Annotated in this window: 51 protein-coding genes (2 of these 51 running past the window's edge); 30 read left to right on the plus strand and 21 right to left on the minus strand. The window is 62.9% G+C overall.

Translation table 11 applies throughout. The annotated features are described in order from the left end of the window. The 7 genes in view from ACN9MY_RS15620 to ACN9MY_RS15650 are tightly spaced (at most 6 nt apart) and all read right to left on the minus strand, a layout consistent with a single transcriptional unit that may run on beyond the window. Positions 1-507, minus strand: partial view of a hypothetical protein gene (locus ACN9MY_RS15620; protein ID WP_426171969.1) — the 5' portion only. 120 nt of this gene lie to the left of the window's left edge; the window shows 507 of its 627 coding nt (coding positions 1-507); it begins with the start codon at positions 505-507; its stop codon lies beyond the left edge, outside the window. Next, positions 504-2048 (minus strand): hypothetical protein, encoded by a 1545-nt coding sequence (locus ACN9MY_RS15625; RefSeq protein WP_426335694.1) that lies wholly within the window; start codon positions 2046-2048, stop codon positions 504-506. Before ACN9MY_RS15625 ends, ACN9MY_RS15620 begins: the two co-directional genes overlap by 4 nt. A gap of 4 nt (positions 2049-2052) precedes the next feature. Next, positions 2053-3249, minus strand: coding sequence for a type II secretion system F family protein (locus tag ACN9MY_RS15630; RefSeq protein ID WP_426335695.1), 1197 nt, complete (start codon positions 3247-3249; stop codon positions 2053-2055). Between the two features lies 1 nt (position 3250). Beyond that, complete coding sequence (locus tag ACN9MY_RS15635; RefSeq protein WP_426171973.1) at positions 3251-4945, minus strand: GspE/PulE family protein; 1695 nt, start codon at positions 4943-4945, stop codon at positions 3251-3253. 6 nt (positions 4946-4951) lie between these two features. Next, positions 4952-6697 carry a hypothetical protein gene (locus ACN9MY_RS15640; protein WP_426335696.1) on the minus strand — a complete coding sequence of 582 codons (1746 nt, stop codon included), beginning with the start codon at positions 6695-6697 and terminating at the stop codon, positions 4952-4954. Next, positions 6694-8514 carry a pilus (MSHA type) biogenesis protein MshL gene (mshL, locus tag ACN9MY_RS15645; RefSeq protein ID WP_426335697.1) on the minus strand — a complete coding sequence of 607 codons (1821 nt, stop codon included), beginning with the start codon at positions 8512-8514 and terminating at the stop codon, positions 6694-6696. The genes ACN9MY_RS15640 and mshL (ACN9MY_RS15645) overlap by 4 nt, the downstream gene beginning before the upstream one ends. After that, positions 8511-9395 carry an ExeA family protein gene (locus tag ACN9MY_RS15650; RefSeq protein ID WP_426171978.1) on the minus strand — a complete coding sequence of 295 codons (885 nt, stop codon included), beginning with the start codon at positions 9393-9395 and terminating at the stop codon, positions 8511-8513. The genes mshL (ACN9MY_RS15645) and ACN9MY_RS15650 overlap by 4 nt, the downstream gene beginning before the upstream one ends. A gap of 172 nt (positions 9396-9567) precedes the next feature. On the opposite strand from ACN9MY_RS15650, the gene ACN9MY_RS15655 reads away from it, so the two are divergent. The 16 genes from ACN9MY_RS15655 to ACN9MY_RS15730 all read left to right on the plus strand — a co-directional run bounded on the left by ACN9MY_RS15655 (position 9568) and on the right by ACN9MY_RS15730 (position 25684). Further along, positions 9568-11274, plus strand: coding sequence for a GspE/PulE family protein (locus tag ACN9MY_RS15655; protein WP_426171979.1), 1707 nt, complete (start codon positions 9568-9570; stop codon positions 11272-11274). 1 nt (position 11275) lies between these two features. Beyond that, positions 11276-12511, plus strand: a complete 1236-nt coding sequence (locus tag ACN9MY_RS15660) for a type II secretion system F family protein (protein WP_426335698.1) — start codon at positions 11276-11278, stop codon at positions 12509-12511. A gap of 32 nt (positions 12512-12543) precedes the next feature. Beyond that, positions 12544-12990, plus strand: a complete 447-nt coding sequence (locus ACN9MY_RS15665; RefSeq protein WP_426335699.1) for a hypothetical protein — start codon at positions 12544-12546, stop codon at positions 12988-12990. A 17-nt stretch (positions 12991-13007) separates the two neighbouring features. Further along, positions 13008-13571 (plus strand): type II secretion system protein, encoded by a 564-nt coding sequence (locus tag ACN9MY_RS15670; RefSeq protein WP_426335700.1) that lies wholly within the window; start codon positions 13008-13010, stop codon positions 13569-13571. Positions 13572-13595: 24 nt separating this feature from the next. After that, positions 13596-14126, plus strand: coding sequence for a prepilin-type N-terminal cleavage/methylation domain-containing protein (locus ACN9MY_RS15675; protein WP_426335701.1), 531 nt, complete (start codon positions 13596-13598; stop codon positions 14124-14126). After that, the gene (locus tag ACN9MY_RS15680) at positions 14116-14697 is read left to right on the plus strand and encodes a type II secretion system protein (protein ID WP_426335702.1); all 582 of its coding nucleotides are present in this window, start codon (positions 14116-14118) and stop codon (positions 14695-14697) included. Before ACN9MY_RS15675 ends, ACN9MY_RS15680 begins: the two co-directional genes overlap by 11 nt. Continuing rightward, positions 14694-15506, plus strand: a complete 813-nt coding sequence (locus ACN9MY_RS15685; protein ID WP_426171990.1) for a PulJ/GspJ family protein — start codon at positions 14694-14696, stop codon at positions 15504-15506. The genes ACN9MY_RS15680 and ACN9MY_RS15685 overlap by 4 nt, the downstream gene beginning before the upstream one ends. Continuing rightward, on the plus strand, positions 15503-15952 hold the full coding sequence (locus ACN9MY_RS15690; RefSeq protein WP_426323595.1) for an agglutinin biogenesis protein MshP: 450 nt from the start codon (positions 15503-15505) through the stop codon (positions 15950-15952). The genes ACN9MY_RS15685 and ACN9MY_RS15690 overlap by 4 nt, the downstream gene beginning before the upstream one ends. 4 nt (positions 15953-15956) lie before the next feature. Further along, on the plus strand, positions 15957-19085 hold the full coding sequence (locus ACN9MY_RS15695) for a DUF6701 domain-containing protein (RefSeq protein ID WP_426323597.1): 3129 nt from the start codon (positions 15957-15959) through the stop codon (positions 19083-19085). 87 nt (positions 19086-19172) lie between these two features. Beyond that, positions 19173-20117: a type IV pilus biogenesis protein PilM gene (pilM, locus tag ACN9MY_RS15700; RefSeq protein ID WP_426323599.1), complete on the plus strand. Its 945-nt coding sequence runs from the start codon at positions 19173-19175 to the stop codon at positions 20115-20117. Next, positions 20114-20848 (plus strand): MSHA biogenesis protein MshA, encoded by a 735-nt coding sequence (locus ACN9MY_RS15705; protein ID WP_426171998.1) that lies wholly within the window; start codon positions 20114-20116, stop codon positions 20846-20848. Before pilM ends, ACN9MY_RS15705 begins: the two co-directional genes overlap by 4 nt. Next, positions 20845-21540 (plus strand): hypothetical protein, encoded by a 696-nt coding sequence (locus tag ACN9MY_RS15710; protein ID WP_426335703.1) that lies wholly within the window; start codon positions 20845-20847, stop codon positions 21538-21540. Before ACN9MY_RS15705 ends, ACN9MY_RS15710 begins: the two co-directional genes overlap by 4 nt. Next, entirely contained in the window at positions 21537-21893 is a 357-nt protein-coding gene (locus tag ACN9MY_RS15715) for an MSHA biogenesis protein MshK (RefSeq protein WP_426172001.1), read from the plus strand. Before ACN9MY_RS15710 ends, ACN9MY_RS15715 begins: the two co-directional genes overlap by 4 nt. Beyond that, complete coding sequence (gene mshL, locus ACN9MY_RS15720) at positions 21890-23674, plus strand: pilus (MSHA type) biogenesis protein MshL (protein WP_426335704.1); 1785 nt, start codon at positions 21890-21892, stop codon at positions 23672-23674. Before ACN9MY_RS15715 ends, mshL (ACN9MY_RS15720) begins: the two co-directional genes overlap by 4 nt. A gap of 1 nt (position 23675) precedes the next feature. Further along, positions 23676-24575: an ExeA family protein gene (locus ACN9MY_RS15725; protein WP_426323606.1), complete on the plus strand. Its 900-nt coding sequence runs from the start codon at positions 23676-23678 to the stop codon at positions 24573-24575. Next, the gene (locus tag ACN9MY_RS15730; protein ID WP_426335705.1) at positions 24572-25684 is read left to right on the plus strand and encodes a tetratricopeptide repeat protein; all 1113 of its coding nucleotides are present in this window, start codon (positions 24572-24574) and stop codon (positions 25682-25684) included. Before ACN9MY_RS15725 ends, ACN9MY_RS15730 begins: the two co-directional genes overlap by 4 nt. On the opposite strand, the gene ACN9MY_RS15735 is transcribed toward ACN9MY_RS15730, so the two are convergent. The 3 genes from ACN9MY_RS15735 to ACN9MY_RS15745 all read right to left on the minus strand — a co-directional run bounded on the left by ACN9MY_RS15735 (position 25681) and on the right by ACN9MY_RS15745 (position 28371). Beyond that, on the minus strand, positions 25681-26670 hold the full coding sequence (locus tag ACN9MY_RS15735; RefSeq protein ID WP_426323610.1) for an HD-GYP domain-containing protein: 990 nt from the start codon (positions 26668-26670) through the stop codon (positions 25681-25683). The two genes, ACN9MY_RS15730 and ACN9MY_RS15735, sit on opposite strands and share 4 nt — an antisense overlap. A 16-nt stretch (positions 26671-26686) precedes the next feature. After that, positions 26687-27841: a pyridoxal phosphate-dependent aminotransferase gene (locus ACN9MY_RS15740; protein ID WP_426323612.1), complete on the minus strand. Its 1155-nt coding sequence runs from the start codon at positions 27839-27841 to the stop codon at positions 26687-26689. 80 nt (positions 27842-27921) lie between these two features. Beyond that, positions 27922-28371, minus strand: a complete 450-nt coding sequence (locus ACN9MY_RS15745; RefSeq protein ID WP_426172011.1) for a putative toxin-antitoxin system toxin component, PIN family — start codon at positions 28369-28371, stop codon at positions 27922-27924. Between the two features lie 32 nt (positions 28372-28403). Here ACN9MY_RS15745 and yaaA point away from each other — a divergent pair, with 32 nt between their 5' ends. Beyond that, positions 28404-29162, plus strand: coding sequence for a peroxide stress protein YaaA (gene yaaA / locus ACN9MY_RS15750; RefSeq protein WP_426323615.1), 759 nt, complete (start codon positions 28404-28406; stop codon positions 29160-29162). 48 nt (positions 29163-29210) lie between these two features. Here the strand turns inward: yaaA and ACN9MY_RS15755 are convergent, their stop codons facing one another. Further along, on the minus strand, positions 29211-30008 hold the full coding sequence (locus ACN9MY_RS15755) for an outer membrane protein assembly factor BamD (RefSeq protein WP_426172014.1): 798 nt from the start codon (positions 30006-30008) through the stop codon (positions 29211-29213). A gap of 83 nt (positions 30009-30091) precedes the next feature. On the opposite strand from ACN9MY_RS15755, the gene ACN9MY_RS15760 reads away from it, so the two are divergent. Together ACN9MY_RS15760 and pgeF are read left to right on the plus strand one after the other, a co-directional pair. Beyond that, a complete protein-coding gene (locus ACN9MY_RS15760; RefSeq protein WP_426172016.1) occupies positions 30092-31174 on the plus strand; it encodes an RluA family pseudouridine synthase in 1083 nt (360 codons plus the stop codon). Beyond that, on the plus strand, positions 31174-32004 hold the full coding sequence (gene pgeF / locus ACN9MY_RS15765) for a peptidoglycan editing factor PgeF (RefSeq protein WP_426323617.1): 831 nt from the start codon (positions 31174-31176) through the stop codon (positions 32002-32004). Before ACN9MY_RS15760 ends, pgeF begins: the two co-directional genes overlap by 1 nt. Here pgeF and ACN9MY_RS15770 read toward each other — a convergent pair. After that, a complete protein-coding gene (locus ACN9MY_RS15770; protein ID WP_057265381.1) occupies positions 31994-32194 on the minus strand; it encodes a hypothetical protein in 201 nt (66 codons plus the stop codon). The genes pgeF and ACN9MY_RS15770 overlap by 11 nt on opposite strands. Before the next feature lie 36 nt (positions 32195-32230). Between ACN9MY_RS15770 and phaC the strand changes: the two genes are divergently transcribed. The 5 genes from phaC (at position 32231) to ACN9MY_RS15795 (ending at position 38865) form a co-directional block, all read left to right on the plus strand. After that, positions 32231-33949 (plus strand): class I poly(R)-hydroxyalkanoic acid synthase, encoded by a 1719-nt coding sequence (phaC, locus tag ACN9MY_RS15775; RefSeq protein WP_426323619.1) that lies wholly within the window; start codon positions 32231-32233, stop codon positions 33947-33949. A 97-nt stretch (positions 33950-34046) separates the two neighbouring features. Beyond that, on the plus strand, positions 34047-34601 hold the full coding sequence (phaR, locus tag ACN9MY_RS15780) for a polyhydroxyalkanoate synthesis repressor PhaR (RefSeq protein ID WP_426335706.1): 555 nt from the start codon (positions 34047-34049) through the stop codon (positions 34599-34601). A 75-nt stretch (positions 34602-34676) separates the two neighbouring features. Further along, complete coding sequence (gene rimO / locus ACN9MY_RS15785; RefSeq protein WP_426335707.1) at positions 34677-36068, plus strand: 30S ribosomal protein S12 methylthiotransferase RimO; 1392 nt, start codon at positions 34677-34679, stop codon at positions 36066-36068. A 153-nt stretch (positions 36069-36221) separates the two neighbouring features. Next, positions 36222-37388, plus strand: a complete 1167-nt coding sequence (locus tag ACN9MY_RS15790; protein ID WP_426335708.1) for a cystathionine beta-lyase — start codon at positions 36222-36224, stop codon at positions 37386-37388. A 103-nt stretch (positions 37389-37491) separates the two neighbouring features. Beyond that, positions 37492-38865: a hypothetical protein gene (locus tag ACN9MY_RS15795; RefSeq protein WP_426323626.1), complete on the plus strand. Its 1374-nt coding sequence runs from the start codon at positions 37492-37494 to the stop codon at positions 38863-38865. Here the strand turns inward: ACN9MY_RS15795 and ACN9MY_RS15800 are convergent. After that, entirely contained in the window at positions 38860-39225 is a 366-nt protein-coding gene (locus ACN9MY_RS15800; RefSeq protein WP_426172028.1) for a DUF4870 family protein, read from the minus strand. The two genes, ACN9MY_RS15795 and ACN9MY_RS15800, sit on opposite strands and share 6 nt — an antisense overlap. A 9-nt stretch (positions 39226-39234) precedes the next feature. Next, positions 39235-39582: a GFA family protein gene (locus ACN9MY_RS15805; protein WP_426335709.1), complete on the minus strand. Its 348-nt coding sequence runs from the start codon at positions 39580-39582 to the stop codon at positions 39235-39237. 68 nt (positions 39583-39650) lie between these two features. Between ACN9MY_RS15805 and ACN9MY_RS15810 the strand changes: the two genes are divergently transcribed. From ACN9MY_RS15810 to ACN9MY_RS15820, 3 genes are all read left to right on the plus strand, one after another. After that, a complete protein-coding gene (locus ACN9MY_RS15810; protein WP_426335710.1) occupies positions 39651-40844 on the plus strand; it encodes a CaiB/BaiF CoA transferase family protein in 1194 nt (397 codons plus the stop codon). A gap of 220 nt (positions 40845-41064) precedes the next feature. After that, on the plus strand, positions 41065-41457 hold the full coding sequence (locus tag ACN9MY_RS15815; RefSeq protein ID WP_426335711.1) for a hypothetical protein: 393 nt from the start codon (positions 41065-41067) through the stop codon (positions 41455-41457). A 5-nt stretch (positions 41458-41462) separates the two neighbouring features. Then, positions 41463-42269, plus strand: a complete 807-nt coding sequence (locus tag ACN9MY_RS15820; RefSeq protein ID WP_426172205.1) for an APH(3')-I family aminoglycoside O-phosphotransferase — start codon at positions 41463-41465, stop codon at positions 42267-42269. 97 nt (positions 42270-42366) lie between these two features. Here the strand turns inward: ACN9MY_RS15820 and serB are convergent, their stop codons facing one another. From serB to ACN9MY_RS15855, 7 genes are all read right to left on the minus strand, one after another. Next, entirely contained in the window at positions 42367-43212 is an 846-nt protein-coding gene (gene serB, locus ACN9MY_RS15825) for a phosphoserine phosphatase SerB (RefSeq protein WP_426337637.1), read from the minus strand. Between the two features lie 14 nt (positions 43213-43226). Next, positions 43227-46658 (minus strand): transcription-repair coupling factor, encoded by a 3432-nt coding sequence (gene mfd, locus ACN9MY_RS15830; RefSeq protein ID WP_426335712.1) that lies wholly within the window; start codon positions 46656-46658, stop codon positions 43227-43229. 61 nt (positions 46659-46719) lie between these two features. Continuing rightward, positions 46720-47667, minus strand: coding sequence for a lipase secretion chaperone (locus tag ACN9MY_RS15835; RefSeq protein ID WP_426335713.1), 948 nt, complete (start codon positions 47665-47667; stop codon positions 46720-46722). After that, positions 47664-48581 carry an esterase/lipase family protein gene (locus ACN9MY_RS15840; RefSeq protein ID WP_426172037.1) on the minus strand — a complete coding sequence of 306 codons (918 nt, stop codon included), beginning with the start codon at positions 48579-48581 and terminating at the stop codon, positions 47664-47666. Before ACN9MY_RS15840 ends, ACN9MY_RS15835 begins: the two co-directional genes overlap by 4 nt. Before the next feature lie 163 nt (positions 48582-48744). Then, positions 48745-49515, minus strand: coding sequence for a PP2C family protein-serine/threonine phosphatase (locus ACN9MY_RS15845; RefSeq protein WP_426172039.1), 771 nt, complete (start codon positions 49513-49515; stop codon positions 48745-48747). Then, on the minus strand, positions 49512-50522 hold the full coding sequence (locus ACN9MY_RS15850; RefSeq protein ID WP_426335714.1) for an ABC transporter substrate-binding protein: 1011 nt from the start codon (positions 50520-50522) through the stop codon (positions 49512-49514). The genes ACN9MY_RS15845 and ACN9MY_RS15850 overlap by 4 nt, the downstream gene beginning before the upstream one ends. A gap of 2 nt (positions 50523-50524) precedes the next feature. Then, positions 50525-52852, minus strand: coding sequence for a penicillin-binding protein 1A (locus ACN9MY_RS15855; RefSeq protein WP_426172209.1), 2328 nt, complete (start codon positions 52850-52852; stop codon positions 50525-50527). 179 nt (positions 52853-53031) lie between these two features. Here ACN9MY_RS15855 and ACN9MY_RS15860 point away from each other — a divergent pair, with 179 nt between their 5' ends. The 3 genes in view from ACN9MY_RS15860 to glpD are tightly spaced (at most 13 nt apart) and all read left to right on the plus strand, a layout consistent with a single transcriptional unit that may run on beyond the window. Next, positions 53032-55263, plus strand: a complete 2232-nt coding sequence (locus ACN9MY_RS15860; RefSeq protein ID WP_426335715.1) for an OPT family oligopeptide transporter — start codon at positions 53032-53034, stop codon at positions 55261-55263. A gap of 13 nt (positions 55264-55276) precedes the next feature. Then, positions 55277-56554 (plus strand): amidohydrolase family protein, encoded by a 1278-nt coding sequence (locus ACN9MY_RS15865; RefSeq protein WP_426335716.1) that lies wholly within the window; start codon positions 55277-55279, stop codon positions 56552-56554. Positions 56555-56565: 11 nt separating this feature from the next. Then, a protein-coding gene (gene glpD, locus ACN9MY_RS15870; protein WP_426323652.1) for a glycerol-3-phosphate dehydrogenase crosses the window boundary here: on the plus strand, positions 56566-57059 show its 5' portion. It continues 1018 nt past the right edge of the window; the window shows 494 of its 1512 coding nt (coding positions 1-494); it begins with the start codon at positions 56566-56568; the stop codon falls past the right edge of the window.

Raw genomic sequence — 57059 nt, forward strand, 5'->3', positions numbered from 1 at the left:
GGCGCGGCGGATGACGCAGTCCTGGACCGCAAAGGTGCCTGACAGCCGCAGGTCCGACAGGAAGTTCAGCAGATCCAGTTCATGAAGGAGATCCATATGCAAGGCCATCCTGCTGCCCAGCAAGGCATACTCGCCCGTCGGCAAGCTCGTCTCGAGCCGGTACGGTTGCTGCACCTCGATCTCGTAGGTCAGGGGCAACAGGCGCCGCTGTTCCTGGATCTGCCGGATCGCCTCCACCCAGTCGAGCCGGCGTTCGGGTCCCACCAGGCCCCGGCGCCGCAATTCGACGAACTGCGGCTGGTACTGGCGGATTTCTTCCTTTTCCGTTTCGGCATGGGCAAGCCGCAAGCGCGCGGCATCACGCTCCAGCAGCGCCGCAGCCTCCTCGAAATGAACGCGCCTCAGGTGCCACGAGCTCGCGAAGACCGCGGCAAGCGACACTGCCAGCGTGCCAAGGAACGCCAGCACGGCGTTGCGCAGCAAGGAGAACTCGCGTAACACCGTCATGGCGACCACCTGAGATTCAAAGTGAATTTGGCGCGCTCGCCCAGCCCAGCCGGCGAACCGGCCTTGCCGCTCAGCTTCACGTTGGGCCGTATATCGAAGGGCAGCTGTTCGATTTCCACCACCATGCCGGGCGTGCGCGCCAGTTCCTGCGCAAAGCGGTTCATGCTGAGCAGCACGCTGCGATAGTCGTCCTGCTCCACCAGGACCTCGGCCTGCAGCCGCACCTGCTGCGGCGGCGCCTTCGGTATCCCGATCAGCATGGACGATTGTGGCGCCACCAGGGCCGGCGTGGTGGCCGCACCGGGAAAGGCGCTGCTGGCGGTCACCGGCACGACGCCCGGTGCGTTGACCCGCCAGTCGAGCTGCGTGAGACGGATCTGCGGCGAACGCTCCAGTGCTTCGCTCAGGATGGCCATCGCTGCCTGCGGCCATGGCCCCTGGCGAGCCACCATCTGCGCGATCTGCACGGCCGCCTTCATGTTGGCGGTCTTGTCGACAGCCGGCGGCATGCTCGACATGCTGCGTCGATAGGCAGCCGTGAACCCCTGCGTCTCCTGCTGCAATGCCTGCGTATGGCTGCGCGCCAGCGAGTAGCCGGCAATGTTTGCGCCGGTCCACAGCAGGCAGCAGGCCGCCATGACCGCACTTGAAGCGTACAGGCTTTGGCGTGTGCGCCACAGGCTGTAGTAGCGCCGGCGCGGCCCGAGCGGATAGTGGCTGGGCGGCGCCGTGCGCGCAGCCAGGCCAAGGAATACTTCATCGGGATTGTCGCAAGCAGCCAGCCGTTGCAGGGACGCCGCTTCTCCCAAAGGCATGACCCGCCAGTCCAGCAGCGGCGAAAGATTTGCCGCCGGTGGCGACGCGATCCGTGCCAGCGGTAGCAGGGCCAGCACCTGCAAGGGCACGTCGCGCCCCAGCATGTGCGCGCCGACGAGGAACTGCCGGGTGCGTTCGGCTTCCTGCTCGGCGTTGACTGCCGCCTGGGCGAGCCGGGAGAAGCGCACCTTGCCGTGCTGGAAAAAGGTCTGCCGTATGCCGCTGCCATGCTCGGTCACCAGCAACAGTTGCGCCTCCTGCCGCGCCTGGTCCGGCAGCAAGGCGCCACTGAGGAGGGCAGGCGTATACAGCGCCGCCAGCGGCATGCGCTGGCTTTCCAGCGCGTCGAGCCAGGGCGCCAGGGTGGCCGGGTTGGTCAAGGCCGAAAGGAGCACGATATCGTCGCGCCGGCCGCCTTCCTCGCGGCCCTGGATGTGCGCGCAGCGGAAAGGCGTGTCGCGCCATGACTGCGCCAGGCGGCGTTCGCGCATGGCCAGGCCTGCGCGGCCGGCAACGTGCGGCAGCAGGTGGCGCTGGAAGTCCTCTTCCACCAGGTCGGCCAGCATCAGGGCCGGCGTGTCCTGGCGGCCATCGAGCCAGGTGGCGAAACTTGCCCAGCCATCCGGCGACGGATCGAAGCACGGCCCCGTCCCGAGCCTGCCGCGCTCCCAGAGCGAGCAGCACAGCCGCTCGCCGGTCAGGTGGAGGAGGAGTTTGCGGGTCATGGCATCAGATCCTGATTGAGCTGATGGTGTCGTAAATCGGGCCGAGCACGGACAGCATGATCCATCCCAGCAGGAGGCCGAGGATGACGGTCATCGCCGGTTCGATCATCGATTGCATGCGTTCGATCCGTTCCCGCACTTCGCGGTTGTAGAAGTAGGCCACGTTGCGCAGCGTCGCATCGAGAGCGCCGGTCGATTCCCCGACGCGCAGCATGCGCACCACCAGCGGCGGAAACAGCTCGACCTGCCTGAAGGCTGCCGCAACGCTGTGTCCCTCCGAAATCAGTTCGCGCGCGCGGCGCATGGCGGCTGCCACGACGCGGTTGCCTGCTATTCCCTCCGAGAGCCGTATGCATTCGAGCACGGGAATTCCCGCGGCATACATCAGCGCAAAATAGGTCGCAAAGCGCGCCATGATCAGCTTTTGCAGAACCGGGACGGTACGCAGAAGCAGGCGGTCGAAGGCGAAGGCCGTGCGCTCGTTGGTGCGCAACTGCCAGCGCAGGAGCCACCAGGCCGCAAAGGGCAAAGCCAGCAGCAGATACCAGTAATGGATGAAGATGTCCGACAAGGCAATCAATGCGCGCGTGTGCAGCGGCAGTTCCTGGCCCATGTTCTTGATGAAGGCTGTCAGCTGTGGAACCAGGTAGATCATCAGGAAAAACAGTACGCCGCTGACGATCACCAGTACGAAAGCAGGGTAGGTGATGGCCTTGCGCGCCTGTGCCGCCAGCTCGTCCTGCCACTTCAGGTTCTCGGCCAGGTCGCGGAAGATCTCGTTGACCTTGCCGCTTTGCTCGCCGGCCCTTACCAGGCTGGTAAAGCCCTGGTCGAATACTTCCGGATAGGAGGCCAGGGCGTTGGAGAGCTGCAGGCCGCCTTCGATCTTTTCGACCAGGTCGGTGATGATTTCCCGCAGCCGCAGGTTGTCGGCGCTGTCGCGCAAGTCGCGCAAGCCGTCCAGCATCGGCACGCCGGCACTGCTCATTTGCTCCAGGTGGAAGCAGAAGTTGATCAAGTCGCGCCGCGTGACGCGCTGGCCGCCGATGCGCAGCTTGCGCCGGCGTGTTTCGCGGTAGTCGATCAGGTCGAGCGCCATGCGCTGCAAGCGCAACTCGAGGTCCGGCACATTATGCGCGTCCATATTCCCCGGCACGATGCTGCCGTTGGCGTCCATGGCGCGGTAGATGAACTGGGGCATGTCAGCTCAACCTGTCAGTGAGGTCGACCACGCGCGAGACTTCGTCCAGCGTGGTCAGGCCTTCCATCACACGGCGCATGCCGTCGTCGACCAGCGAATGCAGGCCGGCGGCGCCGGCTGCATTGCGCAATTCGCGGGCCGGCGCCCGGCGCGCCACCATGTCGTCGAGTTCACCGTTCATGCGCAGCAGCTCCATGATTGCCATGCGCCCTTTGTAGCCCTGGTGGGCGCAGCGGTCGCAGGCGCCGGCGCGGTAGATGGTGGCCGGCGGATGGTCGGCCGGAAGCCCCAGCAGCCGACGTTCCAGCTCGTCCGCTTCGACTGCCTGCCGGCAGTGGGGGCACAGCTTGCGCACCAGCCGCTGGGCGATGATGCCGATGATATTGCCGGCCAGGACGTCGGCTACCACGCCCAGGTCAAGCAGGCGCGGGATGGCGCCGACGGCGGAATTGGTATGCAGCGTGGAATAGACCTGGTGGCCGGTCATGGCTGCGGCCAGAGCCATGTCGGCGGTTTCCTTGTCGCGGATCTCGCCGACCAGGATCACGTCGGGGTCTTGCCGCATCATGGAGCGGATGCCGTCTGCGAATCCCAGCTTGGCCGATTCGTTGACCGAGGTCTGGCGGATCTGGTGCATCGGGTATTCGACCGGGTCCTCCATCGTCATGATGTTCACGGATTCCGTGTTGATGTGGTTCAGGATCGAATACAGGGTGGTGGTCTTGCCGCTGCCGGTGGGCCCGGTGACCAGGATCAGGCCGTCGGGACGGGCGATCATCAGTTTGAGCACATCGAGTTCGTGCTCGGCCAGGCCCAGCTTTTCCAGCGGGACGATCCCTTTTTGCCGGTCCAGCACGCGCAGCACGATGTTTTCGCCGTGGGTGGTGGGCTGGCTGCTGGCGCGGAAATCGATCTGGCGGCCGGAGAACTGGATCGATATGCGCCCGTCCTGCGGCGCGCGCGTTTCGGCGATGTTCATCTGGCTGATCACCTTCAGGCGCACCGCCATCGCAGGCCAGTAGGAGCGGTGCAGGCTGCGGATCTGGCGCAGGATGCCATCGATGCGGTAGCGCACGCGCAGGAAGCTGTGCTCGGGCTCGAAGTGGATGTCTGAGGCGCTGTTCTGTACCGCGTCGGCCAGCAGGGCGTCGATCAGGCGCACCATGGGCTGGCTGTATTCATCGGAGGAAGCGTCCAGCGTGACCTCGCCGGTTTCGATTTCATGCAGGATGCCGTCGATCGACAGCTCGAAGCCGTAATAGTGGTCGATCGCGTACGCAATGTCGGAGTCGTTGACCAGCAGCGGCACCAGCGTGATGCCTTTGACCAGCATCGCGCTGATCTGGTCCAGCGCGACGATGTTGGTGGTGTCGGACATGGCCAGCACCAGTTCGTCGGTGGCCCGTTCATACACGATGGGGAAGACGCGATAGCGCTTGGCCACCTCCTTGGGAATCAGCTTGAGCGCAACGGCGTCGACCACCAGGCTTTTCAGGTCCGCCGAGCGTGTATTGAGCTTTTCGCTGAGCGCCTCGCGCATCGTCGCTTCCGTCACGAAGCCGAGCGCGATCAGCAACTTGCCCAGGGGTTCATTGTTGCGCGTTTGCTCGGTCAGTGCGATCCGGAGCTGGTCTTGGCTGATGACGCCCTTCTGGATCAGCAGTTTGCCGAGCGGGATTTTCTGCGTGTCGGCCATTGTGCTTTATTGGGGCGGCGTTTCGAGGGCTTGCAATCGCTTGCGGACTGTATCGACATTGAAGCCGGGAGGGCTGGCCTGCGCCAGTTCGAGCGCGCGCCGGTAATAGGTTTGCGCAAGGCGCGGCTGGTTCATGCGGTCCAGGCCAACCCCCAAGTTGAAGGCGTAGTCGGCGTTTTCGGGCATGGCGCTGAAGGCGCGGAAGTAGCTTTGCTGGGCTTCCGGCCAGCGTCCCTGGCGCGCAAACAGGTTGCCAAGGGCGAATTGCACGGGGCCGGAGTCGGGATGCTGGCGCGCCAGCCCGCGCAGCCTGGTTTCATCGGCCTGCAAGTCGCCGGGCCGCAGTTCGGTGAGGCCTGCCAGGGCTTCGGGGTCGTTGGGGTCCAGTTCGAGCAGGCGCAGGTAATTGCCCGATGCCTGCCTGCCATCGTGTTCGCGCAGCGCCACGGCGGCCGATCCGAGCAGCGCGTCGCGGTTGTTGGGGTCTTGCAGCAGGGCGAGATCGTATTGCTGGCGGGCCGTGGCCAAGTCGCCGGACTGCAGGGCAGCATAGCCGTTCTGCACGGCAGGCGCAATCTGTACCGATCCTGTCCCGCGTACAAACTGCACCTTGCCTTGCTCGCCGACGGCGGTTTGTACGGTGGCGGCGCGTTCGCTGCCGGCACCTGCTTCGCCCTGGGGCCGGGCAGCCGGTGCCGAACGGCGTACCTTGACAGTCTCTTCCGCGTGCGCGCGCGTCGCGGCTGATTCATGGGCCGGCGCCGGAGTGCCTTCCGCGCGGACCTGGCGGGCCGCGCGTTCGGCGGCATCGCGCATCGCTTCCGCACGAATCGCGGGGTCCGTGATGGCTGCCAGTTGCTCGGGCGTCGGGATGGTGACATCGGCAGCAGGCCTGGTGGCCGGTGCTTTTGCGCCGGGAGCCGTCGCAGTGCCGGTGGCCGCTGCGCTGCTGTCGGGTGTGCTTGTGCCGGCAAGGCTGGCAGTACCGTTCGCAGCTGCGCCTCCGGCGCCTGAGGCTGCGGCCGTGCTGCCGCCTTCGGCTGCTCCGGCGACGCTGGCGGGCGCCGTGGCCGGCAGGGCTGGATCAGCGCCCGGCGGCGTGACGTAAGGCGTCACAGGTATCGGTGCTCCCTGCTGCGAGCCGGCTTGTGCTACCGGCGCCGATCCCGGCGCCGGCATCGGGACCATGGGCAGGCGCGCCCCGGGGCCTGGGGCCGACACTGCACGCCAATAGATGAAGGCAAATACTGCAAGCAAGGCAGCCAGCGTCCCTGCCAGGAGGGCAAGCCGGCGCTGGGGCGAGGCGGCTGCACGGGACAAGCCCGGCCTGCGTGCGGGGCCAGGACGGGCGGCAGGGTCCCCGCCGGGGCCGGCGCCAGGACCCGCGGCGCGGGCGCCGTTGCCTGCGCCGTAGCCAGGGGATGCCGATGCGCGCAGGCTGTCGCCGGTGCTGGCCGCTGGCGGCAGGCGGGATTCGGCCGCTGGCCGCATTGGCTCATGGCGTGCCTGCGGCGGTACCGGATCATGCACGGCTTCCTGCGCCGCCATGACAGGCGGCTCGGCATCGAGAGGTTCGAGCCGCCACGCATCGGGCATCACGGCAAATGCCGGCCCGCCTTCGATTGGCGGAGGCGAGGGCACGGCATCGGCGCCAAACGGCTGCTGCTCCCGGCCATGATCGAGCTCCGCGTCATGTCCGTTTTGTGTACGGGCGCGTTCGGCCTTGCGCAAGGCTTGCATCAGCAAGCTCATAGTTCCCCCGCCGGCCGCGCAGGCATGAGATAGCGGTAGTTGCGGTAATCGCCTGCAAGGCTGGCGTCCTTCACGACGACAGGCCGCAGGAAAATCACCAATTCGGTCTTGCTGGCAGTCTCGTTCCGGTACGAGAACAGGTTGCCGAGTACCGGCACGGAGCCGATCAGGGGGATGCTGTCCTTCTTGTTGTCGACCGAATCCTGCATCAGGCCGCCCATCACCGCCACCTGGCCGCTCTGCACTTTGAGGATCGATTCCATTTCGCGCGCCTGGATCACCGGCACCCGGCTTTTGACGTTCTGCTTGCTCAGTTCAGGATTGGGGTCTTCCACGTAGTCGACGATGCGCGTTATGGTCGGCCGCACGTTCAGCGTGACTTCGTCCTCCGCCGAAATCTGCGGCGTCACGCTCATCACGAAACCCACGGGCACCGTCTCGACCTTCGATTCGTAGGTCGCGGGCGTTGCAATGGTGCCGGTCGACGTCAGCACGGCCGGCGTCACTTTCAGCGTGAAGAAGATGCTGTTGTCGACCACCTTCAGCAAGGCAGTCTGGTTATTCAGCACGCTGATCTTGGGACTGCTCAGCACTTTCACCTTGCCGAATGATTCGAGCAACTGGATGGTAGCCGTGATATTGCCGAAGCGCGTGGTCGGGTTGGCATAGTCGAAGATGAAGATCCCGGCCGAACCGTTCGGCGCCACGCCCGATGACAGTGGCGTGGTGCCGACCTGTCCCTGTCCCAGCTTGCCGTTGTTGTTGATGCGCGCCCAGTTGATGCCCTGCTGGTACTGGTCGCTGAGCTTGACCTCGATAATGGTCGCCTCGATCAGCACCTGGCGCTTGGCGGTGGACATGATGATGTCCAAGAATTCCTGCACCTTTTCATGCTGCCGGCTGGTGGCGCGCACGGACAACAGGCCGCCTTCGGGATTGGCAATCACCGATGGCGCATTGCGTCCCTGCGAAGCTGGGCCGGCGCCGAAAGCGGTATTGGCGCCCGGCCCGCCGGCCGGGGTTCTTGCTTGCGCGGCAGCCGCCTGGGCGCCGGGGTAGCCGGCATCGGGCGAGGCGGCGCCGGCCTGCATCTGCTGGACCATGGCGTTGGCCTGCTCGCGCATTTGCGCAAGTGGATCGGTGAGCTGGTCATTCAGCGTGGTCGGGCGCAGCATGTCGCGCACGTTCTTTTCCAGGCTGTACCAGAAATTGTTGTCCGAGCGATTGGCAACCGAGGTGGTCGAATTATTGTTGCCGCCGTTGCCCAGTGAGCTGCTGCTTGCCGGCACCGGGTTGGAGGGCGTGCCGCCGCCGTTGCTGTAGGCCGAACCGCCCGTGGTGGAAATCTGCGTTGCGATGTTCACGCTGCTGTTGGTACTGCGGGCGATATTGACGTAGTCGATCTTGTAGTGGTTCCAGTAAGGCTGGTCCGGCAGCACGAGCAGGTTATTGCCCTGCAATTCGTAGCGCATGTCGACCTGCTTGCTGATCCGCGCCAGCAATTGCGGCAAGGTCTGGTCCAGCGCGTTCAAGGTCACCGTTCCTTCCACGGCGGGATGCACGTCGACATTCAATCCCGCGTCGCGTGCCAGCGCAAACAGGACCGACTGCACCGGCACGCGGTGCACCGACACGCTATAGGTCTCCTGCCGCGCTGCCGGCCGGGGCGGCGCAAGTGCGGCGCTTTGCTGCACCGGTTCCGGAATCGCACCCGCCACCGGCTCCGGCTCGGCCACATGGGTTGGAGACAAGGGAAGTTTCGGCGCGGCACAAGCCGCAAGCAGGACGCATAACAGGGAAGCCGTCAGGTTCTTCATGCTGATCGCCGCCTGAAGCAAGTTGCCAGGAGTTTATCGAAAACGATCATACTGCGATTGCCCGGAACCGCCGCGCACGAATAACGGCTGTCCTCGATCGCCTGGCGCACGTGGTACGAATTTACAAAAGGCAAATCTTCGGCATAGGCTGCCATCAGCGATTTGTCGGCCAGCACATTGATGCGCCGAACGATGCCCTGCGAGCTGCGAGCGATCAGGCGCACGGCGCCACGGCTGAACAGTTCGGGACCCTGGTAACCGGCGGCCCGCAAGCGATGCGAGAGGAAATAGGGGATCTGGTCGCGTGGCATCGGCGGCACATTGAAGCTGTGCGTGATGCGTTCACGCAGTTGCCGCATGCGCGGCAGTGCCAGGTGTTCATCGAGTTCGGGCTGTCCGAACAGCACGATCTGCAGCAGCTTGCTGCGGGCGGTTTCGAGGTTGGTCAGCAGGCGCACTTCCTCCAGCGTTTCAAGCGGCATGGCTTGCGCTTCTTCCACCAGCAGCACGACCCGGTGCGCGGCCGCGTGGCGGGCGATCAGCTCCGCGTGCAGGGCGCGCAACACCTGATCGGCGCGGCGGCCGGTGGTGTTGAGTCCCAGCTCGGCGGCAATCGCGTGCAGGACTTCCTGCGGGCCGAGCGTGGGATTGACGAGGTAGAGCACGTCGACGCCGCGCGGCAGGCGCGCTTCAAGCATCCGGCACAGCATGGTCTTGCCGCAGCCAACCTCGCCCGTCACCTTGACGATGCCTTCGCCCTGGGTGACAGCGTAGAGCAGGGCGGACAGGATCTCGCCGCGCGTATTCCCGCTGTAGAAAAAAGCGGGGTTCGGCGTAATGCCGAAGGGGGCCTCGTGCAGGCCAAAATGTTGCTGGTACATGGCGGCGTGCAGGCATCGGGTGGGTTGGAATAGGCCCTGCAATTGGAGCACGTATCGCAAGAATTCGTCGCCCTCCAGCCACGCTATGTGGTGAATCTATTAACGAGTTTTGCTTTGCTTGCACGATTCGTTCGCATACAATGCCAGCAAATATTGGATACGGGGAAGCGGTATGACGAGGCCGGAAAAGGTTCGTTTGGGTGAAATCCTGGTGCAGCAGAAACTGCTGTCGGAAGAACAGTTGGGCATGGCGCTGGCGGAGCAGAAACGCAGCGGCCGAAAACTGGGGCGGGTGTTCGTTGAACACGGCTTTGTCACCGAGGAGCAGATTTCCGGTGCGCTGGCGCGCCAGCTCAATATCCCGTATATCAACCTCAAGTTCTACCAGATCAGTTCGGAGCTGGTGCGGCTGTTGCCGGAGACCCAGGCCCGCCGCTTCCGCGCCCTGGTGCTGGAAGACCGCAAGGGATCGATGCTGGTCGGCCTGTCCGATCCGACCGACCTGTTTGCGTACGACGAAATCTCGCGCCTGCTGAAGCAGTCCATCGAGCTGGCCGTGGTCAACGAAACGGAAGTGCTGGCAGCAATCGACCGCATCTACCGCCGCACCGAGGACATCTCCGGCCTGGCGCGCGAGCTGGAACAGGAAATGGGCGAGGGCTCGGTGGACTTTGGCGCGCTTGCCGCCGCCAGCCCCGGCCTGGAAGAAGCGCCGGTCGTCAAACTGCTGCAATCACTGTTCGATGACGCCGCCCAGGTGCGCGCATCGGACATCCACATCGAACCGCAGGAAAGCAGGCTGCAAATCCGCTTCCGCATCGACGGCGTGCTGCACCTGCAGACGGAAGCCGATATCAAGATCGCGCCCGCCCTGGCGCTGCGCCTGAAGCTGATGTCCGACCTGGATATCTCAGAGAAGCGCCTGCCGCAGGACGGCCGCTTCGCCGTGCGGGTCAGGAACGCGCGCATCGACGTGCGTATCTCCACCATGCCGACGCAGTACGGCGAATCGATCGTCATGCGTTTGCTGAACCAGAGCGGCATGACCTTGCGGCTTGACGCCATCGGCATGCCCAAGCAGCTGCTCGAGCGCTTCCGCGCCATCGTGGCGCGTCCGAATGGCCTGGTCCTGGTGACCGGCCCGACCGGCAGCGGCAAGACCACCACGCTGTATTGCGCACTGGCGGAATTGAATTCGATGGAGAAGAAGCTGATCACCGTCGAAGACCCGGTTGAATACCGCCTGGCAGGCATCAACCAGGTGCAGGTCAATGAAAAGATCGAACTCGATTTCGCGCGCGTGCTGCGTTCGGCCCTGCGCCAGGATCCGGACATCGTGCTGGTCGGCGAGATGCGCGACCAGGAAACCGCGCAGATCGGCCTGCGCGCCGCCATGACCGGCCACCTGGTGCTCTCGACCCTGCACACCAACGACGCCGCAAGCACGCCGCTGCGCCTGATGGACATGGGAGTGCCGCGCTACATGGTGGGCAGTTCGCTGCAAGCGGTGCTGGCACAGCGCCTGTTGCGCGTGATCTGCGAGTCCTGCACCACGCCCTACACCCTGACGCCAAACGAGCACGAATGGCTCAGCCTCGAATTGAAGGACAAGGTCGACCTGGGCAGGTACTTCCATGGCAAAGGCTGCTCGCATTGCAATGGCCTCGGTTATCGCGGACGCACCGGTATCTACGAGCTGCTGGAAATGACCCAGTCCGTGGTCGACGCGGCCAATGATCCCGACCCGGCCACGTTCCTGAAGGCGGCGCAGCAGCAGATGGCTGGGCAGACGTTGCGGCGCCAGGCGGTACAGCTGGTGGTGCAGGGCCGTACCACCGTTTCCGAGGCGATGCGTATCAGTAACCAGCTAGAGGATTGAGTTGCCTTACTTTGCATACAAAGGCCGGAATGGCCGTGGTGAATTGCTCGCCGGCGTGCTGGAAGGGGCCGACAGCGGGGCCGTTGCCGACCAGCTGTTCGCAACGGGTGTGACGCCGGTCGAGATTACCGAAACCGCCGACCGCGCGCCGGGCAAGTCGGGGCTGGCCAACTTGTGGGAACGGCTGACGGAAAAGAGCGTCAATTCGATGGACGTGCAGCTGTTCAGCCGCCAGATGTACACCTTGCTGAAATCGGGCGTCCCCATCATGCGCGGCCTGGCAGGCTTGCAGGAATCGGCGATCAGCAAGGCCTTTGGCCGCGTGATCGCGGACCTGCGCGAGTCGCTCGATGCCGGCCGCGAACTATCGGCATCCATGCGCCGTCATCCGGAAGCGTTCACGCCGTTTTACCTGTCGATGATCCGGGTCGGCGAAATGACCGGCCGGCTGGACGAAGTCTTCCTGCGCCTGTTCGACCACCTTGAATTCGAGCGCGACATGAAAGAGCGCGTGCGCACCGCTTTGCGTTATCCGACCTTCGTGATGATCGCGATGGCGGTGGCGATGGTGGTGATTAATATGTGGGTGATCCCCGCGTTCGAAGGGGTGTTTCGCAGCTTGAATGCCGAGCTCCCGCTGATGACGCGCATCCTGCTGGCGACGTCGAATTTCAGCGTGCAGTACTGGCCATTCTTCGCGGCGGCGCTGGTGGTTGCCGGGTTTGGGTGGCGCTCATGGATCGCAACCGAAAAGGGGCGCTATAAATGGGACCGATGGAAGCTGCGCCTGCCTATCGCCGGCAAGATCATTCACAAGGGCACCATGTCGCGCTTTGCGCGGAGCTTTTCGCTGTCGGCCCGCAGTGGCGTGCCGATCGTGCAGGCCCTGACGGTGGTGTCGCAGACGGTGGACAATGCCTACCTGGCGGCCCGCGTTGAGCAAATGCGCGATGGCGTCGAGCGCGGCGAAAGCATCCTGCGCACTGCGGTAGCGGCAAACGTGTTTACGCCTGTGGTGCTGCAGATGATCGCCGTCGGTGAAGAGACCGGATCGCTGGATGACCTGATGGAAGAAATCGCGGCGATGTATGAGCGCGAGGTCGATTATGAATTGAAGACCTTGTCGGCACAGATCGAACCGATCCTGATCACCTTCCTGGGCATCATGGTGCTGATCCTGGCACTTGGCGTGTTCCTGCCGATCTGGGACCTGGGCAAAGTCGCTTTCAAAAAATGAGAAGGCTAAGCAGGTTCAGGCGGTTTGAAGGGTTGGCGTGGTTGATCGTTGGTTTGGCGCTACTGGCGGTTTTCCTCAACAAGATTCCGTTCTACACTAAAAGCGCAGAAGAGCGGGCAATAGATGTGACGCTGGCACAACTGCGCGCCGCAGTCGAATTGCATCGCCTAAGATCAACCGCAACAACTGATGATCTCGAGGGTAGCAATCCCATGCAATTGCTCGAGGTGAAGCCCGTCAACTACGACGGCGAGTTTGCAAACCGTGGCAGCGCTCCTGCACGACCGGGAACGTGGTTCTTTGATAGGGAGTCGAAAGAGCTGGTCTATGTTTTACTTGCTCCGGAGAAATCTTCATTGAAGCAACAACAAATGCTCTATTTCAAGTTAGAATTGCGCCGCTTGCCCGAACGAACTGTCAGGCCTTCAGAGCTGCCCGCAGAAAATGCCGGTGTTGTTCTGAATCAACTAAATGACTAGCCACGAAGCTGGTCCATATGATTTTTGAACTCATGGGAGAAGTGATGAAAAAGTTTCCAAATTCGATGCCCCGCTCGCAGCAAGCTGGCTTTACCCTGATCGAACTGATCGTTGTGATCGTGATTCTCGGCATCCTGGCCGCCACTGCGCTGCCGCGCTTCATGGACGTCGGCAGTGAGGCGCGCGCTGCGAGCGTCGCAGCAGTGCGTGGTTCGCTGAACGCTGCAAATTCGATGGTCCATAGCCGCTGGCTGATCTCGCAAGGGAGCACGGTCAAGATGGAAGGCCTGGATGTCCCGGTTGATACCGCCGGCTATCCAACTGTCTCGGCTACCGTAAATTCCCACATCGCCGACATGGCCGGCATCAATAGCAACGACTATACGACCATCGCCCCAAGCTCGTCGGGGACCACTAGCCCTACGACCTCGAGTAGTGAGGTTGCTTTTGTACCGAAGAGCGTGGCAGGTACCACTAAAGCTGCCAAGTGCTACGTGAAATTTACAGCAGCGATCATCTCTTCGGCGACTCCGCCGGTTGTAACGCCGCCTGCCATTTCGACGGACACGTCCGGCTGCTAAGCCGCCAGGCACTATAAGGAATCGATGGCAACCAGCGGAGCTTCGCCTGGGCGCGGCTTCACAATGGTCGAGCTGATCATTGTGCTGGTTGTTGTCGGCATTCTGTCGGCAGTCGTGTTCGGCCGCTTTTTCGTGCGCGGTGACTACGACGCGGCGGGATTTGCAGCGCAAATGAGGGCGACGCTGCGCTACGGCCAGCAGCTGGCCATTGCGCAGAACCGGCCGATTTATGTGTATCTCGACAGCACGAGCGTGGCGCTTTGCTTCGCCGCCACCTGCAGCGCCGCCAATCACGTGCGCGATCCAGGCGGCGGCAACAGCTTCAGCGGTGGACAGTGCGGCACCGACCGCTCGTGGGCCTGCGTGGCCCCGCCGGCCAATGTGGTCCTGGGACTGTCGCCGGCGGGCGCAGCAAACAACCATTTCTTTTTTGACGCTTCCGGCAAGCCGCAGTTGTCTTCCGGCGCGGAGTTCAGCTCCCTCAACCTTCAGGTGAGTGCCGGCAACACACAGCAGGCCGTCCGGGTGCAATGGGAAACCGGCTATGTCTATTAGACACGATCGCCAGTCGGGCCTGACTTTCATCGAACTGATCCTGTTCATCATCATTGTCGGCATTGCGGCTGCAGCCATCCTGCGCACGCTGGCCAATACCAGCAATGCCAGCGCGGACCCGCTGCGCCGCAAGCAGGCCTTGCTGATTGCCGAAGGCTTGCTGGAGGAAGTCCAGCTTGCCGCGTTCACGTTCTGCGATCCGCTCGATACCACGGAAAACCCGACAGCGCCGGCCGACTGTGCGATGCCGGAAGCGGTCGGCAACGAGGGTGGCACACGGCCGTACAACAACATCAATGACTATGTGCCGAGCCTTGGGATGCCATACGCCGCCTTCAATAACGGGGCCGGAAAGCTGGTCGATGCCGCCGGCAACGAGCTGGGCGTGAGCGGCTACGCAGCGACGCTGACCTTGCGCGCCGAGCCGCTGAACGGCATCCCGTCGACCGCCGCCGTGGCGACGCAGGAAGTGCTGCGCCTGACGGTGCGCGTGACGCACGGCCCGCTGGCAAGCGACTTCGTGGAGCTTGACACCTATCGCACACGCCATTCGCCGCAGGTGGCGCAATGAAGCGGGCAGCGGGCTTTACGCTGATCGAGATGATCGTTGTGATCGTCTTGACCGGCATCGTGGCCGGCATGGTTGCCGTATTCCTGCGCGCGCCGGTGCAAGCCTATGTCGACAGCGCCGCGCGCGCCGAGTTGAGCGACGCCGCCGATATCGCGGTGCGGCGCATTGCGCGCGAGGTGCGCAGGGCGCTGCCCAATAGCCTGCGGGTCAGCGGCGGCGGGGCCACCGTGGAGTTCTTTCCGACCAAATCCGGCGGACGCTATCTTGCCGAAGAAGACGACGAAGGCGCCGGCTACCTGGACTTCACCGATAGCACCAAGCGCAGTTTTACCGTAGTGGGCCAGATGCCTTCGCCTGCGATCGTGCCGGGAACCGATTCCATCGTGGTGTACAACCTGGGACCCGGCATCGACCGCGCAGATGCTTATGCTGGCGACAATATCGCCCTGGTCAGTTCCGTGGCGGGCAATGTCGTGACCCTGGCCAGCAATCCTTTCGCCAGCGCGGGCGCCACTGCTCCCATCCTGAGTTCGCCGGCGCGCCGCTTCCAGGTGGTGACCGGCCCGGTCAAGTTCGTGTGCGACCTGGCGAACCGCCAACTGGTCCGGCAATGGAACTACACGCCGCCGGCGACAGCCGATACTGCGATCCTGGCGACCAATGTCACGGCTTGCCGCTTCACCTACGAGGCGAATATCGCCAATACCCGCTCCGGATTGCTGGGCATTAGCTTGACGCTGGCGCGGCCGGACATGCCGGCGGAATCGGTGCAGCTATTCCACCAGATCCACGTGGACAACCCGATATGACAAGCATGCGCCAATATTCGCGGCAGCGCGGCGTGAGCCTGGTAGCGGCCATTTTCCTGGTCGTCGTGCTGGCATTCCTGGCGGTGGCGATCGTCAGCGTCACCTCCACGCAGCAGGCGGCCTTCGGGCTGGACGTGCAGGGCACGCGCGCTTACCAGGCCGCGCGCTCGGGCGTGGAATGGGGGCTGCACCGCCAGTTGCGCAGCAATGCCTTGTGTCCGGCAGCGAGCGGCGCCTCGTCCACGTCGAGCTTTGCCATGCCCGCCAACACTACCCTCAGCCCCTATACTGTCACGGTGACCTGCACCACGACCGTGCTGGGAGCGATCAAGCGCTATCGGATGCGATCGGTCGCCTGCAACCAGCCTGCGGCGGGCGCTTGCCCGAATGCGAACAATAGTTCCGACTACGTGCAACGCGTCATCCAGGTCGATTTCGGAGAATGAAGAAGTGAATAGCCTGTTGTGCCTTCGCCGCCTGCTGCACACTGTCGCCATGCTGATGGCGCTGGTGGCGAGCGCGCACGCTGACACCACCATTTCGCTGTTCAAGAGTTTTGCCGGCAACGTCAATTTTGTCGGGGCCGAAAGGACGCTGCGCAAGGCATCCAATACGACCAATCCTTGCACCATCTATGCGGCCAACGAGACCACGGACGTGACCTTGAGCGGGATTCCAACAACCGCCAAGATCCTCAGCGCCCAGCTTTACTGGGCCGCTTCTGGCACCACCACCGACTACGCCGTGGTGTTCGAAGGCAAGGCGATTACCGCGCCTGCCTCGCGCCAGTACAAGAGCGCTACCGTGGGCTACGATTTTTTCAGCGGCGCCTACGATATTACGGCCGAGGTCACAGCCAAGCGCAATGGCAAATATACGTTTTCCGGCCTGACCATCAATAACTCGGCGAAATGGTGCGATGTGCAGGCCGTGGTTGGCGGCTGGTCAATGGTGGTGGTCTACTCGCTGCCAAGTGAAACATTCAGGGTGCTGAACATCTATGAAGGCTTCCAGTACATCCAGTACAGCAGCGTGAGCCTGTCGCTGTCGAATTTCAAGATTCCGCCGCTGACGACCCAGACCGGTCGTGTGGCGCACATCACCTGGGAGGGCGACGCGACGCTGAGCAGTACTTCGAGCGGCGAATTCCTGACTTTCAACGGCTATTCGATGTCGAATAGCGTGAATCCGCCTGGTAACCAGTTCAATTCGGTCAGCACCATTGCCGGCACGGACTCGGTTTCCTATGGTATCGACTATGACTCGTACACGGTCAGCAGCCCGGTGATCCAGTCCGGGCAGACCAGCGCGACCACCGTGTACCGTTCCGACCAGGACTTGGTGCTGCTGAGCGCGGAGATTATCGCGGTACCGAATACGCCGGTGACCGACCTGGGCATTTCGATCTCGCGCGACCAGGCGCCGACGCTTGGCCAGACCATGGTGTACACGGTAGATGTCACCAATTACGGACCCGCGGCCGAGCCCGGAACCGTGCAGGTGGTCGACAACCTTCCTTCGCAAGTCAGCCTGGTGTATGCGGGCGGCGATGGCTGGACCTGCGCCCAGGCTGGCCAGAAAATTACCTGCAACTACAACACGCCGCTGGATGTGGGCGCCAGTGCGCCGCCGCTGCAACTGACCGTGATGGTCAACGCCGTGACCAATTCGCTCAGCAACACCGTCACCGTCAGCGGAAGCGAGTTCGACAACCAGATGTCGAACAACAGCGACACCGATACCGCTTCGGTCGCCGTCGCGCCTTATGTCTTTACGCAATCGAAGTGCACCAAGGGCGTGGCCTTCGGCAGCACCGGGCAATGCCTGTTCATCGACTGGAAGAGCGTAATCGCCGGCGACGATATTCCGGTCTATATCACGCTGGTCAATTCTTCCGGCGTCCCGACCGCGCCAAGTACGACCTTGCCGACGGTGGTGTCGATGCGCTTTGGCATGTCCTGCCAGGACCCGGTCAAGGGATCGTCGGAGTTCGCATCCTTCCCCGACCGCGCCTCGCTGCTGCCGAAATGCGCCGAGAGCAGCGCCACGCCAAGCGGTGCGCAATGGTCGCTGTACCGTGCCCTAGTGGTCGATGCCAATCAGGCCAGCATCAGCAGCCCGCTGACGTTCAATTATTTCGATGTCGGCCGCATCAAGCTGTTCATGCAGGATTCGACAGGCAAGACCGGGGCCAGCGGGCCGGTGGTCATGCGTCCGTACATGCTGGAGATGGAGGTCTTCAAGACTGCCGCCAATGGCGCCCGCACCGACAATCCGGGCGCCAGCACCGCCAGCGGCGGCAAGTTCGCTGCCGCCGGCGAGCCGTTCACGATCCGCGTCGGCGTGCGCACCCGGGACAAGACCAGCGGCACCAAGTATTTTGCACAGAACTTCGGCAACGAGATTTCACCGCGCAGCGTGAACTTCGATCCGAATCCCAGCGATGGGCTGAGCTTCACCGACATGGTGACGCAGCCAGAGCTGCAAGGCAGCCTCGATCCGTTTTCGCTGGGCCGCTCAAGCGGCACGTTCAAATATCCGGAGGTCGGCATCATTACCGTGAAGGCGACCCTGGCCGGCAACGACTACCTTGGCAGCGGCGGCATCAGCCCGGCCACCACCAATATCGGCCGCTTCGTGCCCGATCATTTCAATACCGCGGTGGAAGCCCCGGATTCGCTGGGCCCAATACTGCCGTGCCCGGCCGACGTTCCTTGCTCCGCCACCAGCGGCATGGTGTATTCGGGGTTGCCGTTTGCCGCCACGGTGACGGCGCATGACGTGGACGGCAACCTGCTGAAGAACTACCGCGGTGCATTTTCCAAAGCCCTTTACATGTGCGGCGCGGGCAACCAGACCCTTGCTCCGCCCAGCGGCGGTGTGTGCCCCGTACTGGTCTTCGGCGCCAGCGCGCCCGACAACGCGCTGCGGCGCGACAAGAAAGCGGCAATGGTGAAAGACAGCGGCGACATCGATTTCGATAACGACGACGGGACCCTGTCGCTATCGGTCGACTACAAGCTGGCGAACCCGTATTCGATTGCCGGCGCCGCAAACACCGGCCGCCAGGCGCCGGTGCTGGTGTACGTACGCGCGACCGATGCCGACGGTGTCAGCTCGCTGTATGGCTACGACGCCGCGCGCGACCTGGTCGAAGGCCAGGTGGTGCTGGTCAACGCGCGCCTGCAGCTGCCGAATCTTTTCGGCTCGGAGCTGCAGTACCAGCCGGTCAACGCGACCGTGCAATATTGGAACGGTACGCGCTGGGCCACCAGCGCCGGGAATTCCATGGCGGACGTGGTCAATCCGGCCTTGTTGCGCTTTACGAACTGCAAGAAAAACCTGCTGTCCGGGACTGCATGCAAGACCGTCCTCGGCGCGACCTCGACCGCGCTGCGGTCCATCAGCAATGGCCAGACGCGCTTCCTGATGAGCGCGCCGGGGGCGGGCAATAGCGGCACGGCGGATTACTACTTCGACCCTCTGCTGGCGCCGGAATGGCTGCCCAGTACCGTGGGCAGGGCAACTTTTGGCATTTATCGCAACACACCTGTCACCTATATAAGAGAACTGTACTGACACCGGGGCTGAACGATGGCAAAATATGGCATATTAATCAAACAATTACGGTTGTTTCTTCATCTAAAAGTTTGAAGACAGGGCGCAATGCGATTCTTTTCGAAAGCTAAAAAGGAAAAAGACGCCTGGCTGGTCTTTGCGCCTTTGCCGCAGGGTATGGCCCTGGCGACGATGCGCCGCCAGGGCGCCAGCACGCCAGTGCTGCTTGGCTGTGTGGAGGCGGGGCTGGAAGGCCAAGGGGCGGAAGAAGCCCTGGCGCGTGCGGCGCGGTCGCGCAACGCCGCGCGATTCCGCTGCAGCACGCTGCTCGCCCCCAGCGATTACCAGCTGTTGACGTTGGAGGCGCCCAATGTGCCGCAAGACGAACTGAAAACCGCGGTGCGCTGGCGCATGAAAGACATGCTGGATTTCCACGTCGATGACGCGACCTTCGACGTAATGGCCATTCCGGTGGAACGCGCCAGCGGCCGCACGCCGAGCATGTTTGTGGTGGCGGCACGCAACAGCGTGATCCGCCAGCGCCAGGAACTGTTCTTCGGCGCCGGGATCGACCTGGAAGTGATCGACATCCCCGAGACTGCCCAGCGCAATGTATCGGCCCTGCTGGAACAGGATGGGCGCGGCCTGGCCCTGCTGTCGCTTGGCCCGCAGGGCGGCCTGTTGACCGTTACCTACCTGGGCGAGCTGTACCTGGCGCGCAGGATCGATGTCACGCCGGCGCTGCTGGAAGAAGGCGATGCCGATCGCCGCCATGCCGCGCTGGATCGGCTGATGCTGGAGGTGCAGCGTTCGCTCGACCACTTCGAGCGCCAGTTCGGCTTTGTTTCAATCTCCAGGATGGTTCTGGCCCCTGGTTGCGGCGAATCGCTGCTGAATTACCTGTCGTCGAATATGTACATGCCCGTGGTCCAATGCAAGCTGGAGGAAGTGATCGACTTGTCCGGGGTGCCTGAATTGCTGGACAGCGCGCAGCAGGCGCATTACTTCTTTGCCCTCGGTGCGGCATTGCGCCAGGAAGTGATCGTGCCATGAGCCAGCAGATCAACCTGTTCAACCCGATCTTCATGCGCCAGCGCCACAGCCTCAGTGCGCGCGGCATGGCGTTGGCCCTGTTGGCCTTGATCGCCGGCACCATTGCGATCGTTCTGTTCGCGGGCCGGCAATTGCAGCCTTTGCGCGAGCAGGCGTCGCAGCAAGAGAGCCGATTGAAGGAGCGGCAGGCCCGCATGCAAGCGGTGGCTGTGGAGTTCGCGCCGCGCGCCAGCGACCCGCTGCTGAAGACGGAGCTCGAGACCAAGGAAGCGCGCCTGAAATCCTTGCGGCAGGCGATGCAGATGCTGCACCAGGCTGAAGGCGAAGGCGGACAAGGCTTTGCGGAATATTTTCGCGCCCTGGCGCGCCAGAGCGTCAACGGCTTGTGGCTCACGGAAGTGGCGGTGCAGGGCGAGCGGCGCGAGGTGAGCATGCAGGGCCGTGTGCTGCAAGCGGCCCTGGTGCCTGCCTACCTGTCGCGCCTCGGTGGCGAACCCGTATTGCGCGGCAAATCCTTCCGGACCCTGGAATTGGGTCCTGCGCCAGCGCAGGCGCCGGCTGTCGATGCAGCGGGACGCGTGCCGCTTGGCACGCTGCCTCCGGTAGCAGGCAGCACCGCAGCCAGCGCATTGGCCGCTGCCGCCCCTGCACCGGTCGAAGCGCCACCGGCACGTTTCCTTGAATTCCGGCTGCGCAGCACGGCTGCCGCGCCTGGCGGGGGGAATCCATGAAGGCCGCGCTGCTGAAACTGGAACAACGCATCGATGCGATGCCGCTGCCGCGGCGCGTGGCCCTGTTCGCTGCGGGGATCCTGCTGGTTGCAGGTATCGCATGGTTCGGAAAATTCGGACCCATGCTGGCGGAGCGCCAGTCCCTGCAGGCCTCGATCCAGCAAGGACAGGCCCAAGTCGACGCGATTGACAAGCAGATTGCCGCTGCGCTGAAGGCTTATGAATCGGACCCGAACGCCACCATGCGGCGCCGTCTGGCCGCAGTGCAGGAAGAAGCCCGCGCCACCAGCGAGGATTTACTGAACCGCAAGCAGGGCATGGTGCAGCCGCAGCGCATTGTCCCGCTGCTGCAACAGATGCTGGCCGGGCATCCCGGGCTGAAAGTGGTTGGGATGAAGACTTTGCCGGTCAGCGGCTTGCGGGACGGACAGTTCGACCAGGCCGGCACAGCTGCGCCGGGCACGGGGCCGCAGCCGGCCAGCCAGGCCCCGGCGATCCTGTATCGCCACGGTGTCGAGGTGGTGGTGGAGGGCAGCTATGCCGACCTGCTGGGCTATATGGCAACGCTGGAAAAAGTGACGCCGCGCCTGATATGGGGCAGCGCGCGCCTGAACGTGATCAAGCACCCCGAAACCAGCCTGACATTGACGGTGTACACATTGAGTCTCGACGAAACCTGGGTGCAGTTATGAGAAAGATCCTGGCCGCCCTGGCGGTCCTCGCCGCCATCCCGGCGCTGGCGCAAACGGCGTTGCCCGACCCGACCAGGCCGCCGCCGGAAGTGCTGGCGCCGCAAGCGGAGCGCAGCGGCCCGGCCGCGGCAGTGCCTGCCGCCGGACCGCAACTGCAGTCGGTGCTGCTGGCACGCCGCCCGGGCGGACGCAAGCTGGCGGTAATCGACGGCGCCATTGTCCCGCTGGGCGGGAAGGTAGGCGGCGCCGTGCTGGTCGAAGTGCGCGAGGGTGCCGTCGTCCTGCAACGCGGGAAGCAAAAACAAGTATTGAAATTGGTATCATCGGGACAGGATAAGGCGCGACAGCCATGACAGAGAAAACGAGCATCTCGAAAGCTTCACAATTTTGCCGGCTGGCGATGGGCAGCGGCGCATTCGCGATGCTGGCAGCATGTACCCAGACGCCGATGCGCGACACTTACAGTTCCATCAGCAAGGAGGTGAAATCCGCCGCGCAGTCGGCTGCGGCCGCGCCCGTCCCGCAGCAGGTTTCGGACGCCTTGCTGCCGTCGGCCGAACAGCTGGCAGGACAGTTGCCCAAGGCACGGCCGGTGCTGGAGGAACGCTTCAATGTGGCGTTCAACGACGTGCCGGCAAACCAGTTCTTCAATTCACTGGTGGCGGGCACCCGTTACAACATGCTGGTGCATCCTGAAGTCAGCGGCAATATCACGGCCAACCTGAAGGACGTCACGATTGCCGAGGCGCTGGAAGCCGTGCGCGAAATGTATGGCTACGATTACCGGATCGAGGGCACGCGCATCACGATCAAGCCGCTGACCATGCAAAGCCGGATGTTCCAGGTGAATTACCTGACCGCATCGCGCCGCGGTTCGTCGAACCTGCGCGTGACGTCGACCTCGGTGCAAAATGCCGGCAACAACGGCAATAACAACAATAACAACGGCGACCAGAACAATAACAACCGCCAGAACCGCAACAACAATAACGGCGATCCGAATTCACCCAATGCCAACGTGCTGGATGAAGCGGCCAATGTCACCACGCGATCGGAGTCCGATTTCTGGGCCGAGCTGAAACTGTCGCTGGAAGCGATCGTCGGCGCCGGCAAGGATGGGCGCGCCGTCGTCATCAGCCCGCAATCGGGCCTGGTGGTGATCCGCGGCATGCCGGAGGACTTGCGCAATGTCGACCGCTACCTGAAAGCGACGCAGCTGGCGGTGGCGCGCCAGGTCATCCTCGAGGCAAAGATCCTGGAGGTGGAGCTGAGCGAAAAGGCGCAGTCCGGCATCAACTGGGCGGCTTTCGGCTCGCGCATTTCGGCCGGCATGGTCGGTCCCGGCACGACGCTGGCGCCGCGCATCAATGGCGTCAATTCCCTGCTGAGCCAGCCGAACGGCATGTCCGGTACGCCCGGCACGACCCTGGCGACGGCCACCAGCGCGGCTGGGTCGCTGTTTGGCCTGGCATTCCAGAATTCCAATTTTGCCGCGCTGATTTCCTTCCTGGAGTCGCAGGGCACGGTGCATGTGCTGTCCAGCCCGCGCATCGCCACGCTGAACAACCAGAAGGCGGTGCTGAAGATCGGCACCGACGAGTTCTTCGTTACCGGGGTGAGCACCACCACCAATACCAATGCGACCGGCAATGGCACGGTGTCGCCGAACGTGACGCTGCAGCCTTTCTTCTCCGGCGTGGTGCTGGACGTGACGCCGCAGATCGATGACAAGGGCAACATCATCCTGCACGTGCATCCATCGGTAAGCCAGGTGTCGACAGTGAACAAGAATATCAACCTCGGAAATGCCGGCAGCCTGAACCTGCCGCTGGCGGCGTCGGCCACTTCTGAAATGGATAGCATGGTGCGCGGCGAGAACGGCAGCGTGGTGGCGATCGGCGGCCTGATGCGCCAGTCGACCAGTGCCGACCGCTCGCAGATTCCGGTTGCCGGCCGCATTCCCGTGATCGGCAGCCTGTTCCGCAGCACTGCGGACAGCATCCAGAAGCGCGAGCTGGTGGTCCTGATCAAGCCAACGATTGTCGATACGGCCAGCGACTGGAGCCAGGACCTGATGGAGAGCAGCCGCCGCATCGAGCTCCTCGATCCGAAGCAGACCACGGGGCGCCGCTGATATGTACGAGAGCCACTTCGGCTTGCGCGAGGCGCCATTCGGCATTACGCCGGATACCAGCTTTTTCTTCAAGAGCCCGCACTCGCAGGAAGCGCTGAACACCTTGCTGGTGGCTGCGCGCAGCGGCGAGGGCTTCATCAAGATCACGGGCGAAGTCGGCACGGGAAAGACCCTGCTGTGCCGCACGTTCATGAAAACGCTGGGCGAGGATTTCGTCACCGCCTATTTGCCCAATCCGCTGCTTGAGCCGCGCACCCTGATGCTGGCCCTGGCCGACGAACTGGAATTGCCGCTGGCGAGCGATGTCGACCAGCACCAGCTCCTGAAGTCGCTGACCGCACGCTTGCTGGAGCTGGCAGGGCAAGGCAAGCGCGTGGTGCTGTGCATCGACGAGGCGCAGACGATTCCGCGCGAGAGCCTGGAGGCGCTGCGCCTGCTGACCAACCTGGAAACCGAGAAGCGCAAGCTGCTGCAGATCGTGTTGTTCGGACAGCCCGAACTCAATGAACACCTGCAGGCGCAGTCGATCCGCCAGCTGGCGCAGCGCATCACATTCCAGCACGACCTCGGCGGGTTGACGCGCGACGACATGGAATACTACCTGGCGCACCGGCTGCGCGTGGCGGGGTTTACGGGCGCGCGCCTGTTCAGCAAAGGCGCGGTGAGCAAGCTGTTTGCCGCCAGCCGTGGCATACCGCGGCTGGTCAACATCATCGCGCACAAGGCCATGCTGGCCGCCTACGGCGAAGGGCGCCAGCGCATTGATGCGCACCACGTCAAGCTGGCCGCCAGGGATACCGCCGTGGCGCGCCAGCGCGGCTGGCCGTGGCTGGCCACGGGTCTTGCCCTGGCCGCACTGGCTGCTGCGGGCGCATTGCTGTCTTACCGGTTGACTTTATGAGCCTGATTAACAAAATGCTGCAAGACCTGGATGCCAGGGGTGGCGCGCCAAAAGGGGCCGGCCTGTCGGATTCCGTGCAGGCAGTCCAGCAACGGTCTTCCCGAAATCATGTGGTCTTGATTGCTGCTGCGGCAGCGATTGTCGTCGTATCGGTGGCCGGTTTTGCCGGCTGGCGCTATCTGCGCAATGCGCCGGCGGATGCGGTACCTGCGCCTGCCACAGGAGTGATCCGGCAGGCGACAGTCGCGGAAAAGCCGCAAGCGACGCCACCTGAACAAATGGTCGATGGCTTGCAACTGCCCGCCGCAAACGAGACCGCGGCCCCTGCGCCGCCAGCGGCTGGCGCCAGGGAAGGAGCGGAAGCAGGGGCTCCGGCACTGGCCAAACCGCCTGGCGCCAGCCTGGTCAAGCGCGATGACAGCGGCGCGGCAAGCAAGGCTCCGGTGCGCCGTCGCGAAGGCGCCGGACCGGCGGCCGTGCCGTCGCCATTGCGCGCCGCGGCCAATGCCGGTGGTGCGGTGTCGCCTGCATCGCGAGAGGCCGGTTCACAGGCATCAGCGACGGCACTTTTCCAGCGTGCACAGGGCAAGCTCGCGTCCGGGCGCGTAGCGGAAGCCATTGTGGACCTCGAAGCTGCGCTCGACATCGACCAGCGCTACCTGGCGGCACGCGAGACTCTGGTTGGCGTACTGGTGGAGTCCGGCCAGCAGGCCGATGCGATGCGCCATTTGAGGCGCGCACTGGCGCTGAATCCGGAGCAGTCGGGCATGGCCATGCTGCTGGCGCGCCTGCAACTCGAGCACGGCAGCGGCGCCCTCGATACACTGGAACAAAGCCTGCCTTACGCGCAATCGAATCCCGACTACCGCGCGATGATGGCCGGAGTGCTGGAGCGGGCTGGCCGTCATCGCGAGGCCGCCCTGCATTATCAGGCGGCCGTGCAGCTGCAGCCGGCCAATGGCGTCTGGTGGATGGGGCTTGGGATTGCGCTGCAGGGCGACAAGCGTAACGCGGAAGCAAAGCCGGCCTTCCAGCGTGCGCTGGATTCAGGGCGCCTGTCGCCGGAACTGCAAGCCTTCGTCGAACGGCGCCTCCAGCAGCTCAATTAAAGCGCGGCCTGAGCGCCCCAGATCTGCTTCATGCTGAAGCGCAGTTCCGCCTGGTCCTCGGTGAGGGCCTCGAGGATTGCGCATTGCGGCTGGTCGGTGCGGCGTTGCACCGACGCTGGCAGGGCCTTGCCGGCCGCATCGCGCATGCAGTGCACCTCCAGCGCGCCGTCGCCGCTGTCGCGCCCCGTCACCACGCCCAGTTCTCCGTTCGCCAGGCGCACCAGCACGCCGGGCGGGTATTTGCCGAGCTGGCGGTGGAATTGCTCCTGCAAGACCGGATCGGCTGGATGCAGAGGGTCGTGCAGGAGCTTTTCGAGCGCCTCGTCCGGCAGCATGGAGCAGCGGTAATTGCGCGCCGAAACACGTGCGCAATAGCGATCGGCCAGGCTAAGCAGGCGGGCGTTGTGAGTGATCTGCTCGCGAGTCATGCCGGCCGGGTAGCCGCTGCCGTCGTCGTTCTCGTGGTGCATCAGGACGCAGGAAATCCACTCGTCATCCTCAACGCCTGCATACTTCAGCATTTCCGCGCTGTCTTCCGGGTGCCGGCGCACGATCGCCATTTCTTCGCTATTCAGCGTGCCGGGCTTGCACTGGAAGTTGTCGTGGTGCCGCAGCATGCCGACGTTCATGGTGAGCGCGGCAGCAGTCAAGGAAATCACTTCATCGGATGCCTTGTCCAGGCCGCGCGCGATCAGGATCACCACGATGGCGGTTTCAATGCAATGGCGTACCGCATACGTGCCGGCGATCTGGTTCAGGAACAGGCAGGCCAGTGCGATGTCGGGGTTCATTTCGACCGCGCGCACCACTTCGCGCGCGATGTTGCGCAAATCGGCATCGGCATTGCGCTCGTTGCGCAAATCCCCCAGCAGCTTTTCCAGGCGCTTGTTGGCGAGGTTGAGTTCATGCAGCACGGACGGAGGCGGCTCCAGCCGCGATCCGCCTTCCATGCCGAGGTCCTGCAAGCTGTTGAGGTACTGGTTCATGGTTTTTCCCCTCGTGTTACACGCGCGCCAGTCGCTTCAATGCAAGCGCCAGCGTCTCGTCCTTCTTGGCAAAGCAGAAGCGCACAATGCCCGAATCCTTGCCGTTGCGGTAGAACGCCGAAACCGGAATGGCGGCGACCTTGATTTCGCTGGTCAGCCATTCCGCGAAGTCCGCTTCCGATTGCGCGGAAATGCGGTCGTAGCGCACGCACTGGAAGTAGGTGCCATCTGCAGGCAGCAACTCGAAGCGGCTGCCTTCCAGGCCTTTGCGAAACAGGTCGCGCTTGTGCTGGTAGAAGGCGGGCAGTCCCACATATGGCGCGGGATCGGCCATGTAGCTGGCAATGCCGTGCTGCATGGGAGTGTTCACCGAGAACACGTTGTACTGGTGGACCTTGCGGAATTCGAGCGACATCATGGCAGGCGCGGCGACATAGCCAACCTTCCAGCCCGTGACGTGATAGGTCTTGCCGAAGCTGGAGACCACGAACGAGCGCTCGGCCAGGTCCGGGTAGCGGCACATGGACTCGTGGCGCTGGCCGTCATAGACCATGTGCTCATACACTTCATCGGACAGGATCAGGATCCCGGTGTCGCGCACGATTGCGCGCAGCGCCTCCATGTCGGCCGCGCGCAGCACGCTTCCGGTTGGATTGTGCGGCGTGTTGATGATGATCATGCGGGTGCGCTCCGTCACGGCTGCATCCACTCGCGGCCAGGGCACGCTGAAGCCGCCGTGCGGCGAAAGGTCCATCTGCACCAGCACCGGCACGCCGCCGGCCAGTTCGATGGCGGGCAGGTAGCTGTCGTAGGCTGGCTCGATCACGATCACTTCGTCGCCGGGGTGCACGCTGCACAGGATGGCCGTGGTCAGCGCTTCCGTCGCACCCGGCGTGACGGTGATCTCGGTGTTGACGTCGTAATGGTGGCCGTAGACGCGGCTGATTTTCTCGGCGATGGCCTGGCGCAGTTCGAGCGCGCCGATGCCGGGCGGGTACTGGTTAAAGCCTTCGCGCATGGCGACGGTGACCATGTCGACCAGCTTGGGGTCGCAGGCGAAATCAGGAAAGCCCTGGCCCAGGTTGACCGCACCGTGTTGTCCTGCCAGGGCCGACATGCGCGAAAAAATAGTGGTACCAATGTGCGGCAGCCGGGAAGTCAGTTGTTTCATCGTGCTTAGGAAAAGGACATTTTTTCCATTCTAGCGCAGCGGAATAAAACAAGTGTTGCCCCGAGGGTAAAACTGGAATGTCAAGCCTCCAGGCTCCATTTTTCCGGCTGCATGACCTTGAACATGCCGGCTTTCGCGAGTCGCTTGGCAAGTTTGAGCAGGGCCTTGTCCTTGGTGATCAGGATGTCGGCCTGGGCGTCGCGCGCCAGCTCCAGGAACTTCTGGTCGTCGCGGTCGGTGCAAACCGGCAGCCGCGCGCCCGATTCCGGTGGCTGCACTACCTTGATGTACTGGTCGAAACGGGCCGCGCTGGCAGGGCGCGTGCTTTCATCGAGCGGCAGGTGAGGGTAGTTCAGGACGAACAGGTATTCGGCGCGGCAATCGGCGCGGGTGATCGCTTCGACCGCGCCGCTTTCGATTGCCGCCAGCAGCGATGCCCAGCGCGGATCCTGGAAAACGAACAGGTCGAGGCAGACATTGGTGTCGATGACGATGCGCTTCGGAGCATTTTGCAGTGGAACAGGTATCATGTCGGGGTTTTTCGTTTTGAATATTGAATCTTATGCTGATTGTGCTGTCGCCTGCCAAAAGTCTTGACCTGGAAACTCCGCCAACCACCAAACTCGCAACGCAGCCTGCGTTCCTTGATCATTCGGAGCAGTTGATCGAGCGCCTGCGTGGCTTTTCGCCAAATGAACTGGGCGAGCTGATGGACCTGTCCGATGCCTTGTCGACGCTGAACGTGGCCCGCTATGCTTCATGGACCAAAGATACCAGCGAGGCGCGCCAGGCAGTCATGACCTTCAACGGCGACGTCTATGACGGTCTTGATGCGCGCAGCATGTCGGCGAAACAGCTCGATTACACCCAGTCGCGCATCCGCATCCTGTCCGGCCTGTACGGCATGCTGAAGCCTTTGGACCTGATTCACCCGCACCGCCTGGAAATGGGCACCCGCCTGCAAAACCCGCGCGGCAAGAATCTCTACGAATTCTGGGGCGACATGATCACCGAGGCGCTGAACAAGGAAGGCTCGCCGGTGCTGGTCAACCTGGCTTCGGACGAGTATTTCAAGTCGGTCAAGCCGAAGAAGCTGGATATGCCGGTCATTACGCCAGTCTTCGAAGACTGGAAGGGCGGCAAATACAAGATCATCTCGTTCTTCGCCAAGCGCGCACGCGGCATGCTGGCGCGCTATGCGGCGGTGAACAACATCACCGATCCGGTCAAGCTGAAGAAATTCGATGTGGATGGCTACAAATTCGAAGCTGACGCCTCGAACGATACTACCTGGGTATTCCGCCGCAAGATCGCAGCCTGACAAGGGCTTGGGGTCTGACCCTATGGGTCCGACCCCGGTTTGCCGGTTTTACCAAATGTTATACCAGGCCTTCTTCTTGAGCCCGTCATCTGCCAGCATCTTGCTTTCAGGGAAGTTCTTGTCGAAGACGCGCTTGGTGTCATCGCGCAGGGTCGTGTTGCCCATCTTATCGTAGCCGCGGTACATGATGGCCAGCGCTTCTTCGATCGAAGGCGAGTCCGCGTAATCGGTCAGCACGCCCTGTGCGCGGTTGATCGCTGCCAGGTAGGCGCCGCGGCGGTAGTAATAACGCGCCACATAGACTTCATACTTGGCCATCGCGTTGATCAGGTACTTCATGCGATCGATGGCGTCCGGCGTGTATTTGCTTTCGGGAAACTTTTCAACCAGTGCCTTGAAGGCGGCGAACGCTTCGCGCGTTGCTTTCGGGTCGCGTTCCGCCGGGTCCTGCTCATACAGGAAGTTCAGCAAGCCGATCGAATCGTTGAAATTCACCAGGCCGCGCAGGTAGTACATGTAGTCAACGTTCGGATGGTTCGGGTGCAGCTTGATGAAGCGCTCCACGGCTGCCAGCGCCTGGGCCTGGTCTTGCGCCTTGTAGTGGGAATAAGCGATTTCCATTTGCGCCTGCTGCGCATACGTGCCGAACGGGTAGCTGGATTCAAGGCGTTCGAAGAGCTGGACGGCACGTTCATAGTTGCCGCTAGCCTGTTCATCCTTGGCCTCCGAGTATAATTTCGTTGCGGACCAGCCTCGAGTCTCGTCTGCACGTTCTGGTAACAGGCCACAAGCTGACAAACTAAACAGTACGACTGTTGCTGCAACTACTGATAATTTTTTTTGCATGTTGATGTGCAAGGAATCGTTAACCAAAATACTAAACTTGGCTGATTATAGCCGATGGGAATGCTGTGATATTGAAACCTGAGATGAATTCGGCAGAACAAGTGCCTGATAACGATTTTGACGCCGATTTTGAAGGTGATTTAACGGCCGATCCCCTCGCGCCGATCGAACTCGAACTGAGTAAATCCGATTGCGGCGAGCGCCTGGACAAGGTGGTGGCGCGCATGGTGCCCCAGTTTTCGCGCGGCCGCCTGCAATCCTGGATTGAAGAGGGCCATATTACCGTCGACGGCAAGCCGGCCAAAGTGCGCGCCACCGTGTATGGCGATGAAAAGATCCTGGTCATCCCCCAGCCGGCGCCGGAAGACGTGGCATTTACGCCGGAAGACGTGCCGCTGGATATCGTTTTCGAAGACGATAACCTGCTGGTGATCAATAAACCGGCAGGCCTGGTGGTCCATCCGGGCGCCGGCAACTGGTCCGGCACCATGCTGAACGGCTTGCTGCACCGTTGGCCGCAACTGGGCGGGGTGCCGCGCGCCGGCATTGTGCACCGCCTCGACAAGGATACCAGCGGCCTGATGGTAGTCGGCAAGGACTTGCCGACCCAGACCGACCTGGTGCGCCAACTGCAAGCGCGTACCGTGAAGCGCGTGTACTGGTGCATCGTTTGGGGGACTCCGCGCATGAGCGGCACCATCGATGCGTCCATGGGCCGCGACCAGAAGGATCGCGTGAAAATGGCGGTGTCGACCAGCATGGGCTCGAAACCGGCCATTACCCATTACCAGCGCCTGGCCGAAGGCGTGCTGGACGGCCGTCCTGTATCGCTGGTGCAGTGCCGCCTGGAGACGGGCCGCACCCACCAGATCCGCGTGCACATGGCGCATTTGGGCTTCTCGCTGATCGGCGACCAGGTCTACGGCAAGCAGCATATGGCCAGCGTGTTCCCTCGCCAGGCGCTGCAGGCGCGCCGCCTCGGCTTGGTGCACCCTGCGACCGGCGAACAGATGGAATGGGTGGTGCCGCTGGCGGATGACTTCAAGGAGCTGATGGACCGGGCCGGCATCGAGGAGCCGGACGAGTCGGTACTGTCGGCCGCCGCGGCGACGCACGGGGAGTTTGAAGACTACGATATCTACGACGACGAATTCGACGACGAATAATGCAGCAATCTTTCCAGGGAGCGCAATGGCTGGTGCCTGACTGGCCCGGTGCTCCGGCCAATATCGGTTTTGTCTGTACCACGCGGCGCGGCGGCGTGAGCCCCGATCCTTATGGGCCGGGCCCGCAGGCCATCGCTACCAGTGGCGGCGGCCTGAACCTGGGTGTTCATGTCGGCGACGATCCATCGAATGTCGCGTTCAACCGGGCAATCCTGCGCGGGCGCTTGCCGACGGAGCCGGCGTGGCTGTCGCAGGTGCATGGTGCGGCGGTCGTGCGTGCGGATCGCCTGGGGCGCGGCAGCACCCCGGAGGCCGATGCCAGTATCGCGGCCATGCCGGGCGCAGTGTGCGCCATCCAGACGGCGGACTGCCTGCCGGTGCTGTTCACCGACCGGGCCGGCACGGTCGTGGGCGCAGCCCATGCGGGCTGGCGCGGCCTGGCGGGCGGCGTGCTCGAGGCGACGGTCGACGCCATGCGCGCCGAGGCCGGCGAAGGCGAGATCATCGCCTGGCTTGGCCCGGCAATCGGTCCGCAAGAATTCGAGGTCGGCGAGGAGGTGTTGGCAACCTTCCTGGCCGGTGCTGCTTCGGCGGGCGAACGGGCGGCGGGCGAGGCTGCCGTGCGTGCCGCCTTCGTGGCGCGGCCGGAACAGCCTGGCAAATACCTGGCGGATATTTACGCACTGGCCCGGCTTGCGCTGCGCCGGGTCGGCGTAACAGATGTCAGCGGCGGCGATTTATGTACAGTCACCGACGCCAGCCGCTTCTATTCCTACCGCAGGGACAAGGTCACTGGAAGGCAGGCGAGTTTGATCTGGATCAAGGAGTAGGTGGTTCATTGCGACGGGCGGCTTCGGCTGCCCGTTTGCGTTTGCGGCGTTTGCCGCCTGTTAGATAAAATAGTATTCCTAATGGCAACAGGCCATACAGCAGGAAGGTCATGATGCCCGCGACCACGGTTGGTTCCGTGAAAGCCATCAGGATTGTGACGTAGAGCCAGGCAACAGCAACAATCAACATTTTTTTCCAAAATTGTATTTTTAACGGACTCAAAAAATGAACATGCCCGACCCGCAAGCCTTCGCAAACGCATGGATGACGCAAATCAGCGATCCTCAGCAATGGCAATCCTGGTTCAAGATGATGCCGGAGATGGATGCTGTCCCAGGCGCCGCCCTGCTGCGCGATGCAGGTGCAACCGTCCGCCCGGAGGCGATGGAGCAGCTGCGCAACGAGTATATGGGCGAGTTCGGCGCGCTGTGGCAGGAATTCCTGGCCGGTAAGGCGCCGTCCCTGAAGGACCGCCGCTTTTCGTCCGAAGCCTGGCAGGGCAATCCGGTGTCCGCGTTCAATGCGGCATCATACCTGCTAAACAGCAAATTCCTCATGCAAATGGCGGAAGCCGTTGACGCGAGCCCTCACCAGAAACAGAAAATCCGCTTCGCCGTCCAGCAGGTGGTCGATGCCATGTCGCCGGCCAACTTCCTGGCTACGAACCCGGAAGCGCACCAGAAGCTGATCGAGACCAAGGGCGAAAGCCTGACCAAGGGCCTGGCCAACCTGCTGGGCGATATCCAGAAGGGCCATATTTCCCTGTCCGACGAGAAAGCGTTCGAAGTGGGCCGCAACCTGGCCACGACCGAAGGCCAGGTAGTGTTCGAAAACGAGCTGTTCCAGTTGATCCAGTACACTCCGCTGACCAAGACCGTGCATGAGCGGCCCTTGCTGATGGTGCCGCCTTGCATCAACAAATACTACATCCTCGACCTGCAACCGGAGAATTCCCTGGTGCGTTATGCGGTGGAGCAGGGCAATACCGTGTTCCTGGTCTCCTGGCGCAATCCCGACCAGTCGCTGGCCGGCACCACCTGGGATGACTATATCGAGAAAGGCGTGATCAACGCGATCAACATCGCCCGCGACATCACGAAGCAGGACAAGCTCAATGTGCTCGGCTTCTGCGTCGGCGGGACCTTGCTGTCGACAGCACTGGCGGTGCTGGCGGCGCGCGGCGAACAGCCGGCGGCCGGCATCACGCTGCTGACCACCTTCCTCGATTTCAGCGACACCGGCGTGCTGAACGTCTTCGTCGACGAACCGCAGGTGCAATTGCGTGAGCAGACCCTGAAGTCGGGCGGCCTGATGCCGGGCCGCGACCTGGCCAGTACCTTCTCCAGCCTGCGCCCGAACGACCTGGTGTGGAATTACGTGCAGTCCAACTACCTGAAGGGCAATGAGCCGCCGCCGTTTGACCTGCTGTACTGGAATTCCGACTCGACCAACCTGCCAGGCCCGATGTTCTGCTGGTACCTGCGCAACACCTACCTGGAAAACAGCCTGAAAGTGCCGGGCAAGCTGACCGTGGCGGGCGAAAAAGTCGACTTGTCGAAAATCCAGGCGCCAGCTTTCATCTACGCTTCGCGCGAAGACCACATCGTGCCATGGAACTCGGCCTACCTGTCGACCAGGATCCTGAACAACAAGAATCCCGAGCTGAACAAGTTCATCTTGGGCGCCTCTGGCCATATCGCCGGCGTAATCAATCCGGCCGCCAAGAAAAAGCGCAGCTACTGGACCAATGACGCCCGCCCGGCCTCGCATGAGGAGTGGTTCAGCGGCGCGGCCGAGCATCCGGGAAGCTGGTGGGGCGAGTGGTCGGAATTCCTGGCGGCGCACGGCGGCAAGGGCGTCAAGGCGCGCACCAAGCTGGGTAATACCAGATACGAACCAATTGAGGCGGCACCTGGGCGATATGTAAAAGCTAAGGCTGATTGATTTTTGGTAACGTTAAGTTGCAATGCAATATTGTCGTGCCAAAAGCTTTTTTTTCGCCCTATAATGGGCTAGCAAATATTATCAACGGGACACAGCGATGAGTAGTGCAAAGAAAAGTACTGAACGTTTGATTAAGAAATACCCAAATCGCCGTCTTTACGATACCCAGACCAGTTCCTACATTACGCTGACGGACGTGAAACAGCTCGTGCTGGATGCCGAGGAATTCACGGTCGTCGACGCCAAGACCAATGAAGACCTGACCCGCAGCATCCTGCTCCAGATCATCCTGGAAGAGGAGGCGAGCGGCGTTCCGATGTTCTCTACGGACGTACTTGCACAAATCATCCGTTTCTACGGCCATGCAATGCAAGGCATGATGGGTTCTTACCTGGAAAAGAATATCCAGGCATTTACCGATATCCAGCGCAAATTCACGCAAGGCGCCGCAACTTTCGATGGCAAGACTTTCAGCCCCGAAATGTGGACCCAGTTTATGAATGTGCAAGCGCCTATCATGCAGGGCATGATGAATAACTACATCGACCAGTCGAAGAGCCTGTTTGTGCAAATGCAGGAGCAAATGCAAAACCAGAGCAAGAATATCTTCGGCACTTTCCCGTTTGCTGCACCGCCAGCAGATAAAAAGTAAGGCCAAAAAGAGGGGCGTCCAGCCCCTCTTTTGCTATAATGGTGGATTGCCCTGAATCATCATCAGCACTCTGCCATGCAATCCAAGCAAATCACCCGCTTCACTCCCGCCGACGGCGCACCAGCTCCAAAAGTAGGTTTTGTTTCCCTCGGCTGCCCAAAGGCGCTGGTCGACTCCGAACAGATCCTGACCCAGCTTCGCGCCGAAGGCTATGAAACCGCCAAGTCCTACGACGGCGCCGACCTCGTGATCGTGAACACCTGCGGCTTCATCGATGCCGCTGTGCAGGAATCGCTGGATGCCATCGGCGAAGCGCTGGCAGAAAACGGCAAGGTGATCGTGACCGGCTGCCTGGGCGCGAAGAAGGACAAGGACGGCGACGACATCATCCAGAAGGTGCACCCGAAGGTGCTGGCCGTGACCGGTCCGCATGCCGTGGGCGAGGTGATGGCACAGGTGCATACCCACTTGCCTAAGCCGCACGAGCCGTTCATCGACCTGCTGCCGCCGCAGGGCATCAAGCTGACCCCCAAGCATTACGCTTACCTGAAGATTTCCGAAGGCTGCAACCACCGCTGCTCGTTCTGCATCATCCCTTCGATGCGCGGCGACCTGGTGTCGCGCCCGATCGCTGAACTGATGCTGGAAGCGGAGAACCTGTTCAAGGCCGGCGTGAAGGAACTGCTGGTGATCTCGCAGGATACTTCCGCTTACGGCGTGGACGTGAAGTTCCGCTCCGGTTTCTGGAATGGCCGTCCGGTGAAGACCCATATGACCCAGCTGACCCAGGCCCTGGGCGAGCTGGCCAAGCAGTACGGCGCGTGGGTGCGCCTGCACTATGTCTATCCTTACCCGCACGTGGATGAAATCATCCCGATGATGGGCGACGGCCATGTCCTGCCTTACCTGGACGTTCCGCTGCAGCACGCGCATCCGGATGTGCTGAAGCGCATGAAGCGTCCGGCTTCCGGCGAGAAGAACCTGGAGCGCATCCTGAAATGGCGCGAGATGAATCCTGAGCTGGTGATTCGTTCGACCTTTATCGCCGGTTTCCCTGGCGAGACCGAGGCTGAATTCGAGTACCTGCTGGACTTCCTGAAGGAAGCGCAGATCGACCGCCTGGGTTGCTTCGCATACTCGCCGGTGGAAGGTGCTACTGCGAATGAGCTGGCGAATCCGGTGCCGGATGAAGTGCGCGAAGAGCGCCGCGGCCGCGTGATGCTGCTGCAGGAAGAGATTTCGCGCAACCGGCTGAAGGCCAAGGTTGGCAAGACCGTGAAGGTGCTGATCGATGAGCTGACGCCTAGCGGTGCGATTGGCCGTTCGGCTGCGGATGCGCCGGAGATTGATGGCGTGGTGCACGTCAAGCGTCCGTTTGATCCGAAGAAGAAGCTGGCGGTTGGCCAGTTCTACGATGTTGAGATCACCACTGCCGATGCTCACGACTTGTGGGGGGAGGCGCAGTAAAACCGGTAAACCTGGGTCCGACCCAAGGGTCAGACCCAGTCTTTTCAGTGGCCGCGGGTCAAAAGCGCACAAGCAAACCGATATTGGCTGAGCCGAGAGTGTCAGACCCTTGGGTCTGACACTGGTTTACCGGTTTTGGCTAGAATAGGGTCCATGACCTCCAAAAAGCACCTCCAAACCCAGATCATCCACACGGACTACGTGCCGCCCGAAGGCTTCGCCGCCTTCCCCAGCGCGATCCACCACGCGTCCACGGTCCTGTTCAAGAACGTCGCCGCCATGCGTTCCGGCGACTGGAAAGAAAAGAACGCCTATACCTACGGCCTGCACGGCACGCCCACCACCTTCACCCTCGAAGCGCGCCTGGCTGAAATCGAAGGCGGCCAGCACTGCCTGCTGGCCCCCAGCGGCCTCGCCGCCATCGCCATGTGCGACTTCGCACTGCTGAAATCCGGCGACGATGTGCTGCTGCCCGATAACGTCTACAGTCCCAACCGCGATCTCGGCAAATGGCTGACCGCCGATTTCGGCATCACCGCGCGCTTGTACGACCCCATGATCGGCGCCGGCATCGCAGAGCTGATTCAGCCCAACACACGCCTGATCTGGACCGAAGCCCCCGGCTCGGTATCGATGGAAGTGCCTGACCTGCGCGCGATCTGCGATGCGGCCAAGCAGAAGGGCGTGCTGGTCGCACTCGACAATACGTGGTCCGCCGGCCTGGCCCTGCGCGGTTTCGACCTCGGCGTCGACATCGTGATGCAGGCGCTGACCAAATACCAGTCGGGCGGCTCCGACGTGTTGATGGGTGCCCTGGTCACGCGCGATCCGCTGTTGCACGAGCGCCTCAGCATGGCCCACATGCGCCTGGGCATGGGCGTCAGCGCCGACGATACCTACCTCGTGTTGCGCAACCTGCCGACGTTGAAGATCCGCTTCGAGACCCACGACGCCTCCGCGCGCAAGGTTGCAAGCTGGCTGAAGGCCCGTCCGGAAATCCGCAAAGTCCTGCACCCCGCCTTCGAAGATTGCCCCGGCCACGAAAACTGGAAGCGCGATTTCACTGGCGCGGGCGGCCTGTTCTCCGTGTTGTTCGACGAAAAATACACTGAAGAGCAAACCGACTGTTTCGTCGACTCGCTCAAGCTGTTCGGCATCGGTTACAGCTGGGGCGGCGCGCACAGCCTGTGCATCCCCTACCGCATCCAGGCCATGCGCAAGAACTGGAAAGAGAAGGGCACCCTGGTGCGTTTCAACATCGGCCTCGAAGATCCCGGAGACCTGATCGCCGACATCGAGCGCGCGCTGGCAACCATGTAGCTAGTTAGCTATCTATGCGATTGATCAATACTATGGCGTGCGCGTATTGATCGATCATCTCTACTTGCTTACATTGGTCGGACATCAAGCAGGGGAGACCGTCATGCAAATTCTGAAGATTGCAGCAGGCGCCGTGCTGTGTGGCGCTACGTGTTTGATTTCCGCGGCGCCGCCATCCAGCTATATGCCCGTGGTGGCGAAGGAAGATTTCCAGACTACCTTTGAACGGATGAAGGCCGCGCGGGCAGGCCTGATGCGCGAGCAGGCTGCTTTTCTTGAGAGCCGCTATGATTTGTCGAACAAGCCGGCGAATGGCGTCACCATGTTTCGCGGTAAGCCGGTGCAAGAGGGGATACGGGTCAAGCTGCCGCGCGGGGCCACCTGGGACAAGCTGGGCGCAATGAGCCCGGATGAAATCCGCGAGAAGGGCCTGTACCCGCATGGCTTCCTGCCGCTGCCGCACCCGAATCATCCGGAAGGCGGCATGCTGTTCCCACAGTTCCACATCGACGAAATCAAGAAGCAGGAGCAGCGCGACCTGAATCGCTTCGACCTGGCATTCGATTTTCCTGACCACTTGCTGCCGGAATTCCCGGCGCCGATCTTCCTGACCACGCGTCCCGACCTGGGCGACGTATCGAAGGGCAAGCTGCTGACCATCGACAATTTCCACCAGATGTTCAACGGGATACTGAATCCAAAGCAGCTTGAAGGCCTGCGCCTGTTGCTGACGCCGTTCCCGCAGCAGCAGTTCAACCAGACCGAAGACCGTCGCTCCGAACGTCCGAGCCGCGGCGTAACCTGCTTCGACTGTCACGCGAACGGACACACCAACGCCTCAACCCACCTGGCCGGCGACGCGCGGCCGCAGGCATTCCGGCACCGGATCGATACGCCATCGCTGCGAGGCGTGAACCTGCAACGGCTGTTTGGCTCACAGCGCGCATTGAAATCGGTGGAAGACTTTACGGAGTTCGAGCAGCGGGCCGCGTATTTCGACGGCGACCCCGTGATCGCAACCAAGAAGGGCGTGAATGTCCTTGAGCGCGGAAGCCAGGTGCATTTCATGGCCGAGTTCCAGGAACTGCTGGATTTCCCACCTGCGCCCAAGCTGGGCGTGACCGGCAAGCTCGATCCGCGCAAGGCCAATGAACAGGAACTGCGGGGCCAGGCGCTCTTCTTCGGCAAGGCCCAATGCGCCACCTGCCATATGCCGCCGCATTACAGCGACAACATGATGCACAACCTGCACACGGAGCGCTTCTTCAAACCGCACGAAGTGAAGGGCGCGATGATGGTGGGCGACGGCCCGATCAAGACTTTCCCGCTCAGGGGCATCAAGGAATCGCCACCCTATCTGCACGACGGGCGGTTGTTGACGCTCGAGGATACGGTGGAATTCTTCAACCTGATCCTCGAGACGAAAATGACAGCGGCAGAGAAGGCCGACCTGGTGGCCTTCCTGCGAACTTTATGAATTGCCGACAGGGACGTTGTTATTCAGGGCGGTGATGCCGCGAATCAGGCGGTAGATCTTCCACAGCCAGGCTCCGACCCAGACCAGCCAGGCCAGTGGAATGCCGAAAATGGTGATGAAAAGGAGCCAGCCGACGGCGATCCACACCAGGTACCACCAGAACGAGCGGATCATCCAGCCATGGTGGCTGTGGACGAAGGTGCCGGCGCTGTCATCGCGTTTGATGTAGTTCAGGATCAGTGGAATAAAGGACGCGGCCCCGAGCGTGAAGAACACGCTCAGGCCGTGGCCGAGGTAAAGCCAGAAAGCCCAATCCTTGGCGGAACGGGTCTGGTCATCGAAAACGAGTTCTTGTGCCATATCGGCTCCTCACAGTTTGCGACCGTCGTAATGCTGGACAGGGTAGGCGTCCAGTTCGATGTCCTCCAGTACGCGAGCGTTGACGGCAGCCATTTCACTGCCATTTGGAGCAGTGCCCTCGCCGTAGGTGTGGATGCCGCACTTAGGGCAGAAGCGATGCTTGATCACGTGCTTGTTGAAGACGTAGCTTGCCTGGTCTTCTTCGCGCGTCAGCAGTTTCAGGCTGGTGCGCGGAATGAACCACATCAATGCGCCTTTGCGCTGGCAGATGGAGCAGTTGCAGGCTACCAGCCCTTCGATACCGCCTTCTGCTTCAAATTTCACATTGCCGCAATGGCAGCTTCCCTTGTACAGCATTTTTCTCCTCCGGTTAGAATAATTAGCTTGGCGCTAATGATAATGTAATTGCAAGAGGAGTGGGCAAAATGGCGGGTCCGTTGCAGGGAATTAAAGTTATCGAGATTGGAACGCTGATTGCGGCGCCGTTTGCGGCGCGGCTGATGGCGGAATTCGGGGCGGAAGTGATCAAGATCGAGGCGCCGGGCGAGGGCGATCCGATCCGCAAATGGCGCAAGCTGCATAAAGGAACCTCGCTGTGGTGGTATCTGCAGTCGCGTAACAAGAAGTCCATCTCCATCAACCTGAAGGCGCCGGAGGGCATCGCGCTGGTCAAGCAATTGTGTGCGGATGCCGATGTGCTCATCGAGAACATGAAGCCAGGCGCGCTCGAGAAGCTTGGCCTTGGCTGGGATGTGCTGCATGCGCTGAATCCCAAGCTGACCATGGTGCGCATTTCCGGCTACGGCCAGACCGGCCCGTACAAGGACCGGCCGGGCTTCGGCGCCATTGGTGAGGCGATGGGCGGGATTCGCTATACCACGGGCGAGGCGGGCGGCGTGCCGGCACGCGTGGGCGTAAGCCTTGGCGACTCGCTGGCCTCCTTGCATGCCGTGATGGGGGCGCTGATGTCTGTGCTGCGGGTGAAAATGGGAAATGGCGATGGCCAGGTGGTTGATGTGTCGCTGGTCGAGAGCGTGTTCAACCTGATGGAATCCCTGGTGCCCGAGTACGATCTGCTTGGCCATGTGCGCGAGCGCAGCGGCGGTGCGTTGCCCGGTATCGCACCTTCCAATACTTACCCGACGCGCGACGGTTCGTACGTGGTCATTGCCGGTAACAGCAACCCGATCTACAAGCGCCTGATGCACGCAATCGGCCGCGCCGACATGGCGGAAGACCCCCAATTCGCGCAAAACGACGGCCGCGCGGCGCAGGAAAAGCTGATCGATGCTGCGATCGCCGGCTGGACTTCGGCGCATACGATCGACGAAGTACTGGCAATACTGGAGCGCGCCGAAGTGCCTGCGGGCCGCATCTATTCGGTAAAGGATATCGTCGCCGACCCGCATTACCAGGCGCGCGATATGCTGCTGGATGCCGAGTTGCCGGATGGCGTGCATGTGAAGATGCCGGGCATCGTGCCCAAGCTCTCTGAGACGCCTGGCGAAGTGCGCTGGCAGGGACCGACGCTGGGTGAGCACACCGACAGCGTGCTGTCTGTGTTGGCCATGACGACTGCGGAAATTGCCTCGCTACGTCAACGTGGCATCGTAGCGTAACTGACGACCGGATCACCGTTATGTTTTCATTATTTCGCACGCCTTCGTGGCCTGGCCAGTCGCTGCTGCGCCGTTGCGGCTACATTGAGTCGAAACTTCCGGCGAGCCCGCTTTATAGCTATGCACCCGGCGACCTGGTGTTTCGACGAAGTGCCAACCCTGACACCAAGATTACTTCGTAAGCAGTTTTATGAGAAAGCTTAAGGATTCGGTCGGAGTCGTGGCCAAAATCGACTTCATTCGTGGCTACGACGCATATGCCGGGATGCTGGAAGGTACGCCGTACCTGGCACGTCGGTTCCGACTGCTTCAGGAAAAGAAGGTCATGGAAGGGCGGGGCCAATTTGTGTATGGCCTGGAGTTGCTCGAACAGGAAATCGCTGTGCTTCCTAAAGACACTGGACGCTGGGCACCCAACGAACGGTGGTCGGCCAAGCTGGTTTGGGACGAGGATTTCCAGCGCGCGGTGCGGCGCTACGTCATCGTCCATTGGTACCAGGAAGCCGACGATCCGATGCAGCGATTGGCTTGTATCGTCGAGTCCATGGCCCTGAATGACTACGGCAATGAAGAAGCTTTTGAGATCGACCAGGCGAGAAGGGGAGACGATTGATCGCAATGAATTCCAACGAGGCTTGTCATCCGCTTCGACTTCCTCCAAGCATCCCTGCCGAATTGGAGGGGTACGAGTGGGTGCCTAATACTGTTGGTCAATCTGGGGGGGCGGTCTACCGCCTTTGCGGTAAGGAGGGGGCTCCTGACATGTTTTTGAAGTATGGCGAAGGTGTACTCGCAGACGATATAAGTGACGAAATGGCGAGACTACGCTGGCTGGGCGGACATGTGCCCGTGCCGAAAGTCGTGCATTTCGTTCGCACTTCCAATGAGGCATGGCTACTGATGTCTGAGGTGCCCGGAGAAAGCGCCTACCAGGTCATGGCGTCGTGTCCGGATCACCGCATCGCGATCGTCGACGCCATTGCGAAGTTTCTGCGGCGGCTACACGCAATCCCGATCGGTGACTGCCCGTTCACAAGCAATCACGAATATCGACTGCTCCGTGCGCGAGCACGCATCGATGCAAACCTGGTGGACGAAGACGATTTCGATGAGGATCGCGAAGGCTGGACTGCTGAACAGGTTTGGGGTGCCATGCAAAGTCTGCTGCCGCTCGCGCCTGATCCAGTCGTCACCCACGGTGACTTCTCACTGGATAACATTCTCCTGCAGGACGGGAAAGTCGTTGGCTGCATTGACGCCGGCCGGGCCGGCATCGCTGATCGCTACCAGGATCTTGCCATCGCCTGGAATTGTCTTGGAGAGTTCGGCACGCCGCTCCAGAGACGATTTCTGGCGCAATATGGCGTGCACGATCCTGATCCATCAAAACTGCAATTTCATTTGATGCTGGATGAGCTATTTTGAGTCGGACGCAGATCGAAAGCCGGGGTCAGGTCTGGCAATCGGACATTTCTTCCGTAATGCGAAAAGGATGGCGGATTGCCAGACCTGACCCCGACTTTTAATGCGCTAGCAGGTTGAGGATGCCGTCCAGGCCGACGAAGTTGAGGGCGACGTTGGCTTGTTCGCGGACCACGGGCTTGGCGCGGAAGGCGACGGACAGGCCGGAAATGCCCATCATCTTCAGGTCGTTGGCGCCGTCGCCCATGACGATGGCTTGCTCGGGGAGGATGCCGATGGCAGCGCAGACGTGTTCGACGGTGTCGCGCTTGACGGTAGCGTCGACGATCTCGCCGATCACTTTGCCGGTCAGCTTGCCGTCGACGATTTCCAGTTCGTTGGCGCGGGTGAAGTCCAGGCCCAGGCGGGTTTTCAGGCGTTCGGTGAAGAAGGTGAAGCCGCCCGATACCAGCAGGGTTTTCAGGCCGGCGGCTTGGACGGCTTTCAGCATCTCCTCGGCGCCCGTCGACAGGCGCAGGCGTTCGTCGTAGACGCGCTCCAGGGCGGCGGCGTCAAGGCCTTCCAGCAGCGCTACGCGGCGGCGCAGGCTTTCGGAGAAATCGAGTTCGCCGCGCATGGCGGCCTCGGTGATTTCGGCGACTTGCGGCTTCAGGCCCTGCATGTCGGCGATTTCGTCGATGCATTCGATGGTGATCAGGGTCGAGTCCATATCCATCGCCACCAGCTTGAATTCGTCCAGGCGGCGCACGCCCATCATGTAGGTGGCGTCGAGCTGGGCTGCCTGGGCTGCGATCTCGATGGTCTGGCGCAGCGCTGGCGTGAAGCTGATTCCTTCGCAGCGCAGGGCGTTGTCGGAAACGGTTACCACGTTTTTCGGCGCGGTCAGGGCGGCAATGCGCTGCAGGCGGGCGGCGCAGTCGCCGACGCCCTGCAGCACAAGGTTCATGGTCATGTCGTTGTTCATGTCAATTGTTTGATGGCGGTCTTGATCTGGTTCACGCGGGCCGCCAGGTCAGGCATGTTCGCTGTGATCTTGAGCTTGTCCTGTCCGTTCAGCTTGATGTGGCGCTGATTCTGGATCAGGTGGATGATGCGCATCGGGTCGATCGGCGGCTTGGGCATGAACTGCAGGTTGACCGCTTCGGTGTGGGCATCGATCTTGATGATGCCGACGGTCTTGGCGGCGATGCGCAGGCGGTGGGTTTCCACCAGGGCCTTGGCGGAATCGGGCAGTTTGCCGAAGCGGTCGATCAGCTCCTCCTGCAGGTCGTCGATTGCGTTCTGGGTTTCGCAATTGGCCAGGCGTTTGTAGATCGACAGGCGTTCGTGCACGTCGCCGCAGAAGTCCGCTGGTAGCAGGGCTGGCGTGTGCAGGTTGATTTCGGTGGTGGTGGCAAGCGGCGCGGCCAGGTCGGGCTCTTTGCCGGCCTTCAGTGCGCGCACAGCTTCGTTCAGCATGTCGGTGTAGAGCTGGAAGCCTACTTCCAGCATTTCGCCGGACTGGTTTTCGCCCAGCACTTCGCCGGCGCCGCGGATTTCCAGGTCGTGCATCGCGAGGTAGAAGCCGGAGCCCAGTTCTTCCATCTGCTGGATGGCGTCGAGGCGGCGCTGCGCCTGCTTGGTCAGGCCTTGCACGTCGGTCACCAGCAGGTAGGCGTATGCCTGGTGGTGCGAACGGCCGACACGGCCGCGCAGCTGGTGCAACTGCGCCAGGCCGAACTTGTCGGCGCGGTGCATGATGATGGTGTTCGCGGTCGGCACGTCGATACCGGTTTCGATAATCGTGGTGCACAGCAGGATGTTGTAGCGCTGCGCCACGAAGTCGCGCATCACTTTTTCCAGGTCGCGTTCGTGCATCTGGCCGTGGGCGACGGCGATGCGCGCTTCGGGCAGCATTTCCGTCAGCTTGGCCAGGCGGTTTTGGATGGTTTCGACTTCGTTGTGCAGGAAGTAGACCTGGCCGCCGCGCTTCAATTCTCGCAGCACGGCTTCGCGGATGATGGAGTCGTTCTCGCTGCGCACAAAAGTCTTGATGGCCAGGCGCTTTTGCGGCGCGGTGGCGATCACGGAGAAGTCGCGCAAGCCTTCCAGCGCCATACCGAGCGTGCGCGGGATCGGCGTTGCGGTCAGGGTCAGCACGTCGACTTCGGCGCGCAGGGATTTCAGCGCTTCCTTCTGGCGCACGCCAAAGCGGTGTTCTTCGTCGATGATGACCAGGCCGAGGCGGTCGAACTTGACGTCGTCCGACAGCAGCTTGTGGGTGCCGATCACGATGTCCAGCGTGCCGTCCTGCATGCCCTTGATGGCGTTGGCGATTTCCTTGCCGGTGCGGAAGCGCGACATTTCGGCGATGCGCACGGGCCAGTCGGCAAAGCGGTCGGCGAAGGTCTGGGCGTGCTGCTCGGCCAGCAGCGTGGTTGGCGCCAGCAGGGCAACCTGCTTGCCGCCCATGACGGCGATGAAGGCTGCGCGCAGCGCCACCTCGGTCTTGCCAAAGCCCACATCGCCGCATACCAGGCGGTCCATCGGCTTGCCGGAGGTCATATCCTTGATCACGTTGCCGATGGCGGCTGCCTGGTCCGGCGTTTCGTCGAAGCCGAAGCTGTCGGCGAAACGTTCGTAGTCGTGCGAGGAGTAGTCGAACGAGTGGCCCTGGCGCGCGGCGCGGCGGGCGTACAGGTTGAGCAATTCGGCGGCAGTGTCGCGTACCTGTTCGGCGGCTTTGCGCTTGGCTTTGTCCCACTGGCCGGAACCGAGGGTGTGCAGCGGTGCGTCGTCCGGCGAGGCGCCGGAGTAGCGCGAAATCACGTGCAGCTGCGATACCGGCACGTACAGCTTGCTCTCCTTGGCGTATTCCAGATGCAGGAATTCGGTTTCGCCTTCGCCCAGGTCCATGCTGACCAGGCCCATATAACGGCCAATGCCGTGGTTGATGTGCACCACCGGGTCGCCGATCTTGAGTTCGGACAGGTCGCGCACCATCGATTCGACTTGCGTGACCGCTTCCTGTTTCTTGCGGCCGGCGCGGCGGCCGCTGCCGGCATACAGCTCGGTTTCGGTGATGAAGGCCAGGCCGTCATCGAGCTCAAAGCCGGCATGTAGGGGCGCGACGCCCAGCACCAGCTTGGCGTCGCTGGCCAGGAAACCGTCGAAGCCTTCGATCAGGGCCGGCGACAGGTCGAATTCGGCGAAGTACTGCTGCAGCGTTTCGCGGCGGCCGTTGGTTTCGGCGCAGATCATCACGCGCCGGCCGGACTGCATCAGGTAGGCGCGCAGGTTGGTCAGCGGGTCGTCCAGGTGGCGGTTGACGGCGATGTTCGGGATCGGCGCCGACAGTTCCGACGACGGCAGCGACATGTCGCGCGAGATGGCGATGCGCGGATGCGGCTTGGCCAGGATGAAGAACTGTTCGTCGCCGAGGAAGATGTCCTGCGGCGGCAGGATAGGGCGCTCGCGGTCGGCCTTCAGGAATTTGTAGCGCGATTCGGTGTCGGCCCAGAAGCGCTTGATGGCGGCGTCGATATCGCCGACCATTGCCACGCTGGCTTCTGCCGGCAGGTAGTCGAAGAAGGTCGCGGTTTCGTCGAAGAACAGCGGCAGGTAGTATTCGATACCGGCGGAGGCGATGCCGCTGCTGATGTCCTTGTAGACCACGGCGCGCGACGGGTCGCCTTCAAAAGTCTCGCGCCAGCGGCTGCGGAAAGCGGTGCGCGATGCTTCGTCCATCGGGAATTCGCGGCCTGGCAGCAGGCGCACTTCCTTGACCGGATACAGCGAGCGCTGGGTGTCGGCGTCGAAAGTGCGGATGGTTTCGATGGTGTCGCCGAACAGGTCCAGGCGGTACGGCAGGGCGGAACCCATCGGGAACAGGTCGATCAGGCCGCCGCGCACGGAATATTCGCCGGGTGACATCACCTGGCTGACGTGGGTGTAGCCGGCCAGGGTCAGTTGCGACTTCAGTTTTGCCTCGTCCAGCGACTCGCCCTGCTTGAAGAAGAAGGTGTAGGCGGCCAGGAAAGAGGGCGGCGCCATGCGCACCAGGGCGGTGGTGGCAGGAATGATGGCCACGTCGCACTGGCCGGTCTGGATCTCATGCAGGGTTGCCAGGCGCTCGGATACCAGGTCCTGGTGCGGCGAGAAGGCGTCGTAAGGCAGGGTTTCCCAGTCGGGCAGCAGGTGGCAGCGCAGGCCGCCATTGGCGAACCAGGGGATTTCGGCCAGCAGGCGCTGGCCGTCGCTGGCCTGGGCCACGACCACGGCCAGCATCTGGCCGCGAGCTTTCAATTCGAGTGCCGTTTGCGCCAGCGCGTAGGCGTCACCGGAGCCGAACAAATTAGGCAACGCGAAGCGGTTGCCGGGCTTGGGAAGTGCTTTTTTGAAGTCGAAGGGCATGCAAACGTGGCGCTAACTGAGGAGACACTAATATGCTGGCCCCACATTATAGTGCAAGCACCTATTCGTAGGCGCCCAGCCGTTTTTGTTCCGATGATGTAAAAAGATTATCACGCAGCTGCTGGATCGCAGCCTGGTTTTCGCCCAGGCCGGCGCTGGCAGCACGGTAGGCGGCGATCCGGCGCAGCCAGGCGGCTTGTTCGCGGTCGAGTTGGGCCAGCCGGTTGGCGGCTTGCGGGTCGAATGCTGCTGCGCGCAGGCGGAAGATGTCGTCTTCGCTGGCGCCGCCATTGCGGGCGGCTTCGACCTGCTGTTCCAGGTTCAGCACGCGCTGCGGGGCGGCCCGCTCTTCCTGCAGGGCGGGCGGCAGCTTGCGGTCCAGCTCTGCCAGCTTTTGCCGGCGCTGGCCGGGCGTCAGCGACTTGTCGTCCACCAGTTCCAGGCGGGCGATGGCATCCTGGTCGCGGGCATCGGTATCGCCGAACAGGCCGGCGGCTTCGGCCGGGCTGAAATAGCGCTTGCGCAATTCCTGCATGGCGAGCAGGCGCTGGCGGGCGGCGGCGGCGAATGCGGTGCCGGCAGCGGGCGCGCTCACGTCCTGGCCTGCCTCGGCCAGGGCGCGTTTGTAGGCCAGGTATTGGCCAAGCAGGCGCCTGGCTTCGGTCGCCGCAGCGGGCTTCAGGCGCCGCGCCAGCTCTTGCTCGATGCCGGCGCGGATGGCCGGGAGCTCCGCTTCGCCCAGCGCGGACAGGTAGTAGTCGAACAGGTGGCGCAATTCGGCGTCGACCTTCAGCGCGTCGCCGGCGGCGCCCGGCCGGCCGTCCGGCTCGGTGCCGGCCATGGAGGGAACGAAGGGGACCGGCGCCGGACCGGTCCCCTGCGGCATTGGCGGCGCGGCGGCCACGGGCGATCGCGCTGGCGGCGTGCTGCCGCCAGTCGCCAAGAATGCGAACGCGCCGGCTGCGGCCAGCGCGAATGCCATCAAGCCCGCCCGGCCGCGGGCGCTCACAGGCCCATTCCTTGCAGGCGGTTGGCGTGCTGGCGGAACAGCGTCACCGGGCTGGTCTCGAACAGGTGGGTGATGCCGACCATCTGGTTGACTTCGTCGAGGTGGTTCATCCAGTAGTCGTCGCGGATCACGCGGCCGAGGTGGGACGAGCAGCTCGCGACCAGGCCATCGTTTTTGGCGCCGCCAAAGGCGATCGAAGTGACTGCGAGGAAGGGATCGGCGGGATCGAAGACGTTGGTATAAGGAGTGGCACCGCTCCAGGAGAAGTAATAGACGCCGTTGGCCTGGTGCGCGCCTTCGCCGCAGCTTGTCGTCGGCAGGCCGGCGGGATGGCGGGCATTGAAAGTCGCGGTGCCGGCAGTGCTGAGCGACTGGGCCGCCGCGTAGGCGTCCTGGGGCAGCGACGGGCTGCCGGAAATCAGGCCGAGGAAGCCGCCCAGCGCGTTGCCGACACTGTAGACCAGGTCCGGGGCCGCGCCCACCAGCACGTCCGCCACCTTCGAGCCCTTGTTCACGCCGCCGATGCTGGTCACCGAGGCCACCAGGTCCGGCCGCACCGAGGCCACATAGCGCGAGGTCGGACCGCCGTGGCTATGGCCAATCAGGTTGACCTTTTCCGCACCGGTAGCCGCCAGGATCTGGCGCACCTGGAACAGGAGCTGTTCACCGCGCACTTCCGTGCTGTTGGCTGCCGAAACCGACGTCACATAGACCCGCGCCCCTCCGCTGCGCAGCGCGCCGGGAACGCCGTAAAAGTATTCGAGCGGGCCCAGGCTGTCGAAGCCGAACAGGCCGTGGACCAGGACGATGGGGTAGCGGGTTTGCGTGTAGCCGGTTGCGGAAGCGGGAATTGCGACGATTGCGGTGAACGCGATGAACAGTACCGAAAGCAGCTGCCGGACGAACTTCTTCATAAAGCCTCCTGTGCTGATGGTTTGTTGGAGAGCCCAATCTAGCATCGGCGGCGCGGCGCGCGACAACATCGCTGAATTAGCACGGTGGGTTCCTTCAGTGCCAAAGCACTTTGTTGCGTAGAAGGCGCGCGGAAGCGGTATTTCGTTGGCGAAGGGGAATATTTCAGGCCGGATAAAGCAGCAGGATGGCCGTGATGTTATCGCGGCTGCCATCCTGCTTGGCTTTTTCGACCAGGGCCGCACAGGTTTCAGGCAGGTTATCTGGTCCGGCCTGGGACAGCAGCGCGGACAGGGCCTCCTGCTCCGAGGCGCCATACAAGCCATCACTGCACAACAGGTAAAGGTCGCCCGGCGCCGGCTGATGCGAGAACACGTCCGGCCGCACCTCTTCGCCCGGCCCGATCGCCTGCAGCAGCAGGTTGCGCGGCGGCAGGATGCCCTTCATGCCGGCTTCCAGCGCCTGCTGGTACAGGGTCTGGTCGTGCGTAAGCTGGACCAGTTGCCCGTTGCGGTAGCGGTAGATGCGGCTGTCGCCGACGTGGAAAATGAAGGCCGGACCGTCCGCGTGCGGCTGCCACATGCCGGTCAGCGTCGTCCCCATGCCATAGCCATCTGCCAGGCCGGCGGCCGCATTGTTGCGGAACAGGGTGGTGTTGGCAAACAGGACTGCCTCATGCAGCTGGCGCAGAGCCTCGGCATCGCTGCCCGGTACATGCTGGGCGCGCAGGTGCTTCCACACCAGCAGCAAGGCTTCGGTGCTCGCGATGTCGCCGCCGACATGGCCGCCCATGCCGTCGGCGACGGCAACAAGGTGCAAGTCCGGCAGCAGGAGCAGGTTGTCCTGGTTGCTGGGGCGTACCGTGCCGACGTCTGTCAAGCCATAGGCCAGGCCCATGGTCATCTGCTGCAATACCGGCGGCGACAGCGGGATCATTTGATTTGCTCCGCAAACTGCAGCACGCGGGCCGGCGGCATCATGCCGAGCTGGCGTGCCACGTCCATGTTGACGAGGTAAGAGTAGCTGCCCGGCGTTTCGATCGGAAGCGCGGCAGCCTTGACGCGATGGTACAGGATCTGGGCGGCTTTATGGGCAGTCAGGCGTCCCACGTTCGCATATCCGGCGACCAGGCCAAACAGGGCGCTGCCGTCGCGCAGCGCCACTTCAGCGGCGGAAAATACCGGCAGGCCAAGCGCCAGAGCGGCTTCCGTGACCAGGATGCGCTGCGAAGCGATGAAACTGTCGGGGCCAATATAAAGCAACTGCACCCTGTGTTCGGCCAGGTCCGCCAGCAGGCCCGGAATCGCGTCGGCGCGCGGCTGCCCTTGCGCGTCCAGCGGAAGCGGATGGGGCGTGAATTCGGTGCCCACCCGCTCTGCTTCGGCGCGCATTTCGCGCATGGCGACCCGTGCGTTCACTTCGTTGGGATTGAAGATTGCTGCGATGCGGTCGAAACGGCGGTAGCTGCGGATGGCGGCCATTTGCTGACGGGCCGGCACCACGTGGCTGACGCCGGTCAGGTTGCGCCCGGACGAGGCGAGGTTTCGCGCCAGCCCGGCCGCGATCGGTGCGGAGACCATGGTGAACACGATGGGAATCTCAAATTCCCGGGCTGCCACCGCCAGGCTTACCGGCGTGCCCCAGGTGTAGATCAGGTCCGCATGCCAGGCGCGGGCTTCTTCGAGCAGGGCCGGCACGCGAGAGGCGTCCATGTCAACGCTGCGCACCACGAATTCAGGCTGCAGGCGCTTGTCCTTGAACCATTGGAGAAAGCCGGCTTCAACGTCGGTCTCGCCGCGGAACAGGATCATGTAGATGCGCGGGACATGCGGGCTCGCGCTGTGCGCGCAGGCTGCGGGGGCGAAGGCCGCCAGCGGCGCCAGCGCTGCCGCGGCGCCGAGCAGGCGCCGGCGCCGGAACGATGGAGCCCTTTGGCCCGGCATGTTCAGGTACCTGCCGGGGCTTGCTGTTGCGGGACCTGCTGCAGCGCGGGCTGGTTCGGTGGCGCTGGCTGCGTTGGTGCAGCCGGCACGGCCGGTTGCTGCGGGGCGCCGTCGGCTGGCGCTGGTTGCTCGCCTTCCGCCGGAACGTCGCCCATGTCGATCGCCAGCACGGTCGGGTCGCTGGCATATTCTTCCAGCAGCCAGTCGCCGTTCAACTGCACCACGCCTTCGGGTACAGGACGGTCGATCGCTGGATGCTTCGGCAGCGCCGAGCGCATATAGTCCATCCAGATCGGCAGCGACAGGGTTGCGCCGAACTCGCGGCCGCCCAGCGACTTCGGATCGTCATATCCCATCCAGGCCACTGCCACCACGCCACCGCCATAGCCGGCGAACCAGCCGTCGAAGGAGTCGCTGGTGGTGCCGGTCTTGCCGGCCAGGTCGGGGCGGCCCAGGCGGCCGGCGGCAGCGCCGGTGCCGCTGCGGGCGACGTCGCGCATCATGCTGTCCATGATGAAGACGTTGCGCTCGTCAAGCACGCGCTCGCCGGCAGTGGCCGGCGCGGGCGGCTCGATATCCATGACGAGCACGCCCTTGGCGTCGGTCACGCGGGAGATCAGGTAGGGCGTGGCCTTGTAGCCGCCGTTGGCGAAGACTGCATAGGCGCCGGCCAGTTGCAGCGGCGTGACGGCGCCGGTGCCGAGCGCCATGGTGAAGTTCTTCGGATGGCGCGACAGGTCGAAGCCGAAGCGGGCCAGGTAGGCGTGCGTATCGTCCAGGCCAGAGGCGCGCAGGATGCGCACCGAAGGTACGTTCTTCGATGCTGCCAGCGAGCGGCGCATGGTGACCTGGCCGTCGAACTTGCCGTCGTCGTTTTGCGGCTTCCACGGCTGTCCGATCGAGCTGCCCGGCAGCTCCAGCGGTTCGTCGGCGATTACCGTGCCGGGGCCGAAGCCCTTGGACACTGCAGCGGAGTAGATGAATGGCTTGATCGAGGAACCAGGCTGGCGCCAGGCCTGCGTCACGTGGTTGAACTTTTGCAGGCCGTAGTCGAAGCCGCCCACCATGGCCTGGTAGGCTCCGGTATTGGCGTCCAGCGCCACGAAAGCAGCCGCGACCTGCGGCACCTGGGTGATGGCCCAGCCTTTCTTTTCGGTCTGCATGACGCGGATCACCGCGCCGGGACGGATCGCGGAAGCAGGCTTGGCCTTGCTGGACAGTGCGGACGCTGCCAGTTTCAGGCCCTCGCCGCTGATCGAAAGCACGTCGCCGTCCGATGTTTCGGCCTTGACCAGGGTAGGGCTGGCTTCCAGCACCACGGCTGGTATCAGGCCGTCGCTGACCACGCGCTTGCCCAGCACCTCGTCGATGGCGTCGCCGCGTTCTTCTTCGTCGGCGGGCAATTCAATATAGGTTTCCGGGCCGCGGTAGCCGTGGCGCTGGTCGTAGGCCAGCACGTTGCGGCGCACGGAGTCGTAGGCCGCTTCCTGGTCGCGCGACTGGATGGTGGTGTAGACGTTGATGCCCTTGGTGTAGGTCTCTTCCTTGAACTGCGCGAAGACAGCCTGGCGCGCCAGTTCGGCCACGTATTCGGCGTGGACGTCGAACTCCTGGCCGCGGTGGTTGACGTGCAGCTGTTCCTTCTTCGCCTTTTCGTACTGGGCTTCGGTAATGTATTCGAGTTCGAACATGCGGCGCAGCACCACCTGCTGGCGCGAGCGCGCTTTCTTCGGATTGACGGCAGGGTTGTTGCGCGAAGGGTTTTGCGGCAGGCCTGCCAGCATCGCCGTTTCGGCGATCGACAATTCCTTCAGCGATTTGCCGAAGTAAGCCTGGGCGGCGCTGGCGAAGCCATAGGAGCGCTGGCCCAGGTAGATATTGTTCATGTACAGCTCGAGGATCTTGTCCTTGTCCAGCGCATCCTCGATGCGGTAGGCGAGCATGGCCTCGGCCAGCTTGCGGGAGATGAATTTGTCCTTGCTGAGATAGAAGTCGCGCGCCACCTGCATGGTGATCGTCGAGCCGCCCTGGCGGAAGCTGCCGCGCAGGTTGGCGCGGGCGGCGCCCAGCACGCGCTTCCAGTCAATGCCGCCGTGTTCATAGAAGCGCGAGTCTTCAATTGCCAGCACGGCCTTCTTCATCAGCTCCGGCACCTGGTCAATCGGCGTGAAGTCGCGGTGTTCCTCGCCGAATTCGCCGATCAGCACCTTGTCTGCCGTGTAGATGCGCAGCGGGATCTTGGGACGGTAATCGGTGACCGCTTCCAGTGTTGGCAGGTTGGGGCGGATCACGAAGGCGGCATAGCAGGCCAGGGCGATGCCGCCGGCCATGGCGGCGAGGCCTGCGCCGATGCTGGCGCGGATGACGTTACGGCGGTTCAGCCAGGAAGGACGATTGATCAAATCAGCTCTCTCGATTGCTAAGTCGGGGCATTATAGACTACTCGATAGTTGCTACTTCATTGCTATTTATGCCATAGTCCTAGGTGTTTTAGTCTAAAAGGATTCACGTGTTCCGTCCCTATATCCCCGACGAGGCGCGGCTGCCGGAAATGACGTTCCGCGCCTTGTTCCTCGGAACCTTGCTGGGCATGGTGTTTGGCGCTTCTTCGTTGTACCTGGTCCTCAAGGTGGGCCTGACGGTCAGCGCTTCGATTCCCGTCGCAGTCATCGCAATCACTTTCTTCGGCCTGGCCAAAAAACTGGGCGGCAAGGATGCCAGCATCCTGGAAAACAGCATCGCGCAGACCGCCGGTTCTGCCGGCGAATCGATTGCGTTCGGCCTCGGCGTGACCATGCCGGCCATCCTGATCCTGGGCTTTGAACTGGAAATCTGGCGCGTTATGCTGGTGGGCGTGCTGGGCGGCCTGCTGGGCATCCTCATGATGATTCCGATGCGCCGCACCATGATCGTGGACCAGCACCACGAGCTGAAGTTCCCCGAGGGGACCGCTTGCGCCGAGGTGCTGAAGGCCGCGGCCAGCGATTCCTCGCGCCAGGCGGCCGGCGAACCGGTGCAGGGCGAGTCCGACGCGGCGCGCGATGCACGCCGCCGCGCACGGCTGATCTTCGGCGGCTTTGGCATCGGGCTGCTGTACAAGGCGCTCAACGTTTCCTTCAAAGGCTGGAAGGACACGCCGGAAGTCGTGCTGGGCGCGCCGCTGAAGGGCGGTTCGATCGGCGCCGAAGTGTCGCCGGAGCTGCTGGGCGTGGGCTACATCATCGGCCCCCGCATTGCGCTGACCATGACGGCGGGCGGCGTGCTGTCCTACCTGCTGCTGATCCCGATGATCAGGTTCTTCGGCGACCCGCTCACCACCATCCTGGCGCCGGCCACCATGCTCATTTCCGACATGGGGCCGGACGATGTGCGCGGCGCCTATATCCTGTACATCGGCGCCGGTGCTGTGGCGGCGGGCGGCCTGATCGCGCTGCTGCGTGCAATGCCGATGATCTGGCGCAGCCTGGCGGCCGGCCTGTCCGGCGTGGGCAAGGGCAGCAAAGCCGACGCTACACGCCGCACCGAGCAGGATATCCCGATGAAGTGGGTGGTGCTGGGTTGCCTGGGCCTGATCGCGGTGATTACGGCGTCCGCGCCGCTGCATATGAATTTGCTGGGCGCCTTGCTGATCCTGGTGTTCGGCTTCCTGTTCTCCACGGTTTCCTCGCGCCTGACCGGCGAGATCGGTTCTTCTTCCAACCCGACCTCCGGCATGGCGGTGGCGACGCTGCTGTTTACCTGCCTGATTTTCCTGATGGTCGGCTGGACCGGCGGCCAGTATTACGTCACGGCGCTGTCGGTGGGGGCGATCGTCTGCATCGCCTCGGCCAACGCCGGCACGGTGTCGCAAGACCTGAAGACCGGCTTCCTGGTCGGTTCCACGCCGCGCCTGCAGCAGTACGCCATGCTGGTCGGCTCGCTGGCATCGGCCCTGCTGCTCGGTCCCATCCTGCTGCAACTGAATAATTCCAGCACGGTCTATGTGCCGGCGGCCCAGGTTGCGCCGGGACTGGCGACCGATGCCTCGCGGCTCACGGCGAGCGCGCGCCTGGAGGGGCCGCAGGCGGCCGGCGACAGCACTACCTACAAGGTGTGGCAGAAGCCGGATGCGCAAGGCGGGCCGGAGGGCAAATACCTGGTCGCGCCGGACGGCAAGGCGGTCTGGTTCGTCGATCCGGGCATCAACGGCACGCACCACAAGCGCCCGGACGGCACCGAGGTGCGCAAATACGATGCGCCGAAGGCGGTGCTGGTGTCGTACATTATCAAGGGCATCCTCGACCAGCAACTGCCCTGGACGCTGGTGATGCTGGGCGTGATGATTGCGTTGGTGCTGGAGATGTCGGGCGTGCAGTCGCTGTCGTTTGCCGTGGGCGTGTACCTGCCGCTGTCGGCCACGCTGCCGATTGCGGTGGGCGGCGTGCTGCGCTGGCTGGCCGACCGCCGCAACAACAGGCTGCCGCAATATGCAGGCATGAACGAGGAAGAGCTGCAGGCGGCTGGCGACCGCAGCGAAGGCGTGCTGCTGGCCTCTGGCTACATCGCCGGCGGCGCCCTGGCCGGCATTGTGATCGCCATCACGGCAGGCGTGATGACCAATTTCGATGCCGCGGTGACCGCGTGGGCCGAAAACAGCAATCCTTTCTTCAGCGGACCGGCGGCCGATTTGCTGTCCTTGCTGCCTTATGCTGTAATCATGGCGCTGCTCCTGTGGGCGGCGCGAGAAAAATCCACACCTTAAAGGAGACTGGGCGATGAGGAAACTGGGTGCGGCGGGCCTGCTGTTGACGATGGGAGCGGCCAGCGCCGCCACGCAAACGGTCGACTGCGGCCGCCTGCTGGACGTCAAGGCCGGTGTCTGGCGCGAGAAGGTCACGGTGCATATCGAGAACGGCTCGGTGAAGGCGATCGAGCCCACCCAAGGCAAGGGCGACGTGGACCTGGGAGCCATGTCCTGCATGCCGGGCTTCATCGACATGCACGTGCACCTGACCAGCCAGACGCAGCCCCAGGTCGAAGCCTTGCGCGGCCAGATGACGCTGGACGCCATCGACCGCGCCTATGACTCGGTCGCCTTTGCCGAACGCACGCTGAAAGCCGGCTTCACCACGGTACGCGACCTTGGCGCCAACGAGGGCCTGAACATTGCGATGAAGCGCGCCATCAATACCGGCGCCATCGTCGGCCCGCGCATGTTCACAGCCGCCAAAGCCATCGCCACCACCGGCGGCCACGCCGACCCAAGCAACGGCCAGTCGCGCGAATTGCGCCACCTGCATGGCACGCCGGGACCGGACGAAGGCGTGATCAACAGTCCCGATGAAGCGCGCCAGGCGGTGCGCGCTCGCTACCAGGAAGGTGCGGACGTTATCAAGATCACCGCCACCGGCGGTGTCCTCAGCCAGGCCAGCAGCGGCATGAACTCGCAGTTTGACGACGCTGAACTGAAAGCGCTGATCGCTGCCGCCAGGGATTACGGCTTCAAGGTCGCCGCGCATGCCCACGGTGCGGATGGCATGAAGCGCGCACTGAGGGCGGGCGTGGACTCGATCGAGCACGGCACTTTCATGGACGACGAAGCGATTGCCCTGTTCAAGAAGACCGGTGGCTGGTATGTGCCGACCATCAGCGCCGGCCGCTATGTGGCGGACAAGGCGAAGGAGCCGAACTACTATTCGCCGCTGGTACGCCCCAAGGCTGCAGCCATCGGGCCGCAGATCCAGGGTACTTTTACCCGGGCCTACAAGGCTGGCGTGAAGATCGCCTTCGGCACCGACGCTGGCGTGTTCCCGCACGGCGAGAACGCAAAGGAATTCGCCTACATGGTGGAGGCGGGCATGCCGGCGCTGGAAGCAATCCGTTCGGCCACGCTCGGCGCCGCCTCGCTGCTGGGCCAGTCCAGCCGCCTGGGGGCGCTGGAGCCGGGTTTCGCGGCCGATATCGTGGCGGTGGCCGGCGATCCATTGAAGGACATCACCCTGCTGCAGAAGGTAGGATTCGTGATGAAGGAAGGCGTTGTTTATAAACTGTAATCGGGGAGCGCATGGCGGACGTAGATTGCGATGTACTGGTAGTTGGCGGCGGGATCAATGGGGCGGGCATCGCCCGCGACGCGGCGGGCCGCGGCCTGTGCGTCGTCCTGTGCGAGAAGGACGACCTGGCGTCGCATACCTCGTCTGCCTCCACCAAGCTGATTCACGGTGGCCTGCGCTACCTTGAGTACTATGAATTCCGGCTGGTGCGCAAGGCGCTGGCCGAACGCGAAGTGCTGTTGCGCAGCGCGCCGCACATCATGTGGCCCATGCGTTTTGTGATGCCGCACGACGCCGGGCAGCGTCCCGCGCTGCTGATCCGTGCCGGACTTTTCCTCTACGATATGCTGGCCAAGCGCGAGCTGCTGCCCGGCTCGCGCGGCATCAACCTGCGTTGCCATCCTGCGGGGCGGCCGCTGAAGGAAACCTACACTGCCGGCTTCGAATACTCCGACGGCTGGGTGGACGATGCCCGGCTGGTCGTCCTCAATGCCGTTGATGCCTG

This window comes from Pseudoduganella sp. R-31 (assembly GCF_049913235.1).
Classification (GTDB): Bacteria; Pseudomonadota; Gammaproteobacteria; order Burkholderiales; family Burkholderiaceae_D; genus Rugamonas.

What these genes read in the sequence shown, in the direction of transcription:
- ACN9MY_RS15755 (WP_426172014.1), bottom strand. Translation starts at nt 30,008, where the DNA reads ATGCAAAAAAAATTATCAGTAGTTGCAGCAACAGTCGTACTGTTTAGT.
- ACN9MY_RS15625 (WP_426335694.1), bottom strand. Translation starts at nt 2,048, where the DNA reads ATGACCCGCAAACTCCTCCTCCACCTGACCGGCGAGCGGCTGTGCTGC.
- pilM (WP_426323599.1), top strand. Translation starts at nt 19,173, where the DNA reads ATGCGATTCTTTTCGAAAGCTAAAAAGGAAAAAGACGCCTGGCTGGTC.
- ACN9MY_RS15795 (WP_426323626.1), top strand. Translation starts at nt 37,492, where the DNA reads ATGCAAATTCTGAAGATTGCAGCAGGCGCCGTGCTGTGTGGCGCTACG.
- ACN9MY_RS15845 (WP_426172039.1), bottom strand. Translation starts at nt 49,515, where the DNA reads ATGATCCCGCTGTCGCCGCCGGTATTGCAGCAGATGACCATGGGCCTG.
- yaaA (WP_426323615.1), top strand. Translation starts at nt 28,404, where the DNA reads ATGCTGATTGTGCTGTCGCCTGCCAAAAGTCTTGACCTGGAAACTCCG.
- ACN9MY_RS15790 (WP_426335708.1), top strand. Translation starts at nt 36,222, where the DNA reads ATGACCTCCAAAAAGCACCTCCAAACCCAGATCATCCACACGGACTAC.
- ACN9MY_RS15685 (WP_426171990.1), top strand. Translation starts at nt 14,694, where the DNA reads ATGAAGCGGGCAGCGGGCTTTACGCTGATCGAGATGATCGTTGTGATC.
- ACN9MY_RS15635 (WP_426171973.1), bottom strand. Translation starts at nt 4,945, where the DNA reads ATGGCCGACACGCAGAAAATCCCGCTCGGCAAACTGCTGATCCAGAAG.
- mfd (WP_426335712.1), bottom strand. Translation starts at nt 46,658, where the DNA reads ATGCCCTTCGACTTCAAAAAAGCACTTCCCAAGCCCGGCAACCGCTTC.
- ACN9MY_RS15730 (WP_426335705.1), top strand. Translation starts at nt 24,572, where the DNA reads ATGAGCCTGATTAACAAAATGCTGCAAGACCTGGATGCCAGGGGTGGC.
- ACN9MY_RS15725 (WP_426323606.1), top strand. Translation starts at nt 23,676, where the DNA reads ATGTACGAGAGCCACTTCGGCTTGCGCGAGGCGCCATTCGGCATTACG.
- ACN9MY_RS15805 (WP_426335709.1), bottom strand. Translation starts at nt 39,582, where the DNA reads ATGCTGTACAAGGGAAGCTGCCATTGCGGCAATGTGAAATTTGAAGCA.
- ACN9MY_RS15865 (WP_426335716.1), top strand. Translation starts at nt 55,277, where the DNA reads ATGAGGAAACTGGGTGCGGCGGGCCTGCTGTTGACGATGGGAGCGGCC.
- serB (WP_426337637.1), bottom strand. Translation starts at nt 43,212, where the DNA reads ATGAACCTTGTGCTGCAGGGCGTCGGCGACTGCGCCGCCCGCCTGCAG.
- ACN9MY_RS15810 (WP_426335710.1), top strand. Translation starts at nt 39,651, where the DNA reads ATGGCGGGTCCGTTGCAGGGAATTAAAGTTATCGAGATTGGAACGCTG.
- ACN9MY_RS15770 (WP_057265381.1), bottom strand. Translation starts at nt 32,194, where the DNA reads ATGTTGATTGTTGCTGTTGCCTGGCTCTACGTCACAATCCTGATGGCT.
- ACN9MY_RS15840 (WP_426172037.1), bottom strand. Translation starts at nt 48,581, where the DNA reads ATGAAGAAGTTCGTCCGGCAGCTGCTTTCGGTACTGTTCATCGCGTTC.
- mshL (WP_426335697.1), bottom strand. Translation starts at nt 8,514, where the DNA reads ATGAAGAACCTGACGGCTTCCCTGTTATGCGTCCTGCTTGCGGCTTGT.
- ACN9MY_RS15670 (WP_426335700.1), top strand. Translation starts at nt 13,008, where the DNA reads ATGATTTTTGAACTCATGGGAGAAGTGATGAAAAAGTTTCCAAATTCG.
- rimO (WP_426335707.1), top strand. Translation starts at nt 34,677, where the DNA reads ATGCAATCCAAGCAAATCACCCGCTTCACTCCCGCCGACGGCGCACCA.
- ACN9MY_RS15680 (WP_426335702.1), top strand. Translation starts at nt 14,116, where the DNA reads ATGTCTATTAGACACGATCGCCAGTCGGGCCTGACTTTCATCGAACTG.
- ACN9MY_RS15850 (WP_426335714.1), bottom strand. Translation starts at nt 50,522, where the DNA reads ATGCCGGGCCAAAGGGCTCCATCGTTCCGGCGCCGGCGCCTGCTCGGC.
- ACN9MY_RS15745 (WP_426172011.1), bottom strand. Translation starts at nt 28,371, where the DNA reads ATGATACCTGTTCCACTGCAAAATGCTCCGAAGCGCATCGTCATCGAC.
- ACN9MY_RS15735 (WP_426323610.1), bottom strand. Translation starts at nt 26,670, where the DNA reads ATGAACCAGTACCTCAACAGCTTGCAGGACCTCGGCATGGAAGGCGGA.
- ACN9MY_RS15675 (WP_426335701.1), top strand. Translation starts at nt 13,596, where the DNA reads ATGGCAACCAGCGGAGCTTCGCCTGGGCGCGGCTTCACAATGGTCGAG.
- ACN9MY_RS15650 (WP_426171978.1), bottom strand. Translation starts at nt 9,395, where the DNA reads ATGTACCAGCAACATTTTGGCCTGCACGAGGCCCCCTTCGGCATTACG.
- ACN9MY_RS15705 (WP_426171998.1), top strand. Translation starts at nt 20,114, where the DNA reads ATGAGCCAGCAGATCAACCTGTTCAACCCGATCTTCATGCGCCAGCGC.
- mshL (WP_426335704.1), top strand. Translation starts at nt 21,890, where the DNA reads ATGACAGAGAAAACGAGCATCTCGAAAGCTTCACAATTTTGCCGGCTG.
- ACN9MY_RS15640 (WP_426335696.1), bottom strand. Translation starts at nt 6,697, where the DNA reads ATGAGCTTGCTGATGCAAGCCTTGCGCAAGGCCGAACGCGCCCGTACA.
- phaR (WP_426335706.1), top strand. Translation starts at nt 34,047, where the DNA reads ATGAGTAGTGCAAAGAAAAGTACTGAACGTTTGATTAAGAAATACCCA.
- ACN9MY_RS15715 (WP_426172001.1), top strand. Translation starts at nt 21,537, where the DNA reads ATGAGAAAGATCCTGGCCGCCCTGGCGGTCCTCGCCGCCATCCCGGCG.
- phaC (WP_426323619.1), top strand. Translation starts at nt 32,231, where the DNA reads ATGAACATGCCCGACCCGCAAGCCTTCGCAAACGCATGGATGACGCAA.
- ACN9MY_RS15710 (WP_426335703.1), top strand. Translation starts at nt 20,845, where the DNA reads ATGAAGGCCGCGCTGCTGAAACTGGAACAACGCATCGATGCGATGCCG.
- ACN9MY_RS15800 (WP_426172028.1), bottom strand. Translation starts at nt 39,225, where the DNA reads ATGGCACAAGAACTCGTTTTCGATGACCAGACCCGTTCCGCCAAGGAT.
- pgeF (WP_426323617.1), top strand. Translation starts at nt 31,174, where the DNA reads ATGCAGCAATCTTTCCAGGGAGCGCAATGGCTGGTGCCTGACTGGCCC.
- ACN9MY_RS15855 (WP_426172209.1), bottom strand. Translation starts at nt 52,852, where the DNA reads ATGGCCGGCGGCATCGCCCTGGCCTGCTATGCCGCCTTCGTGATCCGC.
- ACN9MY_RS15690 (WP_426323595.1), top strand. Translation starts at nt 15,503, where the DNA reads ATGACAAGCATGCGCCAATATTCGCGGCAGCGCGGCGTGAGCCTGGTA.
- ACN9MY_RS15630 (WP_426335695.1), bottom strand. Translation starts at nt 3,249, where the DNA reads ATGCCCCAGTTCATCTACCGCGCCATGGACGCCAACGGCAGCATCGTG.
- ACN9MY_RS15820 (WP_426172205.1), top strand. Translation starts at nt 41,463, where the DNA reads ATGAATTCCAACGAGGCTTGTCATCCGCTTCGACTTCCTCCAAGCATC.
- ACN9MY_RS15740 (WP_426323612.1), bottom strand. Translation starts at nt 27,841, where the DNA reads ATGAAACAACTGACTTCCCGGCTGCCGCACATTGGTACCACTATTTTT.
- ACN9MY_RS15760 (WP_426172016.1), top strand. Translation starts at nt 30,092, where the DNA reads ATGAATTCGGCAGAACAAGTGCCTGATAACGATTTTGACGCCGATTTT.
- ACN9MY_RS15655 (WP_426171979.1), top strand. Translation starts at nt 9,568, where the DNA reads ATGACGAGGCCGGAAAAGGTTCGTTTGGGTGAAATCCTGGTGCAGCAG.